This is a genomic window from Paenarthrobacter sp. NPDC090520 (assembly GCF_044769205.1).
In the GTDB taxonomy this organism is placed as follows: Bacteria; Actinomycetota; Actinomycetes; order Actinomycetales; family Micrococcaceae; genus Arthrobacter.
In genome coordinates this window covers 339429-396011 of record NZ_JBIVXM010000001.1, presented here as the reverse complement: position 1 = coordinate 396011, position 56583 = coordinate 339429, and the positions used below count along the sequence as shown (strand labels likewise).

Here is a 56583-nt window from a genome sequence, read left to right as displayed (position 1 = left end):
CCGCATTTGTGGCCGCCTCGCCCGCGCGCTTGCCGGTCAGGTGAACGTCCTTGATGGCGTCGTCGCGGCCTTCCTCAAAAGCTGCTTCACACAGGAACAGGTCGGCACCCTTGGCAGCGTCTTCGAGTCCCTGGCACGAGTCCGTGTCACCGGAATAGGTCAGGACGCGGGTCACGGGTGTCCCGTCCTTGCCGGGCTCCGTGGCCGTGACGCGCAAGGCGTAGGCCTCTTCCACCGGGTGGTTGACGCCATACGGGGTCACTGTGAACGGCCCCACAGTGACGGGCTTCTGCTCCGCCCAGTTGGTGAAGTCGAATTCCTCGTGCATGCCCGGGTCCAGATCCAGGCCGTAGGCGGTGGCCATCCTGTCCGCCGTTGCCGCGGGACCCCACACCGGGAGCCGGTCGCGGCCCCACCCGCCGGGCTTCCAGCGGACAGCAACATGGAGGCCGCACAGGTCCATGCAATGGTCCGGGTGCAGGTGCGTGAGGAAGATCGCGTCGATGTCTTCAAGGTCCGTGTAGCGCTGGATGGCCCCGAGGGCGCCGCTGCCGAGGTCCATCACGATCTTCCACTCGCGCTCACCATCGTGCGCGGTCACCAGATAGCACGACGCCGGGGAGCCTGGACCGGGAAAAGAGCCAGTACAACCCACGATGGTCAGCTTCACAGCCCACGCTCCGCATCTGACCGCGTGCCGGCCTCCGGTTGGACGAAATAGGAACGGCGGGAAAGGCCTCCGCCGGCACGGGCGGCCGCCAGCATCTCCGGGGTGATCCGGGCGAGGCTGCCGGTGGGATACTGTGCCGAAACGTGGTCCACGTGCTTCACGGACAGGACTTCCGGCCCCAGGAAGCGGCGGGCAAGGGTTTCAAACTGTGCGGCGTCGCCGGTGGCGATGAACTCGTGGCTGGGGGCCGACGTATCCGTGCGCTGGATGCCCCCGTTGGCCAGGGCTCGGTAAACGTCCTTGGCAGTTTCCTCGGCACTGGATACCAGCGTGACGTCCTCGCCCATGACGAAGGAGATGACCCCGGTGAGCAGCGGGTAGTGCGTGCAGCCCAGCACCACGGTGTCCACACCCGCATGCTTGAGCGGTTCCAGGTATTCGTTGGCCGCGGCCAGGAGGTCCGGACCGGTGGTAATGCCGGCTTCGACGAAGTTCACGAAGGCGGGGCAGGCCACGGACGTGATGGCGAGGTCCGGAGCCGCGGCAAATGTGTCCTCGTAGGCACGCGATCCGACCGTTGCCGAGGTTCCAATGACGCCGATGCGGCCGGACCTTGTGGCGGACACAGCGCGGCGGACGGCGGGCTGGATCACTTCGATCACGGGAATGCCGTACCGGGCAGTGTAGCGTTCGCGGGCGTCCCGCAAAACGGCCGCTGAGGCCGAGTTGCACGCGATGGTGAGGAGCTTGACGCCCGAATCAACCAATTCGTCCATGACGCCCAGCGCGTTGGCCCGCACTTCGGCGATCGGGAGGGGTCCGTAGGGGCCGTTGGCGGTGTCACCCACGTAGAGGATGGACTCGTTGGGGAGTTGGTCGATGATGGACCGGGCAACAGTGAGGCCCCCCACTCCGGAATCGAAGACCCCAATCGGACGCGCGCCCATGAGCTCATTGGAGACGCCTGTTGAGTTGGCCGTGGCTGTTGTCATGATTATTCGAGAATAAGGCTTCCCTTGGGTTGCGGCCATTAGCTGCGTCTCCCCCATCGTGTCTGATTTGTCACACGGTGCGGGGCAACGGCGGGCGGCCGGATCAGGGTTTCGCCGCCTGCCTGGCCGCCATGATGGACTGCACCAGCGACTCCTGCAGCCACGTGGTGAAGTTGTACACCAGCGCGAGATAGCTCTCCACGTCCTCCGCCTGGCTCCAGTCCTGCATGCTGTGGATATGGTCGGCATCAGCTTCGTCGCGGATGTCCAGGCGTTCCGAAAGGACCAGCCGAACGTCGTTCAGGGCCATCGCCCAGCGGTTGGCGTCCTCGGACGTGAGGACCAGCTCTTCCTTGTCCAGCCCCATGGCCGTTGCGCGCAAGGCGCCGATTTTACTTTCCCGGACAGAGCGTTCGGTGAGCTGCCGGAACTCCAGCGAGCCGGCGTCGTCGTCCTTCATGACGTTCGGCAGCAACCGCAGAAGCGCGCGGTCCGTGGGCTGCTTCACGTCCATGTCCAGGCCGATCATCGCCGCCAGCGGGTCCTCGTCCTCCCGGGCAGCGGAATCAAGCATGGAGATGACGTCGGCCAGCAGCCCCCGCAGCAGGTCCCGCTCCGCCGGTTCCAGGTAGCCGCTGATTCCCTTGAGTCCGTACTTGAATGCCTTAGCCACTCTGGCGGCCGCCCTTTCCGGGAGTCTGGTTGCCGCTCGCGGCCTTTTCCACCGTTGCCCAGAGCCCAAAACCGTGCATGGCCACGGCGTGCTGCTCCACCTGCTCCTTGCTTCCGTGCGCCACGATGGACCGGCCCTTCCGGTGGACCTCCAACATCAGCTTGTGCGCTTTGGACTCGGAGTAGCCAAAATAGCTCTGGAACACATAGCTGACGTAGCTCATCAGGTTGACGGGATCGTTCCAGATCACAAGGTTCCAGGGGATGTCCGGGGCGGTCAGGACATCGGTGGAGGTCAGCTCTGCAGCTTCCGTCCGTTCATCGATGTCCGTGCCAAACGCAACGCTAGGGGTCATCTGTCCATTCTAGGGCGGCTCGCACTAGAGTGAATTCGTGAGTAGAGCCACGTCTTGGGATCACCCCGCAACTTCCTTGTATACAGACCACTATGAACTGACCATGCTGCAGGCCGCCCTGCATTCGGGCGCCGCGCACCGCCGCTCCGTGTTCGAGGCCTTCGCCCGGAGGTTGCCGGATGGGCGCCGCTACGGCGTGGTGGGCGGTACGGGCCGCTTGCTGGAGGGAATCGCCGACTTCACGTTCGGCGAAGCCGAGCTGGACTACCTGGCGCGGAACAAGGTGGTCAACCAGGAAACCCTTGACTACCTCGCCAACTACAAGTTCAACGGCGACATCTGGGGTTATGCCGAAGGCGATGCCTACTTCCCCAACTCCCCCATCCTCATTGTCGAGTCCACCTTCGCCGAGGCCTGCATCCTTGAGACGTACATCCTGTCCGTCCTGAACCACGACAGCGCCATTGCCTCCGCCGCCTCGAGGATGACGTCCGCGGCCGGGAACCGCCCGTGCATCGAGATGGGCTCCCGGCGCACCCAGGAGGAATCGGCGACGGCGGCCGCCCGCGCCGCCGTCATCGCCGGCTTTGCCAGCACCTCCAACCTTGAGGCCGGCCGCCGCTACGGCATCAAGACGGTGGGCACGGCTGCCCATTCCTTCACCCTCCTCCACGACACTGAACGGGAGGCCTTCGAGGCACAGATTGCCGCGTTCGGGCCCGGGACCTCGCTGCTGGTGGATACCTACGACGTCGAAACCGCGGTGCGCACCGCCGTCGAGCTCGCCGGCAACAAGCTCGGCGCGGTCCGCCTGGACTCCGGCGACCTCATCGCCCAGGCGCAGTGGGTACGCCAACTGCTCGATGACCTCGGCAACGTGGACACCCGGATCGTGGTGACCTCGGACCTCGACGAGTTCGCCATCGCCGCCCTGCAGTCGGCCCCGGTGGATTCCTATGGGGTGGGCACCTCACTGGTCACCGGTTCCGGCGCGCCTACTGCCAGCATGGTCTACAAGCTGGTGAGCCGGACCAACGATTCCGGTGAGTTCATTTCGGTGGCCAAGGCGGCCAAGAACAAGGCCAGCGTGGGTGGACGCAAATACGCCCTGCGCAAGCTCAACGAACGAGGCAGGGCCACCCACGAGGTAGTGGGAATCGGCCACCGGCCCGAGGACGACGGGAACGACCGCTCCCTCCTCCAGCAATTCATCAAGAACGGCGAACTCCTGCCCGGCTGGACCGGCCCGGAAGGCGTCATCCGCGCCAAGGAACGCCACGCCGCCAGCATGGCCGAGCTGCCCGCCGTCGTGAACCGCCTGCAACGCGGCGAAGCAGCGATCCCTACCATCTACGAGGAGAACTGATGGCCAAGGCCCTGATCATCGTCGACGTCCAGAACGACTTCTGCGAAGGCGGAACACTCGCCGTCGAAGGTGGGGCAGCCGTGGCCGGCGCCATCAGCGAGTACCTCGACGCCAACCAGCAGCATTTCGACCACGTGGTGGCGACGCAGGACTGGCACATCGAACCGGGCAGCCACTTCTCGGACGAGCCGGACATGGTGGACTCGTGGCCGCCGCACTGCAGGGCACGGACCAAGGGCGCCGAACTGCACCAGGACCTGGACCCCGAATACATCGAGGCATACTTCCGGAAGGGACAATACACGGCCGCCTATTCCGGGTTCGAAGGCGTGCTGGCACCGGAGGACGACGTTCCTTCCGGCGACCTGAAGGCAGGCGCCACGGTGACGGAAGTCCTCGACGAGGACGCGATCGGCCTCGACGACTGGCTGCAAAGCCACGACGTCGAAGAAGTAGTGGTGGTGGGCCTCGCCACCGACTACTGCGTCAAGGCAACCGCCCTTGACGCAGTGCAGGCAGGCTATGCCACCACGGTGATCGCCGAATTGACGGCGGGCATATCGGACGACCTCGATGAGGCCTTCGATGACATGGAATCGGCCGGCGTCGAAGTGGAACGCGGCTAGTACATCCGGGCTGCAGGACAACCCGACTGACGACGAAGGGCGCCGCTGATGCGGCGCCCTTCGTTTGCCACCGGTCACTTGCGGCCGATGAACCAATCCTGCAGCTTGCGCAAGCGCGCCTGGAGCTGCTCTTCGTTGGCCTGCGCCACGGCCGGGCCGCCACACACTTCACGGAGCTTGGTATGCACCACTCCGTGTGGTGTCCCCGTCCGCGCAGACCAGGCCGAGACATTCTTGGCCAGCTCGTTGCGCAGGTCCATCAGCATGCGGTGGTCCGGAATGGCCGGAGCCGACTCCGCTGCGGGAGCCTGGCGCTTCTTGCGGGACTGCTGTTCATGCTGCCGTTGCCGCAGCAGCGTTCCCACCTGTTCGGCGTCCAGCAACCCCGGAATACCCAGGAAGTCGAGCTCGTCATCGGAACCGATGTCGGCTCCCGTGCCGAACTCGCCGCCGTCGAACAGGACGCGGTCGAAGGAAGCCTGGGAATCCAAGGCCTCGAACTTGCCTTTGGTGAGCTCGTCCGAGGCTTTGTCCTCGCGGTTCGCCTCGGCCATGAGGTTCTCTTCGGGGCTGAACAGCCCGTCGTCGTCCTTCTCGGGGCGGTCCAGGGCGTGGTCGCGTTCGGCTTCCATGGTGTTTGCCAGGCCCATGAGCGGTGGAACCGACGGCAGGAAGACCGACGCCGTCTCTCCCCTTTTGCGGGCACGCACAAAGCGCCCCACGGCCTGGGCGAAGAACAACGGAGTGGACGTCGATGTTGCGTACACACCCACAGAGAGCCGGGGGACGTCCACGCCTTCGGATACCATGCGGACAGCCACCATCCAGCGTTTGTCCCCGGCCGAGAATTCCTCGATCTTGCTGGAAGCCTTCGAGTCGTCCGAGAGGATCACCGTGGGCGATTCCCCGGTGATCTTCTTCAGCTGGCCGGCGTAGGCCCGGGCGTCCTCGTGGTCGGTTGCGATAACCAGCGCGCCGGCATCCGGGACGGTGCGACGCACTTCGCTCAGGCGCTTGTCCGCGGCCGCCAGGACTGCCGGAATCCATTCGCCGGCCGGATTGAGCGCCGTCCGCCATGCCTGGGACGTGATGTCCTTCGTGACTGCGGCTTCCCCCAGGGAAGCCGCCATCTCATCGCCTGCGCTGGTCCGCCAGCGCATCTGGCCCGAATAGGCCATGAACAGCACCGGCCGCACCACGTGGTCGCGGAGCGCGTTGCCGTAGCCGTACGTGTAGTCGGCCTTGGAGCGTCGGATGCCGTCCCGGTCCTCGGCGTACTCGACGAACGGAATCGGCGAGGTGTCCGAGCGGAACGGGGTACCCGTGAGTGACAAGCGGCGCGCTGCCGGGTCGAAAGCCTCGCGAAGGCCATCACCCCAGGACAGTGCCTCGCCACCGTGGTGGATCTCGTCGAGGATCACCAACGTCCGGGCCGCTTCCGTCTTGGCGCGGTGCAGCATCGGCTTGCTCGCTACCTGGGCATACGTCACCGCGACGCCGACGAAGCCGCGGCCGTGCTGTCCGTCGGAGTTCTTGAAGTTGGGGTCGATCGCGATGCCCACGCGCGCCGCGGCGTCCGCCCACTGGCGCTTCAAGTGGTCCGTGGGCGCAACGATGGTGACCCTGTTGACCACGCCGCTGTCCAGGAGGGTGGTGGCGATCCGGAGGGCAAAAGTGGTCTTTCCAGCTCCCGGGGTGGCTACCGCCAGGAAGTCCTTCGGACCACGGCTCATGTAGAGGTCAAGTGCCTCCTGCTGCCAGGCACGCAGCTTGGGAGCAGTTCCCCAGGCCGCCCGTTCCGGGTACGCCGGAGGCAGGGAGGGGCCACCAAAAAGTGTTTCCGTCATGTGGGCCTGTGCAGTCTTCCCACTCACTACTTGGAGTTGCCCGGGCCGTCGCCGTTCCCGCCGTCGTTCCCCGGACGGAGGCCATCGTAGATCTCCTTGCATTCCGGGCAAACCGGGAACTTCTGCGGATCCCTTCCCGGGGTCCAGACTTTTCCGCACAAAGCAATGACGGGCTCGCCGGTCATTGCCGATTCCATGATCTTTTCCTTGCGGACATAGTGCGCAAACCGCTCGCGGTCGCCGGGCTCCACTTCCTGGCGCGTTTCCTCGCGCTCAATGGTGGCCGTGGACGTTCCGGCTCCGGAAAGCTCGCGCATGGGGTCGTTTTCGAATGGATCCGGAGGAAGCGTAGTCATGGCATCCATCCTACCGTCTAGAGGCCTTGCCACTCCGGCTTGTTGTCGTACGTGTGGCGGTAATAGTCGGCCAACTTCAGTGAGGAAGCGGCCGCTTCATCCACCAGGATGGTGGCATGCGGGTGCATCTGGAGCACCGATGCCGCACAGATGGCGGCCACGGGTCCCTCCACGAAATCCCGGACCGCCTGGGCCTTCTGCGCACCTGTGGCCACCAGGATCACGTGCTTGGCGTCCATGATGGTGCCCAGGCCCTGCGTCACCACGTGGTGGGGAACGTCGTCGACGCTGTCAAAGAACCTGGCGTTGTCCTTGCGCGTCTGCTCGATCAACGTCTTGATGCGCGTGCGCGAAGCCAGCGAGGATCCAGGCTCATTGAAGCCGATGTGCCCGTCGGTTCCCACGCCCAGGATCTGGAGGTCGACGCCGCCGACGCCCCTGATCGCGTCCTCGTAGGCCTGGCATGCGGCTTCCAGGTCCGCCGCAGCCCCGTCCGGACCATGGACATTTTCCGGCTTGATGTTGACCCTGTTGGTGAATTCCCGCCGGATCACCTCGCGGTACGACTCCGGATGGTCCGCTGCCAAGCCAACGTACTCGTCCAAGGCAAAGCCGTGCGCTTCGCTGAAGTCCAGTCCACCTGCCTCGTAGCGACGTGCCAGTTCGTCATAGATCGGCAAGGGCGAGGACCCCGTAGCCAATCCAAGAACGGCATTCGGTTTGCGCCGGACGAGTGCCTCGATGGCGTCGGCAGCCAGGGCGCCGATCTGCTTGGTGCCCGGGAGGATGACAACTTCCATTGTCACGGCCTTTCTACGATGATGGTGCTTGTTTGAGTCGAGGATATCCCATGTCCCACAACCAGATGTGGGTGTTACGTCGTTATTTATTCACGCTCAGCTGGGCGAACAACTCGGGGCCACGGGCGTCAAGCCACTTTCCGCCCAGGCGAACGCCCACCACGAGGAGGACGGCACCGAGCAATGGACCCACCGCGAGGTTGATCCAGCCTGCCTCCGGCCCGCCGCTGACCATTTGCACAACCACCAGGGCCAGTTCGGGCAGGAGCAGGAGCGCCAGGAGTCCCATGCCCACGGCCTGGACAGCGAGCGTCTGGGCAACGTTTCCTGGCGGTTTCTTGAACGGGCTGTCCCCAGGCAACGGAACGGCAATGTTGTAGCGGGCGGAAATGACGGAGGACAGACCCAGCCCCGTGAACAACGTTCCCAGCGAGAGGCCCAGCAGGTTCGGCAGCCACGCCCAGTCCCCCGTGATGAAGAGTGGGCCGGCAGTGAACACCAACACCACCGGCAAGGAAATCGCCAGGCAAGCCATCGCGCGGCCCAAGCGATCGTCCACGCCGCGGACACCGGAGGCGAGATGAAGGGCGAAAGCTGTGTTGTCATAGGAGACGTCAGCCGAGATCGACCAAGCCATCATGAACGCGGTCAGTGGGCCAAGGATCATCAGCAACCCCTGGCCGCCGTTTTGGTTGCCGGCGAAGAAGAGGATCACCGGCATGAGCGGAATGATCACCAAGGAACCCGCGTACCGGGGATCCTTCAGCCAGTAGATCAATGCCCTGGCGGCAACGGCTCCGGCCGGAGTTCCGGGCAGCACACCGAACAAACCCGGCTTGCCGCCCTTCCGGGTTGGACCGCCCGAGTACGCGGGCGTCACCAGGGCGCGCTGCAACAGGACGTGCCAGCACCACAGGAGGACGCCGATCGTGGCCACGGCGATGAGGGCCTTGAGGCCGGCAGCGCCCGGATTGCCCGCGTCCAGTTCGCCGCCGAGCGACCACGCAGCTCCAAGAGGGGTCCAGGAAACTGTCCGGGCCAGTACCGGAAGATAGTCGGCGCTGCCCCGGATGCCGTCAACGATGCCCACCATGATCGGCCCCAGGAGTACCAAGGGGACAAACACCACGATGCTGCTGACGTCCTTGAATCGACGCGAGGAAGCCAGGCCCGCCGTCGCGGTGGTCACAACCTTGGACAACACCACGCAGGTCATGGCACCAAGGACTGCCCCCACCAAGGCACCGGTCGCCGTGGGAACACTCCGCCACCACGTGCCAACCGTTCCCAAGGCGGCCAGCAAGGTTGCCAATCCCGGAATCCCGATGAAGCCGGCCAGTGCCAGGCCGGCCAAGAGTTGCCGGGGCGGGATCGCGAACGTCGTGAACCGCGCAGGATCGAGCGTCATGTCCCCCGCCGAGGCAACCAGGGGTATGACCCCCCATCCGATGATGGTTGCCGCCCCGCCCAGCACCACCACCGTGTGGGCGATTGCGGGGTCGGCCCAGCGGAGCGCCACCAACCCGCCCACCAGCATGGTGAGCATGCCGAGTGCATAAAGCAGCCCCAGGCCGATGCCCACCAACTGCCACGGACTGCGTTTGAAGCCATTGAGGAGCAGGCGCCACTTGAGCCTTAGAAGGTGCGCAACCATTCGAGCCCCTCTGTCCGGTGGCCGCCGCCCACCAACTGCACAAAGCGCTCTTCGAGCGTGGAGCCTGCCCGGACCTCATCCACGGAACCGGCAGCCAGGACGCGTCCGCCCGCCACAACGGCCACGTGGCTGCACATGCGTTGTACCAGGTCCATGACATGGCTGGAGACAATCACCGTTCCCCCGGAAGAAACGTAGCCCTCGAGGATTCCCCGGATATTTGCCGCGGAAACAGGATCCACAGACTCGAACGGCTCGTCCAGCACCAGGAGGCGCGGCGCGTGGATCAGCGCTGATGCCAGGGCAATCTTCTTGGTCATGCCGGCTGAGTAGTCGACTACCAACGAGCCCGCGTCAGCCTGGAGGTCGAAAGCCGCCAGCAACTCCGAGACCCGGGACAGGACCACGTCGCGGTCCATCCCACGGAGAAGTCCGGCATACGTGACCAGTTGCTCTCCGGTAAGCCTGTCGAACAAGCGCACGCCATCGGGCAGCACGCCCATCAGTTTCTTTGCTTCGAGGGGACGGGCCCACACGTCCACGCCGTGCACGGTGGCGGTTCCGAAGTCCGGCCTCAGCAAACCTGTTGCCATGGACAGCGTGGTGGTCTTGCCGGCGCCGTTCGGGCCAACCATTCCGTAGAACGAACCGGCCGGCACATCCAGGCTCACGCCGTCGACGGCGATTTTCTCACCAAAACGCTTGGCGAGTCCCCGGATGGCCAAAGCCGGGATGGCCTGGCCGTTCGCTGGTTCCGGTGGTTGTGCCGGCGGAACAGGCACCTGGGGCAGGTGGGATGACTGGGCGTTGGCCTGATGGTCTGGTTCCGTCATGGCAACAGCCTAGCGTTGCCAAGGCACGCCCGCGGCGGTCCCTAGAAGCCGTGGCGTGGCACGGCCCGCTCGTACTGCGGGACCCAGGGAATATCGTGGCCCAGTTCGTACGCCGCCCGGAGCCACCAGTGCGGATCGCGCAGGGCTGCCCGAGCCATGAACACGGCATCGGCACGACCATTGGCCACAATGTCCTCGGCCTGGGGCGGGCTGGTCAGGAGGCCGACAGCTCCGGTGGGGACACCGGCGTCGTGCTTGACCCGCTCGGCGAAACCGGCCTGGTAGCCAGGCGCCGCCTGGATCGCCTGGTGGGCCACGGCACCGCCGCTCGAGACGTCCACCAGGTCCACGCCCCGCTCCGCCGCAGCGCGCGCGAGCCTTACCGATGCCTCAACGTCCACTCCCCCGTCCGCCCAATCGGAAGCGGAAATGCGCAGCAGCAGCGGCATGGAATCCGGAATGGCGTTGCGCACTGCATCCACGACTTCCAGCATGAGGCGGTTGCGTCCGGCTTCATCACCGCCCCAATTGTCCGTCCGTGTGTTGATCAACGGGCTTTGGAACTGGTGCAACAGATAGCCGTGGGCGCCGTGGATCTCCACGACGTCAAAGCCTGCCGCAACAGCCCGTCCTGCAGCCGCCGCGAAGTCCTGGATCACCGCGATGATCTCCGTTTCGGACATGGCCACCGGGGAGGCATAACCGTCAAAGGGTGACGTGCTGGGCCCCACGGTCTGCCATCCGCCGTCGGACTCCGGAACTGAACCCGACTGCCCGGAGAACGGCCAGTAGGTGGATGCCTTGCGTCCGGCGTGGGCAAGCTGCGCGCCGATCCTGCAGTCCACCGCACCATGGCGGTGGATAAAATCCACCATGCGCTCCCAACCGGCTGCCTGCGCCTCCGAATACATGCCGGCGTCCCGCGGGCTGATCCGTCCGGCGGCATTTACAGCGGCTGCCTCGGTCATGATGAGGGCTGCACCACCGGCGGCGAAGGATCCCAGGTGCATCAGATGCCAGTCGTTGGGCACGCCCTCGCCGGTCTCCGGGAGGCAGCTGTATTGGCACATCGGCGACACCCAGCCCCTGTGCGGAATGGTCAGCGAACGCAGCTGAAGCGGGCTGAACAGCGCAGACGGCACTAGAAGAGGACCCTCGCGAGCCCCTGGCGGGCCTTGGCAACACGCTCGTCGGACGTGCCCACTACCTCGAACAATTCAAGGAGCCGCACCCGGGCCGCTTCCCGTTCCGGGCCAAAGTTCCGTCCAATGAAGGAAATGATGCGGTTGAAGCCGTCTTCGATGTGTCCTCCGGAGACATCCAAGTCAGCCACGCCGAGCTGGGCCTCCACATTGTCCGGTTCCTGCGCAGCCAACTGCCGCAAGCTGTCGGCCTCCGGTGCGGAAAGTTTTTCCAGCCGGGCCATCAGTTCCACCTGCGCCAATCCTGCCTTGGCATCGGCGTCAGCCGGCTGCTCGAGGAGGGCTTGCTTGTACGCGGCCGCGGCCGCGGCGTAGTCACCGGACTCGATGGCGTCAATCGCTGCCTGGTGAAGCGGGGGCAGCGGGGCCGGTTCGGCGTCGCCGTCCTGCGGAGCGTCGCCGATGCTTCCGGTCACTCCGTTGGCAGCGGCCACCTGGAGGAGTTCCTCCACGAGGCTGCGGATCTGCGCGTCGTCGGCAGGGCCTTGGAAGAGGGGCACTGGTTGGCCCTTGACCACGGCGACGGCCGTGGGCACGGCCTGGACCTGGAAGGCCTGGGCCAGTTGCGGGAACGAGTCGACGTCGGCGGCGGCCAGGACGAGGCGGCCACCGAAGCCCTCAACAACCCGCTGTGCAGCATCAAGGACGCCCGGAGACTCGGCTGCATAGCGGGACCAGAGAAGGAAAAGGACCGGAATCTGCGCCGACAATTGGACGAGGTCTTGGAAGTTGCTTTCCGTAGCATCCACACGCAGCGAAGGGCTGCCCGCCTCCGGGCTACCGGAGGCTGCCGGATCACCAGCCGGCGCGGCCGGCGGCGACTGCGGCGGAGCCGGAGGGCGGCGCAACGACGAGAGGTCGACGGCGCCGCGAAGGTTGAGCTGGCTGGCAGCGGCTGGAGTGGGTCGGTATCCGGGCGAACTCATACCGTCCACTCTAGCCGCTGCCCTGCCAGGGCCACGCCCTACTTGAAGCTGGCGCCGACCAGTCCGCGGGTAGCGGCCACGAGCTTCATGGGATCAGAGGAACCTGCCGGCGGGATGTAGATCGCCACGGATTCGGCGAAGTTGAGCGACATGCCCGTGGTGGTTTCCTTGCCTCCGGCAAACACGGCCGAATCGTCTTCAAGGATCAGCTTGTCACCGGAGGCCTTGGGCGTTCCCTCGAAGGCGAAATCGAGGCGGCCAACCACCAGCGCACCACCGTCGGCGGTGTGCAGCACCACGGTCTGGTTGGTCACCGGGGTGTGCGCAAACTTGAAGTTGGCGCTGGTGCCGTTCTTGACGGTGTCCGCCTGGTAGGCCAGGGCGCCGGCGATGTAAGGCGAGGACTGGCCATCGGCGAGCTTGCTGCGGTTCGGGGAATCCGGTGTGGTGAGCATTTCGCCGAGGATGCTCAACGCTTCGTTGCCGCTGTAGGCCAAGCCGTTCTTGTCGTCCGCGGCCACGGGGGCCGTGCCGTCACGGGGAACCGGGAAGGACGGGAAGTTGGTGCCCGGCTGCAGCGGAGCGGTGCCCCACAGCTTGTAGTTCTCACGCGGCGAGAGCTGGACCAGCGTCAAGACCTGCGGGACCACGTTGCCGTCACCCTGGGTCAGGGCGAACACCGTGCGCGGCCAGTCACGCTTGGTGCTGATCACGCTGCTTTGCAGCTTGGTGGCTCGCACCGGCATCCGGGCATCGTAAGCAGAGACGGCAGTCCGGATCTTGTAGTTGGCGGTACGGACCTGCAGTTCCATCTTGTCCACGCGCGGCGCGAGCTTCGCGGCGTCCTTGGCGGCGTCTGCGGCATCCACGGTGCTGGCTACCTGCTCCAGGACACGCTGCAGCTGGGACTCGAGGAGTACCGGCGTTCCGGCCTTCTCCGCGGACGCGGACGGGCTCGGGTTGCCGCTGTTGGACTCCGGCGCCGGGCTGGCCTGGGCCGCGACCGCGGTGCCACCAACCAACGCGGCAACCAAGGCTGCGGCGATGGCGGAGATACGCAAGGTTGAACCCTCGGCGCCGGGGGCGCGTCGACCGGCGTCGCCGGCGGACGGCTGCACAGGCAGGGCAGAGGTTTCTCCGCCACCCTTCGGACCCTCATCGCCGCCGTCCTTGCGGCGGTTGCCGAGAGCCTTGGCGACGAACGGCAGGGCTGCGCCAACCAGGATGATGATGATGCCCAGCACGATGAGCGGAATGGCCCACGGCGTGGTTGCGCTGTTGGGGAACGTCATGGAGATCGACGACGGCGCCGGCTTGGTTCCGTCGCTGGCTACCAGCAGGGACCACTCGCCACTGGCGGGCGGGTTCCACGTGTAGTCCAGCTCGCCGCTGCCGTCTTCGGTGTTGACCCAGAGGTCGGAACCGGCCGGACTCGGCGCGGTTGCCTCACCGTCAGTGGTGGAAACCTCCAGCGCCTTCTGGTCCTGGGAAACGCCGGTGAGGGTATTGTGGGCAGTCTTGCCTACCCAGGCGTCGACGTCGTCCGGGCGTCCCGTGGCGACGACGAAGTTGCCTTCGCCCTGGATCTTGATCTTCACCGGCCCCTCGTGGAGGGCGATCAACTTCTGGTCGATCACCGTCAACGGGGCAGCTTTAGTGTCGCTGGGCACCGAGGCCGTCACGGTCTCGGCGGGGGCCCAGAAAGTCAGCTGGCCAATGCCGGCCAGCATCGTCAGCAGGCCCAGCAGCACCAGCAAGGCTGCAGTCTTCAAACGCACAGGATCACCTATCATCAGCGGTCGTTGAACTTCAAGGGTAACCGTTTTGTTATCAAAGAGTCAGATCGGCCGACCGGCCATGACACGCCGGAAACCCCGCCGTGGTGCCGCCAAAGGGCCATGACGGGGTGCTGATAGTGTGGCGATGATCATGCTATTGGGGGCGAAAACCACCTGTATCCAGAGTGTCACATCCCGGTAGAGACAGTGCGAGAACAACCAGAAGGCAGCAAAACCGCGTGAAAGACCACTTGGAACCCAGCACCAACGACGAGTCCGGCTCGCCCGCGGTGGATGCCCCGTCCGACGGGACCTCCGTGACGGTTCCGGTACGCACCGGGCGGCTCGCAGCTGTGGCCAGGCGCCTTCGGCAACCCATTCCCGGCGCCAGGACGCGCGTCCGCTTCGAAATGCCGCCTGAGGACGAGTCGGACGTGGCCGTCAAGAGCGCCTCCGGTGACGAGGACCACGACTTCGGATCACCGGGCCCCAGAATGTCTTCGCAGCACCCTCTGTACGTTGGTTTCATGGGCACCGCCGGAGTGGGGGTCGCCCTGCTGGTGTTCTACATCGCCAGCAATACCAGCCAGCTCCTGCTGTGGATCCTGACCGCACTGTTCATCGCCCTCGGCCTGGACCCCGTGGTTCGTTGGCTTGAGTCCCGGAAAATCCCCCGACCGGCGGGCATCCTGATTTCGGTATCCGTCCTGGTCCTGGCCGTGGCGGGCTTCTTCGCCACGCTGATCCCCACCATCGTCAACCAGGTCACGGACATCGTGCGGCAAGCTCCTGACTGGATCCGGGACTTCCTCAATTCCGATTTCTTCCGGAACGTGGACAGCCAGTTCGGCCTCCGGGACCGGATTACCCAGGAGCTGGACAAGTTCGGGCAGAACTCCGAGGCCGTCGGAGGCATCTTCGGCGGAGTGGTTGGCTTCGGCTCCTCGGTGGCCAACGGACTGTTCGGCACACTGATCGTGCTGGTACTCAGCCTTTACTTCCTGGCGGCCCTGCCCTCCATGAAGAAATGGGCTTACCGCTTGGCGCCGCGTTCGCGCCGGCCCCGCGTCGAGGCACTCTCCGAGGCCATTACGGATTCGGTAGGCAATTACGTGATCGGCCAGGCCTGCGTTGCACTCCTGAACGCGGTCTTCGCCTTCATCGTCATGACCATCCTGGGCGTGCCGTTCAGCGTCTTGCTCGCCTTCGTGGTGGCCTTGCTCGCCTTCATCCCCCTGGTGGGTGGCATGATCGCAGCCATCGTCGTGATCCTGGTGGCCCTCACCGCAGGCTGGCAGACAGCCCTCATCTACGCGATCGCCTACTTCGCCTACCTGCAGTTCGAGGCGTACTTCATTTCGCCTCGCATCATGCAGCGGGCAGTGGCCGTACCGGGCGCGGTGGCGGTAATTTCCGTGATCGCGGGCGGCAGCCTCCTGGGTGTCCTCGGAGCACTCATCGCCATTCCCACGGCAGCGGCCATCATGCTGCTGATCAAGGAAGTGTTTATCGTCCGCCAGGACCGGCACTAGCCGATCACAGCCGGACCAGCCGTTGACGACCGGCCTAGCCGCTGGCGACCGGCACTAGCCGCTGGCGACCGGACTAGCCGTTGGCGACCGGCCTAGCCGTTGGCGACCGGCCCCGCCCAGACGCGCGGCAGGCCGTCCACGCCGGCTCCCGCTTCCGTGACGTCGTCGACGATTTCATCCAGGACCCGCGCGGCGTATTTTTCGCCCACCCACAGGTGCTTGGCGCCATCCACCCCCACCAGCCGGGCCTGTGGGACCAGGCTGAAGCGGGCGGCGGCCTCGGCCGGCTGAAGGTAGTCGTCATGCTCGGGGACGAGCACGGTCAACGGTTTGCCAGTGGCGGCCCACTCCTTCAGGTGCACGTCCGTGGCACGGTGCAGCGGCGGCGAGAGGAGGACCGCTCCCTCCACCTGCGAGGCAACGGGTTCAACGGCCCCGTACATGAGCGCCAGTTCGGTGCCGAAGGACCAGCCCACCAGCCACCGGTTGGGCAGGCTGCGGTCCACGGCGAACCGGACCGCTGCCTCGACGTCGTAACGCTCGCCGATGCCTTCCTCGAACCTGCCCTCGCTGGTCCCGCGCGGCGACGCAGTCCCGCGGGTATTGAATCGCAGCACTGCCACCCCGGCCAGCGCCGGCAGCCGGTAGGAAGCCTTGCGGTAGACGTGTGAATCCATGAATCCGCCGTGGGTGGGCAGTGGGTGGAGCATGATGAGCGTCGCCGCCACATCACCGGACTCCGGAAGGGCCAACTCGCCCACCAATACCTTGCCGTCTTCCGTGGTGAACTCCACGTTTTCGCGACGGGCAGGCAACACGGTGGAGGCCCGGATCTCCGACGGAGCATCCTGGGGCACGAAAACGAGCGTGGCGGGATCGAAAGTCATGCCTTCAAGCCTAAGCGACTCAGCGGTAGCGATACGTCCGCGATGTCCAGCAGTTGGTGTGCCAGTGGCGGCGCTCGGCCAGCCCCGCGGCCTCGCCGAAAAGGTGGCTGTCGGACCACACCACCAAGTGGGCGATGCCAGGCATGATGGCCGTGGAACACCCCGGGCAAATGTACTGCTTCTCCGCTTTCCGGGCGGTCATGGTGCGGACCATCCAGTCCCCGTCCGGGGCGCTCTCCCGGCGGGCGATTCCGGCACGGGACCGTTCCAGGTCCAGCTCCGGGACAGCCTCGGCCCACTTGTTGGAACGCGCTGCGGACGCGTTTCTGCGGGGACGGTTGGAGCGGGGCATGAGTCCATTCTGCCCCAGCCCCAGGTCTCCACGCGGTAATGTTGGGCGGGTGCGACTCGTCATAGCCCGTTGTTCTGTTGATTATGTTGGCCGCCTCAAGGCCCACCTCCCGCTCGCCACACGGCTCCTCCTGGTCAAAGCGGACGGCTCGGTGCTGGTGCATTCGGACGGTGGCTCCTACAAGCCCCTGAACTGGATGAGTCCGCCGGCCACGCTGCGTGTCACCTCTCCCGAGGAGACAGACGTGGAAGAGGGCGTCGTGGAGCAATGGACGGTCCAGTCCGCCAAGACGGACGACCGGCTCATCATCAACATCTACGAGCAACTCCATGACACGTCCCACGAGCTCGGCATCGATCCGGGACTGATCAAGGACGGTGTGGAGGCCGATCTGCAGCGGCTGCTCGCCGAACAGATCGAGACCCTGGGAACCGGCTACTCCCTCATCCGCCGCGAATACTTCACGGCGATCGGGCCCGTGGACATCCTGGCCCGGGATGCCAACGGGGCAACCGTTGCCGTTGAGCTCAAGCGGCGGGGCGACATCGATGGCGTGGAGCAACTGACGCGGTATCTGGAACTCCTCAACCGCGATCCCCTCCTGGCACCGGTCCGGGGGATTTTCGCAGCGCAGCAGATTAAGCCGCAGGCCAAGGTACTGGCCAATGACCGCGGCATCGACTGCGTGACCCTGGATTATGACGCCATGCGGGGCGTGGATGACAGCGAGTCACGACTCTTCTGACCCCGTACCCGGAGCGTGTGCGGCAGGCCACTAGAATCAGAACCATGACTGCCGCAGACTCTTCTGTCCGTTCTTCCGCGCCCAGCCACCAGATCCTCGTGGGAACGCTCGTCACCGACGGAACGGTGGTGGAAGACGGTCTGCTGGCCATTGAGGGTGACCGGATCGCCTACGCCGGGCAGGCCTCGGCCTTCGTCCCCGAAGACTTTCCCGGTTTCCAGAGCGCCATCCGGCATGGCGTCCCGGCCGGCCACTACATCCTCCCCGGCCTGGTGGACGTGCACTGCCACGGCGGCAAGGGCGGCGATTTCCCCGGCGGGGAGGAATCCTCGGCCCGCAAGGCCGTGGACTTCCTGCACCGATCCGGTACCACCACTTTGCTGGCCAGCATGGTCACGGCACCACGGGAGGATTTGCTCCGCGGCATCGAACTGTACGTGAAGCTCGCCGACGAAGGCCTGGTCGCAGGAATCCACCTGGAAGGCCCGTTCCTCTCCCACGCACGGTGTGGCGCACAAAACCCTGACTACTTGCTGGAACCTGACCTGGACCTCATGGACGAGCTCGTTGCGGCTGCGGAAGGCAAGCTTGCCACCATGACGTACGCACCCGAACTTCCGGGTGCTGCCGTCCTGGTGGATTTGATGACGTCCCACGGGGTAACTCCCTCCTTGGGGCACACGGATTGCGACGACGCCACGGCGGCAGCGTCGTTGGCCGCCGCACGTGAGGGGCTTGAGTCGGCAGGGTTCGACGGCGTCAGCTCGCTCCCGACCGTGACGCACCTTTTCAATGGGATGCCTCCCCTGCACCACCGTGCGCCCGGGCCGGTGGCCGCCTGTTTGCGGACCGCCCAGGCCGGCAAGGCTGTGGTGGAGCTGATCGCCGACGACACCCACCTCGATCCGAGCACCGTGGCCACGGTCTTCCAGCTTGTGGGGGCAAACAACATCGTCTTGGTCACCGATTCCATGGCGGCCGCCGGACTCTCCGACGGCCACTACATGCTGGGCCCCTCCCCGGTAACCGTCAGCAAGGGCGTAGCCACCCTTGATGCCACCGGTTCCATCGCTGGCGGCACCGCCACCCTGCTGGACGTGGTCCGCAAGACCGTCTCGGCCGGCGTTGACCTTCCAGACGCCATTTGTTCGGCCACGGCGGTTCCGGCCGGCGTCCTGGGCCTCTCGGATGAAGTTGGCGGGTTGCGCCGGGGTCTTCGGGCGGACGTCGTGACCGCGGACCAGGAACTGGGACTCACCGGCGTCATGCGAAATGGTGAATGGTTGTCATAGGCCTAAGGTCCAAGTGGAATTCCCTTGGGCGTCGTAACCGGCTTTTAACCGAAAATTTTCCCGAATTACCAAAAAGACCGTTGACCTCCGGCACCGCGCATGAAAGTGTTGTAGCAGTCTTTGTGTAGGTGGTTTTCATGCTCGCAAGACGAGTTGCGAGCGTGAGGCTCCTGCGAAACCAACCGGGCCAGCCCGGGCGGAATCCGGATCTTCTCGCGGAGTAACAAAGCCGGTACGCGGTGTATCGGACTGATGTTCCATATTGAGGAGAAATACATGGCACTCGGAACCGTCAAGTGGTTCAACGCTGAAAAGGGCTTCGGCTTCATCACCCCGGACGACTCGGATGGCGACGTCTTCGTTCACTACTCGGAGATCCAGACCGGCGGCTTCAAGACCCTCGATGAGAACCAGCGCGTTCAGTTCGAGATCGGCCAGGGCGCCAAGGGTCCCCAGGCTACCGGCGTCACCGTCGTCTAGTTAGATCCGTTGAACCTGCCCCCGGCAGATTCACCAACAGCTTGGCCCCGGCATTTAGCCGGGGCCAAGCTGTTTAAGCGCCATTCATTGCGGACGGAAATGTCTGATATTTCTGACAACCCTGTTACTAACGGTGAAGAATTGCGAAAAGACTCCCCGAATGGAGCGTTGACAATTCAACCAACTAAGGTACGCAACAACCGGGCGGAATGCCTGACCGATAAACCAGGGAGGTAAGCACGGCTCAAGGCCCGGCCCATTGCCGGAAGGTGCAAGGGATCCTGGTAATACATGTACAGCGTTCTGTAGTCGGGCTGGAAGCGCGATTTAAAGGAAGCCAGGGAACGGAAGCCATAAACCGGTTCCAAGGCCTGCCCCACGAGGTCCAGGATTCCTGCCAGGCCCTCCGGCCTTTGGTCCGGCTCATCCTTGTCCCTGGCCAGCGGTGAACCGGACAACGAGATCATTTCCACCGACTCGCGCAGATGCAGCACGGCCGAGGCGATCAGGAACTCCATCACTCCTGGGAATGCGTCACCACTGCGCCTCATGAAGTCCAAGGTCCAACTGACAACCGTGCCGTTGTCGTAGACCGGCAACCAACTGGTGACACCGTAGACCGTGCCGGCTTCGTCGACTGCAACGCAGCACAGGACATCCGGGTCCTCAAGCTCATCCATGCCGCCCAAGGTGAACCCCATTTCGGGGACGCGTTTCTGCGCTGCCCATTCCTCGGAAACCTCACCCACCTTTGCCCGCAAGGAGTGCGGCAGGTCTCCGAAGGCACCCCACACGGCGGTAATGCCCATCTTGTTGGCCCTGTTGAGGGCAGTCCGGACGTTCTGCCACTCCTTGCCACGGAATTCCAGGCCACGGATCCTGAGCCGGGTTTCCTGCGCAACGGCAACCCTCCGGAAACCCCTTGCCTGCAGCTCCGGCCACAGTTCGTCCGTACACGAATACAGGCAGGGGATCAGGGCGTTGCGCGAACAGTGCTGCAGGAAACCCAGGGCAGTGGCCCGGTGCCCCTCCGCCACACCAATGGGTCCGGCCAACGTCAGCGCAACGTGGCCATGCTGTTGGTAGGCCACTCCCCCGGTCCCCTGCGGAGTGAACCAGTACTTGTTGGGTTCCCACAACGCCATCCAGGACAAGGAGTCGCCGCCGGCTTTTACCAGCGAACGGGCATGTTCCCGGGACTGGTGGTCAAGGCCCCCGGCGTGGTGTCCGCGGACCAGCAGCACCCAGACGCCGATGAGGGCCACCAGCCAAAAGGCGGTGCCGGAGTAGGAGAAAAGGAACACTTCGAGGGCATCGCGCTCGGCGAATACCTTGCGGTAAACGCCGGGCAAAGGAACCGGCAGGTATTGGCGGGCGAGTTCGGTACCCAAACCCAGCAGGCCGCCGTCGCGCGCCATGCCACCGGAGGCCAGCCACACAACGGTGTACGCCAGGGCGAGGGCGACACCGCTGAGGCCGACAAACCAGAAAACCCTGCGACGCATCCGCGTCGAAGACTCAACCCGGAAATGCCCCCGGTACGCGAAGAGGAGGATCGCCAGTATCAGAGGAACCATGACCAGTGGGATCAGGTGCGCCACAGCCGAGTTCATCATGCCCACCCGCGGACGGCCCGGCAGTTGCGGCATGCCGGCGAACAGGCCGAGATAGAGCGTGGACAAGGCCACCACCACAACCTGGACGCCGATAGCGATGCCCAGGGCCAGCCGGCGTCCACGGCGCATCCCGTCAACGCAGATGAGCAACAGCACCACGGGAACGACGGCCAGTGCCAGGCCGAAGGGCCCCGTGTACCCCTGCCGGCCCAGTTCCAGGCACGCCACATCGATCGTCCCTCCGCAGTTCCCCTCCAACTGGCTGAGCGTAGGCAGGGGGTTGAGGATCACATCGCGAAGCAAGGCAAGCGGCCCCGATGGGCTCTTGGCTACGGCAGTAAGGATGGGGCCTACGGCAAAGATGGCCATGGTCAGCGACAGGAGGTTCCGCACCTCGCGGCCCGTAGACCTGTGCAAGTGGAGATGTCCCTGGTTGCTTTGCATCCACCACGCCGCCGCCAACCCGATCAGGGCGCCCAACAAGCCCATGAGCGTCTCAGGGTGTCCAACAAAAAGCACCAGCAGCAAGGTGATGGACAACGCCACCGTGCGGAACCTCCGCTGCCAAAGCGTTGGCAGCTTGGCGCTGGCAGCCAGGGCCGTGGCCAGCAAGGCGCCGTAGGGACCGATGAGCCGGGTGTCCACCATGCGGGAGATCCAGCCATCGTCCGCATACCGCGCTATTTGGGTCACCAGGAAGAAGGCCGTGACGCACGCGAACTGGCAGGCGATAAGTACCAGGGACGTTTTCAGGAACCCGAAATGCCGCTCCGCCAGGCCCAGGAGGAAAAGGATCATCAGCACAACGACGACAAAGGCAGGCACGTTGGTGGTGAAAAAGAGGGACGTCCAGATGGACCACCATTCGCCGGCACGCAGTCCGCGCAGCGTCACACCAGCAACGGGCAGCCAGGACTCGGGCGGACCGGCGACGATGCTTCCGGAAACGATTGAGACAAGGACGAACACTCCGACGACGGCCAGCGTCAAGGGCGTAGCCCGCAAATGCCGCCCCGCCTGCCGCATGGCCGGCTGGATGAAACCCTTCAGGGCGAGACTCACTGCGGCAACCCCCATCTGGCCGACAAGAAGTCCAGGGCGCCGGGCATACCGCGAACCACCGAGTCCCACGAGTGTCCGGAGTGGTCTATGACGTGGTCCTCAACCGTGAAACCCGCAGACCGGGCAGCGTCTGCCAAAGTGTGCATGTAAGCGATGAACTCATTGTCCGTAGCCCCGGCCGTCAAGTACATGCCACTGCCCGGATACTGCCTCTGGTGCATCAGGACCAAAGGGGTCCTTGACTCGAAAGCCGCTACGTCGCCGTCGAACGAGTCAGCGATCGTCTTGTTCCTGTCCTTGGCGAGGGCAGGCTCCTGCTCGGCCGAGAACCCAATCACGGAAGGAAACAGCTCCGGGTGGGCGGTTCCCATCTGGACCGCGCACGTTCCCCCAAAGGAAAACCCTCCGACGGCCCATTGCCGGTGGTCTGTGGAGACAGCCAGGGTCTTGCTGATCCACGTGGGGACATCCTGGGAGAGATAGGCGTCCGCGGGAGCGATCCTGCTGTCCATGCACATGGTGTTTGCATTGGCTGAGCCGTTGGGATCTACCACCACGGTGACGGGTGCAATACCGCCATGTGCTTCGGCGAATTTGTCCAGCTGCGAGCGGAGCTGCCCGCCCGTGAGCCAATCGGCAGGACCGCCTGGTTGACCAGAGAACAGGATGAGGACGGGAAGGCTGGGGCGGTTTTCGGTGAGGTACGCCGGCGGGAGGTAAACGTACGCTTCCCGCGCGGTAAAGCCGGAAACAGTACCGGGAATGTCCGCCCGGCGCAGCGTACCGCCGCGGGGCATGGTTTCGGGCGCCTTCCAAGCGGACGGCGACGGGCCGGGCTTACTGTCCGGAGCACGTTGCAGTCCTGCTTCCAACGGCTGGATACGCGCTACGGCGGTGCCCAGGAGGTCGGCCACGGTGTTGTTGAGGCCAAAGTAGGAGTTGACCTGGACCACGGACAGCAGGACAACACCCAGCATTGCGGCGATGCTCGCGGAGCGGCCCTTCCAGGCAGCGCGGGGAAACCGGGCAACGCAAAGAAGAAGTGCAGCCACCGCAGCGGTGGACCACACCAACGTCTCGAAAGGCAGGTTCTCAGAGAACGTGGCCATCACGTCGATGAGCAGCCAGTGCGTCAATGCCACCACGCCGGCAGCCAACGCAAGGGAAGCAACCACCACCAACGGCCACCAGCGCCTGCGTCGCCAAAGCAACCAGGATGCGCCAACCACTCCACAGACAAGGGAGAACCAGAAGAACGGCCCGTCAACGAGGCTGACGTCGGACAGGAAATCCATGACGCCTAACGCCAGGTTCCAACACCGATGACCGGCCCGGCTTCAAGCCAGGATGAAAGCCCGGCGTAGGCTTCGAACTTCATGGCCAGCATGAGTGTTTTGCCTTCGTATTGAAGCTCAACAACCACCACGCCGGGTTGGACCCGGACGAGCTCGTCCTCGGTGGGTTTACGCCGTCCAAGGAGTTCCAGGGAACTGCGTTTGAAACGGTATTTGGGTATCACGCTGAGGGACATCAAGCGGAACCACTCAAGTTCATTGTCCTGATAACGACAAACCCCCATCTGCCAGCTGTTTCCAGCCATGCAAATGGAGGCGTCTACCGTGCCCAGGGCGCGCCGCAGATTGAAGCGGCGCACCCCAAAAAGGCACAGTGTAAAAATCAGCAACGCAAACGCCGTTGCCAGGGCGATGAACGGAATAAGGGAATCGTCCATCAAGGTCGTGCTATCGGATCCCCGCTGTAGCCGCTTCGCCCAGTTGGGCGTTGTCAGCAACAATGACCACGCGGTCGTTGTCGACGGAGAAGAATCCGCCGTCCACCACTACCGCAATGCGGTCACCGGAAACCGGCTGGATTGCCAGCTCGCCCTCGGCCAGGATGGCCAGGAGGGGCGAGTGGCCCGGCAGGATTCCGATTTCACCATCGCTGGTGCGGGCCTTCACCATCTTGGCCGCTCCGGACCACACGAAGTGGTCAGCTGCGACAATCTCAACCTCAAGCTCAGCCATACTACTTGGTCTGTTCCTGGATCTTGGCCCAGTTGCGCTCGACGTCATCCAGGCCACCGACGTTGAAGAACGCCTGCTCTGCGATGTGGTCCAGCTCGCCATCGCAGATGGCGGTGAAGCCTTCAACCGTGTCCTTGATGGAGACGGTGGAGCCCTCGACGCCGGTGAACTGCTTGGCGGTGTAGGTGTTCTGGGACAGGAACTGCTGGATACGACGTGCACGCGACACGACGATCTTGTCTTCTTCGGACAATTCGTCAACACCGAGGATGGCGATGATGTCCTGGAGTTCCTTGTTCTTCTGCAGGATCTGCTTCACACGGACAGCCGTGTTGTAGTGGTCCTTACCGATGTACTGGGGGTCCAGGATACGGGAGGTGGACGTCAGCGGATCAACAGCCGGGTACAGACCACGCGAGGCGATTTCACGGGAAAGTTCCGTGGTCGCGTCGAGGTGGGCGAACGTGGTTGCCGGAGCCGGGTCGGTGTAGTCGTCAGCAGGCACGTAAATTGCCTGCATCGAGGTGATCGAGTGGCCCTTGGTGGAGGTGATGCGCTCCTGGAGGAGGCCCATCTCGTCAGCAAGGTTCGGCTGGTAGCCCACGGCGGACGGCATGCGGCCGAGCAGCGTGGAAACTTCGGAACCTGCCTGCGTGAAGCGGAAGATGTTGTCGATGAAGAGCAGCACGTCCTGGTTCTGGACATCGCGGAAGTACTCCGCCATGGTCAGTGCGGACAGTGCCACGCGCAGACGCGTTCCCGGCGGCTCATCCATCTGGCCAAATACAAGGGCGGTGTCCTTGAGGACGCCTGCCTCTTCCATTTCAACCCAGAGGTCGTTGCCTTCACGCGTACGCTCGCCAACACCGGCGAATACCGAAGTACCACCGAAGTTACGGGCAACACGGGTGATCATTTCCTGGATCAGAACGGTCTTGCCAACACCGGCACCACCGAACAGACCAATCTTTCCACCCTTGATGTAGGGGGTCAGGAGGTCGATGACCTTGATACCGGTCTCGAGCATCTCCGTGGAGCCCTCGAGGGACGCAAAGCTCGGGGCCTTGCGGTGGATCGGCCAGTAGGCGTCAGCCTTGATCTCCGACTCGTCAACGTCAAGCGGCTTGCCGAGGACGTTGAAGATGTGGCCCTTGACGCCGTCGCCGACGGGCACGGAGATCGGAGCGCCGGAGTCCTGCACGGTGGTACCGCGGACCAGGCCGTCGGTTGCCTGCAGGGAGATGGCGCGAACGAGGTTGTCCCCCAGGTGCTGGGAGGTCTCGAACGTGATGGTCTTGGTCTGGCCGTTGAGGGTGACCTCAGTGGTCAGAGCGTTGTAGATCTCGGGGATTGCGTCAGCCGGGAATTCGACGTCGACAACCGGACCAATAACACGGGCAATGCGGCCGGTGGCACCGGCCGTTGCTACGTGTTCGGTAGCAGTGGCAGTCATCTCTCTCACTTCACTCAGTAGATGGCGTGGGGTTAAGTTTATCTGTTTGGTGCAGGTGCGGCTTCGAGCCGGATCCGTACCGGCTAGGACGCGAGGGCGTCGGCGCCGGCCACGATCTCGGAAAGCTCCTGCGTAATCTCGGCCTGGCGGGCCGTGTTGCGAAGGCGCGTGTACTTCTTGATGAGTTCCGTTGCGTTGTCACCGGCCGACTTCATGGCCCGCTGGCGGGCGGCGAGCTCGGAAGCTGCTGCCTGCAGCATGGCTGCGAAGATGCGGGACTCGATGTAACGCGGGAGCAGGGCGTCGAGGACCTGCTCCGTTTCCGGCTCAAATTCGTACAGCGGCAACAGCTCGGACTCCGAGGCTGCTTCCTCTTCGACGACCTCCAGCGGAAGCAAACGGATTACCGTCGGCTCCTGCGTCACCATCGACTTGAAGCGCGTGTAGACGACGTGGATCTCGTCCACGCCACCCTCGGCGTAGTCAGTGGCGAAGTCTTCGAGAAGTGCAGCACCGATCTCCTGGGCCGTTCCGAATTCCGGAGCGTCCGTACCACCCGTCCAAACACGGGAGTAGTCACGGTTACGGAATTCGAAGTACGCCTGGGCCTTACGGCCAACCAGGTACGACTTGACTTCCTTGCCTTCTGCGCGAAGAAGCTCGGTGAGGCCTTCGGCCTGCTTGAGCACGCTTGCGGAGTACGATCCTGCAAGGCCACGGTCCGAGGTGATGATCAGGACGGCGGCGCGGCGGATCTGCTCCGGCTCGGTGGTCAGCGGGTGGTCGATTTCGCTCTGGGTCGCGACAGCAGAAACGGCACGGGTAATGGCGTTCGCGTAAGGCAGTGAAGCTGCTACGCGGGCGCGGGCCTTACCGATGCGCGAGGTAGCGATCAGTTCCATCGCCTTGAAGATCTTGCGCATCGACGTCGTCGAGCTGATCTTCTGACGGTAGACCCGAATCTGGGCTCCCATACTTATCCTTTCCTAAGTTCCCGACGTACCGCCCTGCCGGGGCCCTTGCGGACCCCGGCAGAGCAGGTCATCGAAACTAGCGCTTCTGCTTGACGATCTTTTCCTGGTCGACGTCGCCGCCCGAGATCGCTTCGTGCTCTTCGTGTCCGGCACCAACCAGTCGGTTGTCGCCCTCTCCGAAGAAGCCCTTCTTGAAGGAAACGACTGCTTCCTTCAGCGCTGCGGCGGTGTCGTCATCCAGGACGTTGGTCTGGGCCAGCGTGGTCAGGATGGAGGACTGGTGCTTCAGGTGCTCCAGGAACTCGGACTCGAAGCGGCTGATGTCCTCAACCGGAACGTCGTCCAGGTAGCCGTTGGTACCGGCCCAGATGGAAACAACCTGGTTCTCAACCGGGAACGGCGAGTACTGGCCCTGCTTCAAGAGCTCCATAAGGCGAGCACCACGGGTCAGCTGCTGGCGGGAAGCAGCGTCCAGGTCCGAGGCGAACATGGCGAAAGCCTGCATGTCGCGGTACTGGGCCAGGTCCAGCTTCAAGGTACCGGAGACCTTCTTCATGGACTTGACCTGTGCGGCGCCACCAACGCGGGAGACGGACACACCAACGTCAACAGCAGGACGCTGGTTGGCGTTGAAGAGATCCGACTGGAGGAAGATCTGGCCATCGGTGATGGAGATCACGTTGGTGGGGATGTAGGCGGAAACGTCGTTTGCCTTGGTCTCGACAATCGGCAGACCGGTCATGGAACCTGCACCGAGCTCGTCGGAGAGCTTTGCACAACGCTCCAGGAGACGGGAGTGCAAGTAGAAGACGTCACCCGGGTATGCTTCACGTCCCGGCGGGCGGCGGAGCAGCAGGGACACGGCGCGGTAGGCTTCAGCCTGCTTGGACAGGTCATCGAAGATCACCAGGACATGCTTGCCGCCGTACATCCAGTGCTGGCCGATGGCCGAGCCTGCGTACGGTGCGAGGTACTTGAAGCCGGCGGGGTCCGAAGCCGGGGAAGCCACGATGGTGGTGTACTCCAGTGCACCGTGGTCCTCGAGGGTCTGACGGACGGCTGCGATGGTGGAAGCCTTCTGGCCAACACCAACGTAAACGCAACGAACCTGCTTACTGACATCGCCCGAAGCCCAGTTGGCCTTCTGGTTGATGATGGTGTCAACCGCGATGGCGGTCTTGCCGGTCTGGCGATCGCCAATGATCAGCTGACGCTGGCCACGGCCGATCGGAATCATGGCGTCGATGGCCTTGAGGCCGGTCTGCATGGGTTCGTGAACGGACTTGCGCTCGGTCACGCCCGGAGCCTGGAGTTCCAGTGCACGGGTGGCCTCGGCCTTGATCTCGCCGAGGTCGTCGATCGGCTGGCCCAGGGGGTCAACCACGCGGCCCAGGAAGGCGTCGCCAACGGGCACGGACAGGATCTCACCGGTGCGGTGAACTTCCTGGCCTTCTTCGATTCCGGTGAAGTCACCGAGGATAATGACACCGATTTCGCGGACGTCAAGGTTCTGGGCGAGGCCCAGCGTGCCATCTTCGAAGCGAAGCAGCTCGTTCGCCATGACCGAGGGAAGACCCTCAACACGGGCGATGCCGTCACTTGCGGTGGTCACGCGACCAACCTCTACGCGCTCTGCGTTACCGGGTTCGTAGGACGCCGCGAACTCGTTCAACGCATTACGGACGTCGTCGGCGTTGATGGTCAATTCGGCCATCTGCAGTCCCTGCTCTCCTGTTTTCGTGATCATCGTTGCTCACGATGACCGGGTTTATATCAGTTAGTTGTGCTTTGTCTTCACTAGCCAGCGAGCTGACGGCGGAGTTCGGTCAAGCGGGCGATGACCGAAGCGTCAAGCACTTCGTCGCCTACCTGGACACGGACTCCACCGATCAGTGCAGGATCAACAGTGATGTTGACCTTCAGTTCGCGGCCGTAGAGGGCGTTGAGCCCGGCCTGCAGTCGGCTGGCCTGCGTTTCCGTCAACGGACGGGTAACGCTGACAGTTGCAATCCAGCGCTGCTGGCGCTTGGCTGCAAGCTTGGCGAAGGATTCGACGAGCTTGCTCGGCTTGACACCGCGCGGCTCCGAAACTGCCTGGCCAATAAGAACCTTGGCTTCCTCGCTGATGCCAGGAACAAGCTTCTCGGCAAGGGCAGTCTTGGCGGCACCCGATGCCTGCGGCTCAGACAAAGCCCGCTGTACTTCGTGGCTGGAAGCGACAACCTGGTTGAAGGCAAACAGATCGTTTTCCAGCTCTTCCAGCCCCGTAATACCGGAGGCAGAAACGGCCGACTTGTTTTCAGCTACCGCAATGACGACCGTGGCGGCAAGCGTCTCGAGTGCATCGCCGATATCGCGTGCGGATGCCCAGCGCGAGCTGGCCAGTCCGCCTGCAATCTCAGCAGCATCAGCGGAGACTTTTCCGCCAACCAGCTGCTTGACCAGCGCCGACTTCTCGTCCCCGCTGCGGGAAGGGTCAGTCAGGGCGCGGCGCAAGCCAGCCGAGCTGTCCACCGTTCCCAGGATTCCGAAGAGGTCCTTTGCCAACTGCAGCGAGGCCAAAGGAAGCTTGGCTTCCAGGTCTGCCAGTGCTGTGGTCAGCGATTCGCTCGATATTCCTGCCATTACTTAGCTGCACCTGCGTTCTGGGTCTCCAGATCAGCCAGGAAGCGATCCACGACGCGTGCCGAACGCTCGTCGTCGTTGAGTGCTTCGCCGACGATGCGGCCTGCCAGCGTGGTAGCAAGCGTGCCAACCTCGGAGCGGAGCGAGACAACAGCTGCCTGGCGCTCGGACTCGATGGCGGCGTGTGCCTGCTCGGTGATGCGTGCAGACTCAGCAGCTGCCTTGGCCTTCAGGTCCGCGAGGATCTGGGCGCCTTCGGCACGTGCTTCTTCGCGGATGCGGTTGGCCTCGGCACGGGCATCGGTGAGCTGCTGCTTGTACTCTTCAAGAGCTGCAGAAGCTTCTGCCTGGGCCTGTTCGGCCTTCGCAATGCCACCTTCAATTGCTTCGGCGCGCTCTGCGAACGTCTTCTCGAACATCGGGACAACAAACTTGACCACGATGAACAGGAGGACTGCGAAGCCGACGAGGACAACGCCCATTTCCCAGATGTTGGGCAGCAGGGGCATGGGCTTTTCACCCTCAGTGGCGGCTGAGATGATCAGCTGATTCATATTTCACCCGTCCTATCTACTCGTTGGAAGTCGCTAAGTTCTTGCTTATTAGGAAAGAACGAAAGCGAAGACGAGGCCGAGGATGGCGAGAGCTTCGGTCAGTGCAAGACCAAGGAATGCGATCGGCTGCAGCACACGCTGAGCTTCCGGCTGACGTGCCACACCGTTGATGTAAGCGGCGAACACGAGACCCACACCCACACCACCGCCGATGGCCGAAAGACCATAGCCGATGAGGTTGAGGGAGCCGTTGATGGTGCCTTCCATTTTTTCTTCCTTTCAAGATGCCGCGGGCGCGGCAGGTTGTTTGGGTTGCTTCATCCCCGCTGGGGGAAGTTGGTGAGCCTAGTGGCTGTCGGCGTGCAGTGCGCCTTCGATGTAGATCGCGGTCAACAGAGTGAACACATAAGCCTGCAGGGCCATGATCAAGGCTTCGAGCATGTACATGGCGACGGCGCCGACCAGCACCAGGACCGAGGCGCCCTTGAGCAGGACGTTCTCCTGCATGACCAGGAACTCGATGCCGGACCCGGCGAGCATGACGATCAAGTGGCCGGCCAGCATGGTCGCAAACAGACGGAGGCTGTGCGTAACCGGGCGGACCAGGAAGTTGGAAATGATTTCGATCGGAACGACGATCGGGAGGATGTACCACGGAACACCGGAGGGAACAGTTGCGAGCTTGAAGTAGCGCAGTCCGTTCTTCTTGATGCCGATGATGATCCAGGTGAAGTACACGATGCCTGCCAGCACGTAGGCGCCGCCCACGTGGGAGAAGCTCGGGAGCTGGATCACCGGAATGGCGCCGTAGATGTTGTTCACCAGAATGAAGAAGAACAGGCTGAACAGCAGCGGAACATACTTGATGAAGTCCTTGCCGCCGATGATGTCCTTGGCAATGCTGTTACGGACAAAGCCGTAGGCCATCTCGCCGGCGAACTGCAGCTTGCCGGGAACCAATTGCTGCTTCCGGGCTGCGGCCACAAAGAAGGCGGCAATAATGACGACCGACAGGATCACCAGCAGCATTTGCTTGGAGAAGCCGTCCTCGGCACCCCAAGGCAGGATTGCCGGCAGGTGCATTTCTTCGATTCCGGGTGGGGTGAAGGACCCCGAATCCTGGGCTGGGAGCGCAAGCGCGATCAACGCGTTTCCTCTCTGCTGTGTCCATCATTGGGCATTGGGCGGAACGCGGACACGTTCATCGCATCCCCATTCCATGTGAAATTATTTGGCATTACTGTCCCCGTCGTTGGACGGACCGCTGTCTGCGTTGTTCTCTCCGGCAGAAGTGCTTTGCTTGGTGAGGCCGTGCATATGGGAAAGATAGAACCCTCCTGCGGCTCCCAGCAGAGCGCCAAGGAGCACAATCCAGCGGGTCCCCCACAGATTATCCAGTCCCCAGCCTATCAAACTCCAGACAATGATCCCGCCAATGATGTAGCTGAAGACGGCGATGCCGGCGTTGTATCCACCATCATTGGGCGCATCAGGAGATTTGGTCGGCGGCTGCGATCCATGTGCATCTGAGGAATGGCCGGTTTTGCGCTTACGGAGAGGCATCCGGGCCGCCCTTCTGGCTGGCTGGGTCATTGAAGATCTGCAGGCGCGCCTTGCTGAATCCGTAGATTTCGGCGGCCTGCCAGAACACGACACCGACGACGGCGCCGATCAGGAACCAGCGGCCGTGCAGCCACGCAGGGGCGCCGACGACGAACAGCACGACGGCAAATCCGATGACTTTGACGAAATACGTCGCAACAAAGAGACCGACTGCGCCAGAAGGATTGTTCCGGCCGACGAAATGGCCGATCAGCAGGCTTATCGCAAAAAAGAGCATTACCAGCGACGCACCGAAAGCAACGGAAACCGCGCCTTGGACGCCGTTCATGAGTGCGGCTATGAGGCAGCACACGACTGTGGCGGCGAGCGACGCTACAGTGCTAAGCAGCAGCAGCCTCAACCACAAAGATGAGATGCGCCCGAATACCCCAACACCACGTTTGCCGGACGGACGTCCGGTTTCGGCGTTGGATGTCATGGGGATACCAATCCTCGTGGCAGGGGAGCCATATTCTCAAAGTGGGGTTACGGGCGAGTGACTGTCCGCACCAAGAATTCTACACGAGATAGAACTGTGATCAGTAATCCGTCTCCACCAGGAAGGCACCCGGTGGCATCACCGGGTGCCTTGCCTCTTGCTTTAGTAACTCCTCTGCTTCAGGAACGACGCTCCTTAACAGTTACGCGCGTCTGTGGCACCCGGACCCCATCCGCCGGATACACGGACTCGTACCGTGGTGTAGGGGGCGACAGTCACGCAGGCACTGTCAGCAAGGAACCCCGTTGCCATGATGTTCGAGTAACTGCCGCAGATGTTCCTGATGTCCGCGTAGGTGCCTCCCCATTCACGCGCAGCCAATCCATTTACCAGCTGAGCGCACCCAGAAGCGTTAGCGGGAGCCGCACCGGCGACCAATCCCCCGGCCAGCAATCCAGCAACACCCATGGCACTCGCGAAGCGTTTGAATTTCACTTTTCCCCCAATTGATATTCCCCAATAGAAGCCAGCACTCAGCTGCTGACCCGTTGATGCCACAGGACGCGGCACAACTTGGACAAGCTAACAACGTGGCCAGGAGGGGTCAAGTCAAACAACGTAGACAGCGCCGGCAACCGGGAGCTCCCAATTACTCCCCCGGTTGCGCCGTGTTTCGGGTGAAGTAAGGCCAGGCTGTGACAGCTGCCATCACCAGGGCCGCAGCAACATCCACGATCAGGACGATCTGCCAGGGAAAGACAGCGAACGCGACGCCGCCAAAGGCAAGGATGCAGGTCCACACGTACAGCATCACGACGGCGGTACGGTGCGAGTACCCGAGGTCCACGAGCTTGTGGTGGAGGTGCCCGCGGTCCGCTGACCACGGCGACTGTCCACGTGCGGTCCTGCGGACCACGGCCATGCCGAAGTCGAGCAGCGGCAGCGACAAAACAGCAAAGGGCAGGAGGATCGGAATGATGGTGGGAATACCGTTGGCGCGGTCGTAGAGGCCGGAACCAATCTGTCCGGTGGCCACGACGCCGGCCGCGGCCATGAGGAGGCCAATCAGCATGGCCCCGGAATCACCCATGAAAATCTTGGCGGGAAACCAGTTGTGCGGCAGGAACCCGATGCAGCCACCCACCAGGATGGCCATCAGGAGCGTAGCCAGGTCCGAGTTGTCCGTTGAGGGATTGTTCCGGTGCACCCAGTACGCCGTCAGGAAGAACGCTCCCCCGCCGATGGTCGCCACGCCGGCAGCCAAGCCGTCCAGGCCGTCGATGAAGTTCACCGCGTTCATGGTGGTGACGATCAACCCTGCCGTGAGGACGATCTGGACCAGCTCGGATTGGATGAAGATCGGCTCGGGGATGAAGGGAACCACGGACATCCGGACGCCCCAGATCGCCACAATGAAGGCGGCTCCGGCCTGGCCAAGGAGCTTGATCCACCACCGGATGTCCAGGATGTCGTCCGCCACGCCCACCGCAACGATCACCACGGCGCCGGCAAGAATCCCCCACGGGGCATCGTTATGCCTGAAGATGTCCTTGACGAAGAAGGAATTGCTGGCCACCACAAGGGCGACAAAAAAGCCCGCGAAGATGCCAAGGCCACCCAGCTTGGAGATCAGGGACGAGTGCATGTCCCTGCTGCGGATGGGGCGGTAGAGCCGGAGCTTGTTGCCCAGGACCCGGGCACCCCATGTTCCCGCATAGGACACCACGGCAGCCGTGAGCGCCATCAGGAGATACATGATCATGATGCGGCTCCGGAACGCAGCGCGGTGGCCGCTGAAAAGTCGAATGGTTCGGGGCAGCTTGGTGTGTGGAACGCTGTCTGTGGATAAATGGAACTACTCCGTCGCCATGCCTGCACCGGCCGTGCCGAATGTTGCTGGTTTTCTGTGGACTCTAGTCACGATACTAATGCCAACCGCCGTGACCAGCGGCGCGACGCAGCCGCCGGCGGGCCTGCTTTTGGCCGTCCTGTTGCTGCGTTCCCGCTACTTTTGCGGACCCGTGACGTCCCGCAAGGCGTAGATCCCCTCCAGGACTTTTTCATTGGACCGCGGCGGCCGGTAGCTGTCGCGCAGCCCCTTCAGGAACCCTGCCACCAGGACTTTCCGGTTGGATGAGGACGCAATGGTCCGCGTCCAATTCCGCAGCGATGCACCAGTGAAAAGAATCTTCTCCCACGGGGCCAGGGCGTTGGACCGCGTGTAGACCCACAGTTTGTTGCGGACCTCGTAATAGAAGCGGGGACCGGGATCCGCGCCTGCGTCGCCGAATACCTTCGTGTGGTGGTTGGCGACGGACGCGTCGGTTGTCAGCGCCACACCGCGCCGGGATACCCGGGCCGTGAACTCGAGGTCGTCATTCCAGATGAAATAGTCGGCAATCGGCAAACCGTGGCGCCTGATCTCCTCCGCATGGACCAGCACGGAGACAAACGAGGCACTGCGGATCTGGGTCGCACCCACCCGCGTGGCCGCAACCCGCGCCGATTCAGCGGCACCGATCCTGGGCCGCATGCGGTTCATCGGATGGTCGCGGCCATCGGTCCACACCACCCGGCTGGCAATGAACGCCGGAGTCTCCCCCGTTTGCCGGGCGTAGCCCTCGGACACCTCCAGGGCTTCACGGAGGGCACCGGGTTGCGGCTCGGTGTCATCGTCCATGATCCACACATGGTGGGCGCCATGGTCCAAAACGGCGCGTTCCATCCCCACCACAAACCCACCGGCGCCGCCCACGTTGGTGTTCAAGGTGACTACATCGGTGGGCACCGGACCCGCGTAACTGCGCAGGAAGGCGGCAGTTCCGTCGGTGGAGGCGTTGTCCACAACGACGACGGCGTCCGGCACCTGCGTGCCGGCGGCGATGCCCGCCAAGGTTGTCTCAAGGAGTTCGCGCCGGTTATAGGTCACCACGACGGCGACCACCACGGGTTTTGACATTACTTCCCTTTGGTCTGGGATGGCTGGAAACGCCTGCGGATCAAAAGGCCCGCCAGCTTCCACGGTTCAACGAATACTCTGTAGGCCACCCGGCCCGGGTGCAGCACCAGGCGCCAGGCCCATTCGAGGCCCAGCCGTCCCAGCCAGCGGGGCGCAAGCTTCTGGACACCGGCAACTTGTTCGATCGCTCCACCCACAGCGCAATAGACGGCAGGTGGCAACTGCTGGATCCTCCGTTGCAGGACCATTTCCTGCAACGGCATGCCGAGGCCCAGCAAAACCAGTTGGGGGCGATAGGACGCGAGCCAGTCAACCACGGCGTCCTCAAGTGTTCCGTCCCAGCCTTCGCCGGGCATGCCGTCCACCGTAGCACCCGGGATGATCGTGCGGAGCTTGGCGACTGCCTTGGTATTGGCGTCACGTCCGGCGCCGATCACTGCCACGCGTTCAAGTCCTGCCACGCCGCCCAATTCCGGAATCCAGTCCATGGATCCCATCCGGAAAGCCATGGTTCCCTGGCCCAGGGGTTTCAACTGCTCCCTGTGGGCAAGGCCCCACAGCATGGCTACCGGAGCACCATCCAGAAGCACAATCTCGCTGTTGTCATAGAGCCCACGGAAGTCCGGACGGGAATGGAACAATGTGACGCTGTGCAGGTTGTGCCCCAGGACGGTGCTGGTTTTGCCATCGGCGATGAGGCGTCCGAGCGCTGCAACCACCCCGTCGGCGCGCAGCGGAGTGGCGTCGACGTCAAGGACGGGGACGCGCTGGCGTTCGGGAATCATTCGGGGGTGGCTTCGCGCGCGGCCCCGGACGATGGTCCTGTTTCCCCGTCAGCCGCAGCCGTTGTGGGCGTGGTTTCCGAGGGAGCCCCAAGGTCGCTTTCGGACGGTGTTTCCGCAACGCTTTCGGACGGTGTTTCCGCAACGCTGGCGGATGGTGTTTCGGCGACACTTTCGGACGCCGCATCGGTGACGCCCCCGGCGTCGGCCTCGCTCTGGGCCCCGGATGCTTCCGGAGCCGCCACTTCGCCCACTCCCAACACGGAGGGCACTATGTCCCGCAAGCGGTCCAGGGAAATGGCTCCTTGGCGCACCACCTTGAAGGGGGTGGATGTCGCGTCCACGATCGTCGAAGGGACGGCGGCCGTGCCTTGGACCGGCCGGAAGCCACCCTCAAGGTACACCTCCACCGATTCCGCCAATTGCAGGCGTGCTTCGGAAGCGGTTTGCGCGGCTTCCTGGCCAGTGCGGTTCGCCGAGGAGACGGCGAGCGGACCGGTGAGGCCAAGCAGTTCCAGGGCGAGCTCGTCATCGGGCATACGCAGGGCCACGGTGCCCTTCGTATCTCCGAGGTCCCAGTCCAGCGAAGGCTGCGCATGGAGGATGAGCGTCAGGCCACCCGGCCAAAAAGCCTGTGCCAGGGCCCGGGCATCAGCCGGAACATCGGTGGCCAGTCCATCCAAGGCGTTGATCCGAGGGATCAGGACAGGAGGAGGCATTTGGCGGCTGCGGCCCTTCGATGCCAGCAGCATGGTCACCGCGAGCGGAGAGAAGGCGTCTGCCGCGATGCCATAGACGGTGTCCGTAGGCATCACGATGCACTTCTTTTCGCTGATGGCACGCTGCGCGTGCTGCAGCCCTTCAGCCCGCTGGTCATCGGAAGTGCAATTGTAGGTTGTGGTCACAGCGCTATTCTTTCACTCGTTGGGAGCGGTCTTTGCCAGCACTGCGCTCGTGGCACGTTCCTTGCCATTGAGGTCAAAGTGCGTCGTAATTTCCTGCCAGTGGCCGGCGCGCCGCAGCACGCCGGCGATCCATGCCGCCTGGACTTCCGCGTGTTCCATCACAAAGTAGCCCCCGGGCTTCAGGAGGCGGGCTGCAGAGGCGGCTGCCGCCGTCGGAAGTTCCATCCCGTCGGCTCCCCCGCCGTACAACGCTTCGGGGGGATCGTGCAGGGCGACTTCGGGTTCGTTGGGAATGGCTTCGGCCGGAATGTACGGCGGGTTGGAAACGACGGCGTCAAAGGTTCCGTCGTGCTCGGGCAACGCATCCCGGAGATCGCCCGCCACCAAGGTCACACCCAAAGGTTCCAGGTTGCCGGCAGCCCAGGCGTGGGCCAAGGCACTGAATTCAACGGCGTAGACGTCGGCCCCCGGGATCTCATGCGCGATCGAACCGGCGATTGCGCCCGATCCCGTTCCGAGGTCCACCACTTTGGGGGCGGACACCCCTGCCAGCCGGTCGATCACCAACTGCACCACGGATTCGGTTTCGGGCCGGGGAATAAAGACGCCCGGTCCCACGCGCAACTCCAGGTGGCGGAAGTAGGCGACGCCGGTAATGTGCTGCAGCGGCACGCGTCCGGCACGCTCGGCCACCAAGGCGGCGTAACCCTCCGGTGCCGGCGAATCGCCAAGGAGCAACGCACGCAAGCGTCCAAGGCCCACGTTCAGGAGGTGGTCGGCAAGGAGCTCGGCGTCGACCCGCGGGGTGGGAACGCCGGCGTCGGACAAAACAGCCGTGGCCTCACGGACGGCGTCCGCGAGGCTCTGGCCAGGGTAGAACGGCATGGCTTGTGCTACCGGCTTTACTCGCCGATGGCGTCAAGCCGCGATTGCTCGTCCATTTCGATCGCCGACTGGATGACCGGTTCCAGGTCACCGTTCATCACGGCGTCCAGGTTGTACGCCTTGTAGCCGGTGCGGTGGTCCGCGATGCGATTTTCCGGGAAGTTGTACGTGCGGATGCGCTCGGAGCGGTCCATGGTACGGATCTGCGACTTGCGCTGCTCGGAGTTCGCTGCGTCGATCTGCTCCTGCTGGTGCGCAAGGAGCCTTGCCCGCAGGACGCGCATGCCGGCTTCACGGTTCTGCAGCTGCGACTTCTCATTCTGCATGGCCACGACGATGCCTGTGGGCAAGTGGGTGATGCGGACCGCGGAGTCGGTGGTGTTCACGGACTGACCGCCAGGACCCGAGGAACGGTACACGTCGATCTTGAGGTCGTTCTGGTTGATCTCAAGTTCTTCGGGTTCATCGACTTCCGGCAGCACCAGGACGCCGGCGGCAGAGGTGTGGATGCGTCCCTGCGATTCGGTCACGGGAACACGCTGCACGCGGTGCACGCCACCTTCGAACTTCAAGCGGGCAAAGACGCCTTCGGCGGGATCGTTCGAGTTGCCCTTGATGGCGACGGAAACGTCCTTGTACCCGCCCAAGTCGGACTCGGTGGCGGAGATCATTTCCGTCTTCCAGCCGCGGGATTCCGCGTAGCGCATGTACATGCGCAGCAGGTCGCCGGCGAACAGGGCAGCCTCGTCGCCGCCTTCACCGCCCTTGACTTCAAGGATCACGTTGCGGGCGTCATCCGGGTCACGCGGAATGAGGAGCCGCCGCAGCCGCTCCTGCGCCGCGGGAATCTGCTCCTCGAGCTGCTCCACTTCGGCAGCGAAGTCCGGATCCTCGGCAGCCATCTCCTTGGCGGCTTCCATGTCATCGTTGAGCCCGCGCCACTTGTTGTAAGCCTCCACGATGCCCTGGAGCTGGGCAGAACGCCGCCCCAACTTACGGGCTACGGACTGGTCGGCGTAAACAGCAGGATCGCTCAACTGTGCCTGGATGGCAGCGTGCTCATCAAGCAATCCCTGGACGGACTCAAACATTTTCAAACCTCTTTCGACTCGTACAAGTCTAGTAACTGCGGCGTCGGGCCAATGACACAGGGCTGGAGCCCGCATTGATCCTTCAGGAGACCCGTGCCGCCGTCGAGCATTTTGCCAACCCGCGAAGGCGGGCCGAAAGCGGAACGAGCCGCTGACTCTGCTGCCCCGGGAGTGCGTTCGATGACTCCCAACCTTCGCAAGCTCAGGTCGGGGCCCTCGTCATCTCTCTTAGGGCCTGCCGGAGCGTGGTGGCAAAGTCCGAAGGGACTTTGCCACCACGCGTAGGGGCGGGGGCAGCAGAATCAGCGGCTCACCAGAGCAGCTACTTGTCGTTGTCCGACTTGGCTCCAAGCGTCGTCTTCTGGACCTGCATGAGGAACTCGACGTTGCTTTGCGTTTCCCGGATCTTGTTGGTCAGCAGTTCGAGGCTCTGCTGCTGCTCCAGGCCGGAGAGGACGCGGCGCAGCTTCCACATGATCTTGACTTCTTCAGCCGAGAGCAGGTTCTCTTCGCGGCGCGTGCCCGAAGCATTGACGTCCACGGCCGGGAAGATGCGCTTGTCCGCCAATTGGCGGGACAGGCGAAGTTCCATGTTGCCCGTGCCCTTGAACTCTTCGAAGATGACCTCGTCCATCTTGGAACCGGTCTCGACGAGCGCGGTGGCCAGGATGGTGAGCGAGCCGCCGTTTTCGATGTTGCGGGCAGCACCGAAGAAACGCTTGGGCGGGTACAGGGCTGCGGAGTCCACACCACCGGACAGGATACGGCCGGAAGCCGGTGCTGCCAGGTTGTAGGCACGGCCCAGGCGGGTCATGGAGTCCAGGAGGACCACCACGTCCATGCCCATTTCGACCAGGCGCTTGGCGCGTTCGATCGACAGTTCGGCAACCGTGGTGTGGTCATCGGCGGGACGGTCGAAGGTAGAGGCAATGACCTCGCCCTTGACGGTCCGCTGCATGTCCGTAACTTCTTCGGGACGCTCGTCAACCAGCACCATCATGAGGTGGACCTCAGGGTTGTTGGTGGTGATCGCGTTCGCGATGGACTGCAGGATGAGCGTCTTACCGGCCTTCGGCGGGGAGACGATCAAGCCACGCTGGCCCTTGCCGATCGGGGCCACGAGGTCGATGACGCGGGGGCCGATCTTCTTGGGGTCCGTTTCCAGGCGCAGGCGCTCGGACGGGTAGAGCGGGACGAGCTTTGCGAACTCGACGCGGTCCTTCAGTTCTTCAGGCGTCTTGCCGTTGACCGAGGTGACGCGGACAAGGGCGTTGAACTTCTGGCGGGAGGACTGCTGGTTGCGGTCTTCACCGTCACGCGGCGCACGGATGGCACCTACAACGGCGTCGCCCTTGCGGAGGTTGTACTTCTTGACCTGCGCCAGGGAGACGTAGACATCGTTGGCACCCGGGAGGTAGCCCGACGTCCGGATGAATGCGTAGTTCTCCAACACGTCCAGGATGCCGGCTACGGGCAGAAGGACGTCGTCATCGGTAACCTCGACGTCGTCAACATCGGGTCCCTGCGCACGTCCGCGGCGACGCTCGTTGCGGTCGCGGAAGCGGTCACTGCGGCTGTTGCCGTCCCGGTTGTCCTGGCCTCCCCGACGATCACCGCGATCGTTCCGGTCGTTCTGGTCATTGCGGTCGCGACGGTTGCGGCGACTCCGGCGGTTGCCGCCGTCTTCGGCGTCGTTACTGTCCTCGCGGCGGCTGCGGGAATTGTCACGGCGTTCACGCTGCTGGTCACCGCTGTCGGCCTGTTCGCGCTGCTCGGAACGCTCACCGCGGGTTTCGCGCTGGGGCTGTTCGGTGCGGGCTTCGCGCTGTTCTGTACGGGCTTCGCGCTGTTCGGTTCCCCGCTGCTCGGTGCTGCGCTGCTCGGTGCCGCGGGCTTCCGGTGCCGGCTGCTCGGCAGCGGGTGCCTCTGCCGTCTCGGCTGCGGGAGCGTCATTACGACGGCGGTTTCGCGTCCGCGGCTGGCGGCGTTCTGATCCGGCTTCGGCTGCTTCGGGCGCGGCCGGAGCCTCAGCGGCGGGAGCAGAAGCGGCCTCGGCTGTAGCCGCAGCAGCTTCTGCTGCGGCCACGACGCCGTCGCTGGTGGCACGACGGCTGCGGCCACGGCCACGGCGGGGTGCCTCCTGGGCCGCTGCTTCCGGAGCGGCCTCGGTTGCGGGAGCGTTGCTGTCAGCCGGCTTTGCTTCGGCGGCAGGGGTTTCCTTGGGTGCGGCCGACTTTGCGGCAGCAGCCTTGGTGGGCGCCTTTGCCGTGGATGTACCGGCACGGTGGGCGGAAATGGCGTTAACCAGGTCCCCCTTGCGCATACGGGATCCCCCGGAGATGCCCAGCTGGCTGGCAAGAGCCTGGAGCTGGGCGAGCTTAAGGCCGGCAAGGCCGCTGCTCTTGGTGGTTGCTGCCGTTGACGACTCGGCAGCAGAAGATGTGGTGTCCACAGCTGAAGCCAGCTCAGTGGTTTCTGTCACGAAGGATCCTTCCCCCTCGACGGCGCCCGGAACAAGAGCCGGACGCGATGATTTGTTCTAGGCTGCAGTTCAGATCTGCAACCGTTGATTTTGGCCGTGCCTGATGGATTGTGGCCAACAGGGCCGGATACTGATCGTCTTCACTGGATCCAGTTGCCCGGACAGCCGACTGAATTTTCAGGAAACAGAGAGAGTTCTGCGGCACCTGAGACAGGCCGGAAGGAGACGGCACCGCCAGACGTTGGCACAGTTGACGAAAGGTACGGCGAAACCACCGAGATCCAAAATCAGGGAACTGCCCGCGGCTTTACCGCCGGTGCACTTCCACTCTAGCACCTTCAACGTCCACAGCCAGCGTCATCACACGCCAGGCAACCTCGGGTGTGTTGGCCAACGTGAATACGTTGATGTGTTCGGTGATGGCATCGGCCTCCGCCGGGCCATTGGCGAGCACCATGACGGTGGGTCCTGCGCCCGAAACCACCGCGGCAAAACCTGCCGCACGCAAGGACGCGATCAGGTTGGCGCTGGGGCGCATGGCCTCGGCGCGGTAGCTCTGGTGCAGGTAGTCCTCGGTGCCCGGCAGCAACAACGCCGGTTGTGTGGTCAGGGCGTGGACCAGCAGTGCGGCCCGGCCCGAGTTCATGGCAGCGGCGTGGTGGCCGACCGAGGCCGGCAGGAGGCCACGGGCCGTCTCGGTGGAGAGCTCATAGTCCGGAACGGCCACCACGGGAACCACCGATGGCGCGACGTCCGCGCGGGTGCTGCTGTACTGCTCGCTGTCCTGCCATGACAGCGCCAGTCCGCCGAATATCGCGGGTGCGACGTTGTCCGGGTGCCCTTCGATTTCACTGGTCAGCTGCAGGATCCAGTCGCGGTCCTTGCGGGCCTCTTCGGGAACCAGCCCGTTTGCGGCGGTTACTGCGGCAACAACTGCCGAAGCAGACGATCCCAGGCCCCGGCCGTGCGGATTCACGTTGTCAGCGATGATCCTCAGGCCGCCGCGGACGTACCCGAGGCGTGCCAGGGCCAGGTCGATGGCGCGTACCACCAGGTGCGACGCGTCGCGAGGCAAAGTATCGGCCCCCTCACCGGAGAGCTCGAATTCGAGCTCTCCGGTGGACAGGGTTTCCACCGTCAAGGTGTCGTAAATGGACAGGGCCAAGCCGAGGCTGTCATAGCCGGGACCCAGGTTGGCACTCGTTCCGGGGACCTTGACGGTCAGCCGCTGGCCTGCCGCGACGAGCGCACGATCAGTCGCGGTGGGCTGCGTTGTTTCCACTCTTACTTTTCTTCCAGTCCCAGTTCTGCTGCAACGGTGACGACGTCGTTCGGCACCTTGACCGGCTGGACATCGCTGCCGTCCTCGGTGCGGAGGGCCCACTGCGGGTCCTTGAGGCCGTGGCCGGTAACCGTGATGACAATGGTCTTCCCGGTGGGCACATCGCCCGCGGCGTGCTTCTTGATCAAGCCTGCGACGCCGGCCGCCGAACCAGGTTCGACGAAGACGCCTTCCTTGGAAGAAAGCCAGCGGTGCGCGGCAAGGATTTCCTCGTCCGTCACGGCTTCAATCAGTCCGCCGGATTCGTCCCGGGCTGCCACGGCAGTCTCCCACGAAGCCGGGTTGCCGATGCGGATGGCCGTGGCAATGGTGTCCGGTTCCGTAATGGGGTGGCCGGCAACAAACGGCGCAGCCCCGGCAGCCTGGAATCCCCACATGACCGGAGCCTTGGTGGAAACCGCAGGCAGCGTGCCATTGGCTGTCTCGAAGGGGGCAGAGTACTCCTTATAGCCCTTCCAGTAGGCGCTGATGTTTCCGGCGTTGCCGACCGGCAGCACGTGGATGTCCGGGGCATCGCCCAGGGAGTCCACTACCTCGAACGCACCCGTCTTCTGGCCCTGGATACGGGCCGGGTTCACGGAGTTCACCAGGAACACGGGGTAGGACTCGCCGAGCTTGCGGGCAATGTCCAGGCAGTTGTCAAAGTTGCCGTCCACCTGCAGCAGCGTGGCGCCGTGGGCAATGGCCTGGCTCAGCTTGCCCATGGAGATCTTGCCTTCGGGCACCAGCACGGCGCACTTGAGGCCGGCGGCCGTGGCGTAGGCCGCAGCAGAGGCGGAGGTGTTGCCCGTGGATGCGCAAACAACCGCTTTGGCTCCGGCCTCCACGGCGGCCGTCATTGCCATGGTCATGCCGCGGTCCTTGAAGGAACCGGTCGGGTTCATGCCTTCGACCTTGAGGTACACCTGGGAGCCCGTCAGCTCAGAAAGCTTCTGTGCGTGGACAAGAGGAGTGCCGCCCTCGCCGAGGGTGATGACCTTCGTGGCTTCCGTTACCGGCAAACGATCAGCGTATTCGCGGATTACTCCGCGCCATTGGTGAGCCACTTAGACCCCTTCTACCCGCAGTACGGATGTCACAGAATTGATGACGTCAAGGCCCTTCATGGCCTCGACGGTTGCTGCGAGTGCAGCTTCGGATGCCCGGTGCGTCACGATTTTCAGCTCAGCCGACTCAACCTTGGATGCGGAATCCCGGTGGATCGTCTGTCGCATGATTTCAATGGAGACACCGTTCTCCGCGAAAATGTGGGCGATGCGTGCCAGGACACCGGCTTGGTCGGCGACGTCCAGGCCGATGTAGTAGCTGGTGTTCGAGGCATCAACCGGGAGAGCCGGAACATGGCCCGTGGTGGTTTCGGTGCGGCCCGGCCCCCCAAGGACCAACCGTCGCGCGGCGGAGACGAGGTCGCCCAGGACGGCAGAAGCCGTGGGAGTTCCACCTGCGCCCTGGCCGTAGAACATCAGCTCACCGGCGTTCTCGGCCTCGATGAAGACGGCATTGAACGCGCCACGGACTGCTGCGAGCGGGTGCTCGCGCGGCAACAGGGTGGGGTGGACACGAACCGAGATGCCGCTGCCGTTGTCCGAGGCCTCGATCTTCTCCGCGATGGCCAGGAGCTTGATGACGAAACCGGCTTCCTTGGCAGACGCGATGTCCTCGGCGCTGACCTTGGTGATGCCTTCGCAGTAGACGTCATCCAGCGAGAAGCGGGTGTGGAAGGACAGGGAAGCCAGGATTGCGGCCTTGGCAGCAGCATCGTGGCCCTCGACATCGGCGGTGGGATCAGCCTCGGCGTAGCCAAGGCGCTGGGCCTCGGCCAAGGCGTCGGCGAACTGGGCACCCGTGCTGTCCATCTGGTCCAGGATGAAGTTGGTGGTGCCATTGACGATGCCCAGCACGCGCGTGATGCGGTCGCCGGAAAGGCTGTCGCGGATGGGCCGCAGGATGGGGATGGCCCCGGCTACAGCGGCTTCGTAGGACAACTGCACGCCGGCCTTGTCCGCCTCTTCGTAGAGCGTGGGACCGTCCTGCGCCAGGAGGGCCTTGTTGCCGGTGACAACGCAGGCGCCGTTCTGGATGGCCGTGAGGATCAGCGAACGGGCAGGCTCAATGCCACCCATGAGCTCGATCACCAGGTCGGCGTCCTTGACCAAGGTCTCGGCGTCGGTGGTGAAGAGTTCGCGTGGAAGTTCCACATCACGGGGCGCGTCGATGGTGCGCACGGCAATACCGGACAGTTCCAGGCGGGCACCACTGCGGGCGGCGAGGGCGTCGGCGTCGTCAATCAGAATCCGCGCGACCTGGGCCCCAACGTTGCCACAGCCCAGCAGGGCCACCTTCAGGTTTCGCACTTCAGACATTCGCCACTCCCATGTCGCGGTTCAAGAGATCTTCTTCGGTTTCCCCGCGGACAATGAGCCTGGCGGCTCCGTCGCTTACAGCGACAACGCCGGGCCGGGCCAGGTAGTTGTAGTTGCTGGAGAGGGCCCAGCAGTAGGCGCCGGTACCCGGTACTGCGAGCAAATCACCGGCTGCCACATCCGCGGGCAGATATACATCTCTAACAACTATGTCGCCGCTCTCGCAATGTTTGCCCACTACGCGGGACAGCTGCGCAGCCGCCTCGGAGCCGCGGGAAGCCAAAACGGCCGAATAATCCGCGTCGTAAAGCACCGGACGGGCGTTGTCGCTCATGCCACCGTCCACCGACACATAGCGGCGGGGATACGTAACGTTCTCCTGGCCTTCATGCCCTGTTTCGGCATCCACGCGGACCGTCTTAAGGGTTCCCACTTCGTACAGAGTGAACGTGGTGCTGCCCACGATCGCCCGGCCGGGTTCGATGGAAATGCGCGGGGCCTCGATACCAAGTTCCGAGCAGGTGGAACGTACGACGGCGGCCATCGCCTCCGCGATTTCCGCTGCGGGGCGGGGGGTGTCCACCGGCGTGTAGGCGATTCCGTAGCCGCCGCCGAGATCGAGCTCAGGCATGACGATGGCGTACTTGGACTGCATGGCCGCCTGGAAAGCAAGGAGCTTCCTGGCTGCGAGGGCGAAGCCATCGGGCTCGAAAATCTGGGATCCAATGTGGCAGTGCAGGCCCAGAAGTTCAATGCTTGCGTACGAGGTTGCTGCTGCCACGGCCTCCTCGGCTGCGGACAGGCCCGCTTCCTCAGTTGAATCACCGGCCATGGACAGCCCGAATTTCTGGTCCTCATGGGCGGTGGCAATGAACTCGTGGGTGTGGGCGTGCACGCCGGGCGTCAGTCGGAGCATGACCTTGGCGGTTTCGCCCCGGCTGGACGCGATCTTGGCCACGCGTTCCAGCTCGTCGAGGCTGTCCACCACAATGCGGCCAAGCTTCATGTCCAGGGCCCTGTTGATTTCGGCATCGGACTTGTTGTTGCCGTGCAGGCTCAGGTTGCCGCCCGGCACCCCGGCACGCGCTGCGACGGCCAACTCGCCGCCTGAGCAGGTGTCCAGGCGCAGGCCCTCGTCGGTAACCCAGCTGGCCACGGAGGTGCAAAGGAAGGACTTTCCGGCGTAGTAGACGTCCACTCCCCCGCAAATGCCGGCGAAGGCGGCGTCGAAAGCGTCTTTGAACGCCCGGGCGCGTGACCGGAAGTCCGATTCACTCATGACGAACAGCGGGGTGCCGAACTGCGCCTTGAGTTCGCTGACGGACAGGCCATCGATGGTGACCTCGCCAGCGTGGTTCCGTTCAACCCCTGCTGCCCACAGGGGTTCCTGCAGGGCATTGAGGTTTTCCGGTACTGCGAGCCACCCGGGGGCGAGCGGTGAGGAGTGTTCAGTCATGGTTCCTACATCCGTTCCGGCGCCGAAACGCCCAGCAGTTCAAGTCCGTTGGCCAAAACCTGGCTGGTGGCGTCATTGAGCCACAAGCGCGTGCGGTTGACGTCCTGGACCGGTTCATCGCCTTGCGGCGACACACGGCAGGCGTCGTACCAGCGGTGGTAAGCGCCGGCAATGACCTCCAGGTGGCGTGCCACACGGTGCGGTTCGCGCAGTTCGGCCGCCTTCGCCACGATCGACGGGTAGCTGCCCAGATAGGAGAGCAGATCATTCTCGGTGGCGTGATCCAGCAATGCCGCGTCAAAGACGGAGCGGTCCACGCCGGCCTCGGCCGCGTTACGGGCCGTGCCGCGTGAGCGCGCGTGGGCGTACTGGACGTAGAACACCGGGTTCTCGTTGCTGTTCTTCTTGAGCAGCTCCGGGTCCAACGTCAGCGGCGAATCGGCGGGGAAGCGTGCCAGGGAGTAGCGCACGGCATCCTTGCCCAGCCAGGAAATGAGGTCCTTGAGCTCGATGATGTTGCCGGCCCGCTTGGACAGTTTGGCACCGTTAACGGAAACCAACTGACCAATGAGGACCTCGATGTTCACCTCGGGATCGTCACCCGCACAGGCAGCGATGGCCTTGAGGCGGTTGATGTAGCCGTGGTGGTCGGCGCCGAGGAGGTAGATCTTCTCGATGAAGCCGCGGTCCTTCTTTGAAAGGTAGTAGGCCGCATCTGCGGCGAAGTACGTAGGTTCTCCGTTGGCACGGATCATGACCCGGTCCTTGTCATCACCGAAATCTGTGGTGCGGAGCCACACCGCACCGCCGTCGTCGAACACGTGGCCCTGCTCCCGAAGGCGGGCCACGGCAGCCTCGATCGCGCCGGCGTCGTGCAGTTCCTTTTCCGAGAAGAAGACGTCGAAGTCCACGCCGAAATCGCCCAGCGTGTTCTTGATGTCCACCATTTGGGCTTCGTAGGCAGCGGCGCGGATCACCGGAAGCGCGGCCTCGTCGGTCAATTCACGGATGTCCGGGTGGGCCTTCAGGACTTCGTCACCCAGTTCCATGATGTATTCCCCGGGGTAACCACCCTCGGGTACCCCGCGGCCGTGGAGCCGCGACAGCACGGAATTGGCGAAGACGTTCATCTGCGAACCGGCGTCGTTGATGTAGTACTCGGCTGTCACGTCTGCGCCGGAAGCACGCAGCACCCGTGCGATCGCGTCACCCAGGGCAGCCCAGCGCGTATGCCCGATGTGCAGCGGGCCGGTGGGGTTGGCGGACACGAATTCCATGTTGATGATGTGGCCTGCGAGCGCCTGGTTGGTTCCGTAGGACGGACCGGCCTCCACGATCACCTTGGCGAGCGCCCCGGCAGCAGCGGCATCCACCGTGATGTTAAGGAAGCCGGGACCGGCGATTTCCACGCCGGTCACTCCAGGTATTTCCTGCAGGCGGTTGCTGAGGATTCCGGCGAATTCCCGCGGATTGGTGCCTGCCTGCTTGGCCAGTTGCAGGGCGATGTTGGTGGCCCAGTCTCCGTGATCCCTGTTCTTGGGTCGTTCCACTCGGACGTCGTTGGGAAGGGCAGATTCCGCCAGGGCAATTTCACCGGCGGCTACGGCGTCCTTAAGGCAAGTGGATATGGCAGTGGAGAGTTCTTCGGGAGTCACGCATCTAGCCTACCGGGGGCCCGCAAAGACGCGGAATTTGGACGGCCGTATGTGGGTAACGTGCCCACAGCGGGGACACAGGAAAGGACGCCTGCCGGCACAGGGTGAACCATTACGCTGAATCCGACGTTGTTGAAGACGTAAGAGGTGGCCATGAAGTCATCAACGATCAAACCGAACCCAGCCCCATCCCAGCAGTTGAATCTTGCCCAGACGAATCTTGTCCAGTTGAAACGAGCAGAACCATGACTACGCCACTCCGCAAGACCCTCTACGCCGGCTTCGCAGGCCTCTCCATTATTGGTACGGCTGCGGCGTGCGCGCCCACCACGCAGGCCCCATCACAGACCCCTGCCAGCCAGAACGGCGGCCAGGAATCCACCACCAGCCCCAGCGCGTCGTCGGCTGCGTCCAGCGGCACCACCACCGGCTCCACCTACAAGGACGGTACGTACAGCGCCGACGGAACCTATACGTCTCCGAACGGCCAGGAAACAGTCGGTGTCGAATTGACCCTCGCCGGGGACAAGGTTTCGGCCGTCAACATCACCACGCACCCGTCCAACCCGAACACCAGGAAGTTCCAGGGCGAGTTCGCCAGCGGCATCGCCGCCCAGATCGTGGGCAAGGACATCGATGAACTCAATGTGTCCAAGGTGGCCGGCTCCTCGCTGACCTCGGGCGGCTTCAACGACGCCGTCCAGCAGATCAAGTCCCAGGCCAAGTAGCAGCCATGCCGCACCCGGGCTGGAGCACTTTCGGCTTTGAGGGCATCGGTACCCACTGGGACGTTTCGACGCCGGAACAGCTCGCTCCGGAGGTACGGGAGGAACTGCTCGGCACGGTCGCTGATTACGACCATACGTATTCGCGGTTCAGGCCGGACTCCGTCGTCGCCGCACTGGCCAAGGCACCAGGAACCATCACGCTGCCCCGGCATGCCGGGGCGTTGCACCGGGTTTACGCCGATCTGTACCGGCTCAGCCGGGGTGCCATGACGCCCCTCGTGGGCAGCAGCCTGAACCGTTTGGGCTACGACGCGGCGTACACGCTGGTTCCCTCGGGAACGCCCGAGCCCGCGCCGCGTTGGGAGGACGTCCTTGACTGGGACGGCACCACCATCACGGCCAGTGATGCAGTGGTGCTGGACATAGGCGCAGCCGGGAAGGGACAACTCGTGGATTTGCTGGGCGGCGTGCTGCGCGAGGCCGGCCACACGGATTTCCTGGTGGATGGCAGCGGGGACATGCTGCATTCCGGCAGCCAAGCAGTGACCGTGGCTCTGGAACATCCTTACAACGCCAAGCAGGCCATCGGAACGGTCGAACTGGACAATGCCGCATTGTGCGCCTCCGCCGCCAACAGGCGCGCGTGGGGCGATGGCCTGCACCACGTCCTGGATGCGACCACCGGGCAACCCATCCAAACCACGGTTGCCACCTGGACCATGGCGGAGAATGCCCTGGCGGCCGATGCTTTGGCGACGGCACTTTTCATGGTTGAACCGGAAACGCTGGAAACCGTGTTCGACTTTTCCTGGCTCCGGGTTTTTTCGAATGGTGCCGCCACGTTCTCTGGCGGCTTTGAGGGGAGACTGTTCTCATGATTGCCGTTAAGTCGCGACTGGACACGTGGCTGGGCCGCTTCACCATGTACCGCCTGATCCTCTGGGTCCTGGGGATCCTGGTGGTGTACAGCCTGGTGCTGAATGTCCTGGGCTGGTTGACGTTCGGCATTCCCGAAATGCTGGTGCACCTGGCCTTGTGCCTGGGACTGACGTACGCCTCCAACCGCTTGTTGGCGCCGCTGTTCCGCACGCGGCCGCATTCAGAATCCTCGCTCATCACCGGGTTGTTGCTCTACTTCCTGTTCTGGCCGGCGTTCGGCGCCATGGACATGCTCGGGGTTGCCTTGGCCTGTGTGCTGGCCAGTGCATCGAAGTATGCCTTGGCCTTCCGGGGCCGGCACATCTTCAACCCTGCTGCTGCCGGGGCCTTCATCACCGGTTTGACCGGGCTCAACATCGCAACGTGGTGGGCGGCCACTCCGGCCATGTTGTGGCTGCTGGTTCCGGGAGTGTTCGTCGTGCTTTACCGGACGCGCAAACTCCTGATGGCCTCGGTGTTCCTGGTGGTGGCCACGGGCATCATCTTCACTGAGCTGGTCAGCCGCGGCATGACGGCAGGCCAGGCCCTGTGGCAGCCGCTGGCGCAACGCCCCCTGCTGTTCTTCGTGGGCTTCATGCTTTCGGAACCGCTGACCCTGCCTCCGCGCCGGTGGCAGCAACTGGCGCTTGCCGCCGTCGTGGGCCTTATCTTTGCTGTTCCGTACAACCTGGGCTTCGTTGCCAACTCCCCCGAACTGGCCCTGCTGGTGGGCAACGCTATGGCGTTCTTCCTGGGCCAGCGCGGTGGCGTGGAACTGACGTTCAAGGCCTCGCGGAAGCTCACTCCTGGAACCACGGAGTTCCGTTTCGAACCACGTCGGCCGGTACGGTTTGCGGCCGGGCAGTTCATGGAACTCAACCTCCCCCATTCGGGTTCGGACGGCAAAGGACGGCGCAGGGTATTCAGCATCACCAGCGCCCCTGGCTCGCCGGAGGTGACCTTTGGAGTGGGAACTGCCGAGCCACTGTCTTCGGCGAAGAAATCGCTGCTTGCGTTGAAGCCGGGAGACCGGGTGGCCGGCACGGCCGTGGGCGGCGACTTCCTGCTGCCCCACGACGCCGGCAGGCCGGTCCTGTTGATAGCCGCCGGCATCGGGATCACGCCTTTCCTGTCCCATCTTGCGTCCGAGGCGTCCAGGGACGCTGTGGTGTTGTACCTCGCAAAGAGCCGTGACGAACTGGCTGCCTGCGAACAACTGGAGGCCTCGGGTGCCCACGTGATTGCCCGGTTGGCGGACGGTTCCACTCCTCCGGGGTTCATGCACGACGCCGGCAGCTCAAGGATCGATGCGGCGCGCCTTGCCGAGCTGGTTCCGGATGTCAGGGACCGGGAAGTGTACGTCTCCGGGTCTCCGGCGAGCGTGGATTCACTGCGGGCAGCCGCGCGGGGGGCCGGCGCCCGGAAGGTGCATGTGGACTCGTTCGCCGGGTACTGAGACGTTCAGGTCCGCTGCGTGTTTGCCGAGGTGGCGCCCGGTTTTCCTTTGCACCGCGTGGGCTGCTAAGCTCTAGGACGTCCCACCGGCAACGGAGGGAACCCCGGTTGCCCTCGTAGCTCAGGGGATAGAGCGTCTGCCTCCGGAGCAGAAGGCCGTAGGTTCGAATCCTATCGAGGGCACAGTGAATACCCCGCCAGCCAAGCTGGCGGGGTATTTTCATGCCCGCACGGGCGTTCTGCCGGAGCCCGCTGCACAGCCCGGCAACGCAAGGCAGGGCTATCAGTTCGAGGCTTGCCGGAGGCCCGCGGCCATAATGTCGGCCCCCGATCCTAGGCTGGATACAAGTTGCCCGCCAGACGTTTCCAGCCAAAGGGGTTGCCGTGTTTTGTTCAATCGTTCCGCCATACATGCTGCGCAAGCTTGCCGCCCGGAGTGAGCCGCGGCTCTGGGCCGTCGCAAGGGCTGCCAAAGAGTCCTTGCTGCATATCAAGGAACTGCAGGCCGTACGCTCGGCTCCTGCACCGTCCACACCGCCGAGCGCCCGGCAGGCCCAGCCCGGGCCACCCAAGCGGACCATCTACGACGCCGACACGTCGGAGAACCTGCCCGGCAGGCTGGTACGCAAGGAAGGCGCTGCTGCCACGGGCGATGTCGCCGCGGACGAAGCATATGACGGCCTGGGCAGCACCCACCGCCTCTACGCGGACATCTTCGGCCGCGATTCGATCGACGGCGCCGGCTTGCCGTTGGACGCCACCGTCCACTACGGCAATCTCTATGACAACGCGTTCTGGGACGGCCGGCAGATGGTCTTCGGGGACGGCGACGGTGAAGTGTTCCAGCGGTTCACCAAGTCGGTCAGCGTCATTGGCCACGAGCTCGCACACGGGGTCACGCAGTTCACTGCCGGACTCGCCTACCGCAACCAGGCCGGCGCGCTGAACGAGTCCATGTCCGACGTCTTCGGCGTGCTGGTGGAGCAGTACCTGAAGCAGGAGACCACCGCGCAAGCGTCATGGCTGATCGGCGAAGGACTGTTCACCGAGAAAGTCCAGGGGGCTGCACTGCGGTCCATGAAAGCTCCCGGCACCGCTTATGACGACGACGTGTTGGGCAAGGACCCGCAGCCCGACTCCATGGACACCTACGTCCGCACCAGCGCCGACAACGGCGGGGTGCACATCAACTCCGGAATCCCCAACCGTGCCTTCTACTTGGTGGCAGCCGAGCTCGGCGGCAACGCCTGGGGCGCCCCGGGCCAGATTTGGTACGGAACGCTGACCAGCGGCTCCCTGCCCCCTGCTTGCACGTTCGGCAAGTTCGCCAGGACCACACTGTCCACGGCGGAGGAACTGTTCGGCGCCGGTTCGGTAGAGCATGACGCCGTCCGAAAGGCGTGGGACACTGTGAAGGTGAAGGTTTAGGCCAGCCGGCGGGATTGCGCGCTCCTTGCGGTCCCGCCCCGGACTGGCTGCCTCAGGCCAGTAAACGGGAAAGCAGCCGGACATGAAGATCACCGTCCAACGCAGCGGGGGCGTCGCCGCCATGACCCGTGTCTGGAGCGTGGAGGCCGTGTCCGCCGACCAAAAAGAGCGCTGGCTGCCCATGGTGGAGGCCTGCCCTTGGGAGGAAGCCAAGAGCCAGGGCCGTGCGTTGAACGAACCCGACCGTTTCATGTACTCCATCCGGGCAGGGCAACGCCGGGCTACCCTGCCCGAAAGGGCCGTGACCGGACCGTGGCAGGACCTCGTGGAATGCGCCAAGGCCGAGGGCGCCGAAACGCGTGGGCGCGTGGGCGGCCGCCGCTAGTCCCCGCCGCCTCGGACAGCCGCTAGATTGCCTCGGCCAACTGCCCCCGAAAGGCCCTGCGGTAGCTCTGGGGGCTCGTATCCAGCACTTTGGTGAAATGGTGGCGTAACAGCACCGAATGCCCAAAGCCGGCCTCACGCGCAATCTCGTCGATGTTCAGTTCCGTGGTTTCCAGCAGTTCCTGTGCGCGGAGAACCCGTTGGGAGTTCAACCACGCGGCCGGCGTTGCGCCCGTTTCCGCGCGGAAGCGTCGGGCGAAGGTGCGCGGGGACATGTGGAGCCGGGCAGCAAGATCGTTCACGCTGTGCTCTTGGTCCAAATGCTCCACCATCCAGCGCAGGAGTGCCTCCATCGGCGCCGAACCGCAGGTAGGCATGGGCCTGTCGATGAATTGGGCCTGTCCGCCGTCGCGGTGCGGGGGCACCACCATGTCGCGTGCAATGGCTGCGGCCACGTTGGCCCCCAACTCCACCCGGACCAGGTGCAGGCACGCGTCGATGCCGGCGGCGGTTCCGGCGCTGGTGATGATGGTGCCGTCCTGGACGTACAGGACATTTTCGTCCACGATCACTCCGGGGTACCGGCTGGCGAGGTCCTGGGAGTAATGCCAGTGGGTGGTGCAGCGGCGCCCTTCCAGAAGGCCGGCGCGCGCCAAGGCATAGGCTCCCGAGCAGATGGACATCACCCAGGCCCCGCGCTCGTGGGCAGCGCGGAGAGCCGCATAGACAGACTCCGGCACTTCCTGGTCCCTGCCAAAGGGCGCCATGATCACCAAGTCAGCGTCCGCCGTTGCCTCCAGGCCACGATTGACGTGGAGGGAGAGCCCCGACTTCATGCGGACATCGCCGGGTTCGGGCGCACACACACGGAAGTCGAAGGCGGGAACACCGGCTCCCCTGTCCGATCTGTCAATGCCGAAAACCTCAAAGGCAGTGCCGAACTCGAAGATGGAGAAGTCGGGAACCACTATCACGGCTACTGATGTCAACATCTCTCTATTGTGGCAGAAAATTGTTCATTTGGGTCATTTCTGCCACTGTTTTCCCAGTGTCTGCAAGAGAAGGATGGAGGCATGGAAATCTTCGGAATCATCCTCTTCATCGTCCTCATCACCGCCGTTTCAGCCACCATCGCTGCCCTCCTGAAGGACGGCCGCGGACACAACCCGCCCATCTCCTCCAAGGAACCGTGGAGCGCCTTCGAGGCCCCCAGCAGCCCCTACTGGAACCCGCGGATCTACTGAGCGGCCGGCCCCGGAACGCTGCCAACCATCCCCTCCATGTCCCATCCATCCGACGCCCGTACGTTCACGGAGTTACTGCAGGACCCCATGAACTGACGGGCGTCCTTCTACGCCTCCCCTGCCCTGTGCGGCACGCCGCCGCGTGGGCTAGATTCTCCTCCATGATCCAAACCTCCGCCCGGCTACTCCAGTTACTGTCCCTGCTCCAGGTCCGCCGGGAATGGACCGGCGCCGCACTGGCTGACCGCATGGGCGTCACTGAACGGACCGTGCGGCGGGACATCGACAAACTCCGCAACCTTGGCTACCCCATCCACGCTTCCCCCGGCATCACAGGTGGCTACCAGCTGGGTGCCGGCGCCCAGCTTCCACCCCTGCTCCTGGACGACAACGAGGCCCTGGCCGTAGCACTGGGGCTGAACTCTGTTGCCGCGGGACCGGTGGCAGGCATCGGCGAAGCCTCCGTCCGCGCGCTGGCGAAGCTTGAACAGGTGCTGCCCGCCCGGTTGCGCCCCAAGTTCGCCATGTTGAAGGCCGCCGTAACCACGCTGCCCAGCAACGCCGCATCCGTGGACCCCCAGCAACTTACGGCACTCTCCGCAGCCATTTCCGATCGCCGTTACATTACGTTCGACTACGTGAAATCCGACGGCGATGCGGCGCGGCGCCTGGTTGAGCCCTATCGCCTGGTGGACACAGGCAGGCGCTGGTACTTGGTGGCCTGGGACGTGGATCGGACCGACTGGCGGATTTTCCGCGCTGACCGGATGGCGTCGTTGCCCACGGAACGAAAGAAGTACGAACCACGGCCCCTTCCCGCCGAGGACTTGGCAGCCTACGTCCAGCAGTCGATCACGCGGTCTCCGTACCGCTTCGACGTCGTCGTGCGGCTGCGTGCCCCACTCACCGACGTTGCCGCCGTCGCGGGCCCGCACGCGTCCCTCACCGCGGAAGGGCCGCAGTCGACCATTCTCCGGGCCGGTTGGGACAACCTCGCCGCACCGGCCGCGCACCTGGCCGCCCTGGACATGGATTTTGAAATCATCGGGCCGGCGGAGTTCAAGTCCTTTGCCCTGGACCTGTCCCGCCGGCTTGTTGCGGCAGCGGGGATGTGACGGCGCCGCCGTTCCCGCCTGGTGCCCGGCAGTAGACTGGCATCAACCATGACACTTCATATTTCCTACCCCGCCGAGCTCCCCGTCTCCGAGCGCCGCGAGGATTTGATGGCGGCCATCGCCGCGAACCAGGTGACCATCATCGCCGGCGAGACCGGCTCGGGGAAGACAACCCAAATTCCCAAGATGTGCCTGGAACTCGGACTGGGCGACAAGGGACTGATCGGCCACACCCAGCCGCGGCGGCTCGCTGCCCGGACGGTAGCGGAACGGATCGCCTCCGAACTCGGCGTGGACATCGGCGCGGAAGTCGGGTTCCAGGTCCGCTTCACCGGCGAGGTCAGCGCGGCTACCAAGGTCAAGCTCATGACCGACGGCATCCTGCTGGCCGAAATCCAGCGGGACAAACTGCTGCGCAAATACAGCACCATCATCATTGACGAAGCCCACGAGCGCAGCCTTAATATCGACTTCATCCTCGGATACCTGAAGCGGATTCTCCCCCAGCGCCCGGACCTGAAGGTCATCATCACTTCGGCCACCATCGACCCCGAACGCTTCGCCAAGCATTTCGGCACCGAGGACTCGCCGGCTCCGATCATCGAGGTCTCGGGCCGGACCTATCCCGTGGAAATCCGCTACCGCCCGCTCTCCCAGCCAAGCGGTAACGACGATGACACCGACGACGAACTCGAAGAGGACCGGGATCCCCTGGACGCCGTCTGCGACGCCGTGGATGAGCTTGCCAAGGAGGCGCCCGGCGACATCCTTGTCTTCTTCTCCGGCGAACGCGAGATCCGCGATGCCGCCGAGGCGCTCAACAGCCGGATCCAAGGCAATCGCCGCCTGGCAGGCACGGAGGTCCTCCCGCTGTATGCACGCTTGAGCCTGCAGGAACAGCACCGGGTGTTCAACCCGGGCGGCAAGCGTCGCATCATCCTGGCCACCAACGTTGCGGAAACCTCCCTGACCGTTCCGGGCATCAAGTACGTGGTGGACACCGGAACGGCCCGCATTTCGCGGTATTCTCACCGGACCAAGGTCCAGCGGCTGCCTATCGAGCGGGTCTCGCAGGCCTCGGCCAACCAGCGCTCCGGACGCTGCGGACGCGTCTCCGAGGGCATTGCCATCCGCCTCTACTCGGAGGAGGACTTCGAGTCACGACCGCAATTCACGGACCCGGAAATCCTGCGGACCAACCTCGCGGCCGTCATCCTGCAAATGACCGCCATGGGCGTCGCCCGGAGTCCCAAGGACGTGGAAAACTTCCCGTTCGTGGAGCCGCCGGACTCGCGTGCCATTAACGACGGCGTCACCCTCCTCCGCGAACTCGGCGCCTTGAGCGCGCCCCGGCAACAAGACGCCCAGGATCAGCCGGCCACGGGCCGGGGCGGTCACCGCCGCGGCAGCCAAGGCGGCAGCGGCAGTGGGCTGACCGCCGTCGGGCAGAAACTCGCGCAACTGCCTGTGGATCCCAGGCTCGGCCGCATGATCGTGGAGGCCGGGAAGCGCGGTTGTGTCCGCGAGGTCATGATCCTTGCCGCGGCACTGACCATCCAGGATCCCCGCGAACGACCCACGGACAAGCAGCAGCTTGCCTCGGAGAAGCACGCCCGCTTCCGCGATGAAAATTCCGACTTCACTGGGTACCTCAATTTGTGGAACTACGTGCA

54 protein-coding genes and 1 tRNA gene (2 of these 55 running past the window's edge) are annotated in these 56583 nt (G+C 64.0%); 15 read left to right on the top strand and 40 right to left on the bottom strand.

Features of this window, described 5'->3' with window-relative positions; genetic code table 11:
- The 4 genes from ACIQTZ_RS01915 to clpS form a co-directional block, all read right to left on the bottom strand.
- On the bottom strand, window positions 1–670 hold the 5' portion of the coding sequence (locus ACIQTZ_RS01915) for an MBL fold metallo-hydrolase (RefSeq protein ID WP_402977022.1). Its footprint begins 128 nt before the window's first position; the window shows 670 of its 798 coding nt (coding positions 1–670); it begins with the start codon at window positions 668–670; the stop codon falls past the left edge of the window.
- A complete protein-coding gene (gene murI, locus ACIQTZ_RS01910; RefSeq protein WP_402977019.1) occupies window positions 667–1662 on the bottom strand; it encodes a glutamate racemase in 996 nt (331 codons plus the stop codon). The genes ACIQTZ_RS01915 and murI overlap by 4 nt, the downstream gene beginning before the upstream one ends.
- Window positions 1663–1765: 103 nt before the next feature.
- Complete coding sequence (locus ACIQTZ_RS01905) at window positions 1766–2335, bottom strand: DUF2017 domain-containing protein (protein ID WP_402977016.1); 570 nt, start codon at window positions 2333–2335, stop codon at window positions 1766–1768.
- Window positions 2328–2690, bottom strand: a complete 363-nt coding sequence (gene clpS, locus ACIQTZ_RS01900; protein ID WP_400330257.1) for an ATP-dependent Clp protease adapter ClpS — start codon at window positions 2688–2690, stop codon at window positions 2328–2330. Before clpS ends, ACIQTZ_RS01905 begins: the two co-directional genes overlap by 8 nt.
- 37 nt (window positions 2691–2727) lie before the next feature.
- Here clpS and ACIQTZ_RS01895 point away from each other — a divergent pair, with 37 nt between their 5' ends.
- Window positions 2728–4056, top strand: coding sequence for a nicotinate phosphoribosyltransferase (locus ACIQTZ_RS01895; RefSeq protein ID WP_402977013.1), 1329 nt, complete (start codon window positions 2728–2730; stop codon window positions 4054–4056).
- Window positions 4056–4682, top strand: coding sequence for an isochorismatase family protein (locus ACIQTZ_RS01890; RefSeq protein WP_402943387.1), 627 nt, complete (start codon window positions 4056–4058; stop codon window positions 4680–4682). Before ACIQTZ_RS01895 ends, ACIQTZ_RS01890 begins: the two co-directional genes overlap by 1 nt.
- Before the next feature lie 74 nt (window positions 4683–4756).
- Here ACIQTZ_RS01890 and ACIQTZ_RS01885 read toward each other — a convergent pair whose 3' ends face one another.
- The 8 genes from ACIQTZ_RS01885 to ACIQTZ_RS01850 form a co-directional block, all read right to left on the bottom strand.
- On the bottom strand, window positions 4757–6529 hold the full coding sequence (locus ACIQTZ_RS01885; protein WP_397322431.1) for a DEAD/DEAH box helicase: 1773 nt from the start codon (window positions 6527–6529) through the stop codon (window positions 4757–4759).
- A gap of 26 nt (window positions 6530–6555) precedes the next feature.
- Complete coding sequence (locus ACIQTZ_RS01880; protein ID WP_387435896.1) at window positions 6556–6894, bottom strand: DUF3039 domain-containing protein; 339 nt, start codon at window positions 6892–6894, stop codon at window positions 6556–6558.
- Between the two features lie 8 nt (window positions 6895–6902).
- The gene (gene nagB, locus ACIQTZ_RS01875; RefSeq protein ID WP_402977010.1) at window positions 6903–7685 is read right to left on the bottom strand and encodes a glucosamine-6-phosphate deaminase; all 783 of its coding nucleotides are present in this window, start codon (window positions 7683–7685) and stop codon (window positions 6903–6905) included.
- Between the two features lie 82 nt (window positions 7686–7767).
- Complete coding sequence (locus ACIQTZ_RS01870; protein WP_402977007.1) at window positions 7768–9339, bottom strand: transporter; 1572 nt, start codon at window positions 9337–9339, stop codon at window positions 7768–7770.
- Entirely contained in the window at window positions 9321–10172 is an 852-nt protein-coding gene (locus ACIQTZ_RS01865) for an ABC transporter ATP-binding protein (RefSeq protein ID WP_402977004.1), read from the bottom strand. Before ACIQTZ_RS01865 ends, ACIQTZ_RS01870 begins: the two co-directional genes overlap by 19 nt.
- Before the next feature lie 41 nt (window positions 10173–10213).
- Window positions 10214–11314, bottom strand: a complete 1101-nt coding sequence (locus ACIQTZ_RS01860) for an NADH:flavin oxidoreductase/NADH oxidase (protein ID WP_402977001.1) — start codon at window positions 11312–11314, stop codon at window positions 10214–10216.
- A complete protein-coding gene (locus ACIQTZ_RS01855; RefSeq protein WP_400330241.1) occupies window positions 11314–12300 on the bottom strand; it encodes a co-chaperone YbbN in 987 nt (328 codons plus the stop codon). The genes ACIQTZ_RS01860 and ACIQTZ_RS01855 overlap by 1 nt, the downstream gene beginning before the upstream one ends.
- A 38-nt stretch (window positions 12301–12338) precedes the next feature.
- A complete protein-coding gene (locus tag ACIQTZ_RS01850; RefSeq protein ID WP_402976998.1) occupies window positions 12339–14093 on the bottom strand; it encodes a hypothetical protein in 1755 nt (584 codons plus the stop codon).
- 224 nt (window positions 14094–14317) lie between these two features.
- Between ACIQTZ_RS01850 and ACIQTZ_RS01845 the strand changes: the two genes are divergently transcribed.
- The gene (locus tag ACIQTZ_RS01845; RefSeq protein ID WP_402943402.1) at window positions 14318–15610 is read left to right on the top strand and encodes an AI-2E family transporter; all 1293 of its coding nucleotides are present in this window, start codon (window positions 14318–14320) and stop codon (window positions 15608–15610) included.
- A 92-nt stretch (window positions 15611–15702) separates the two neighbouring features.
- Here the strand turns inward: ACIQTZ_RS01845 and ACIQTZ_RS01840 are convergent, their stop codons facing one another.
- Window positions 15703–16497: an alpha/beta hydrolase gene (locus ACIQTZ_RS01840; protein ID WP_402976995.1), complete on the bottom strand. Its 795-nt coding sequence runs from the start codon at window positions 16495–16497 to the stop codon at window positions 15703–15705.
- A 19-nt stretch (window positions 16498–16516) separates the two neighbouring features.
- Window positions 16517–16849, bottom strand: a complete 333-nt coding sequence (locus tag ACIQTZ_RS01835) for an ATP/GTP-binding protein (RefSeq protein WP_397322418.1) — start codon at window positions 16847–16849, stop codon at window positions 16517–16519.
- A 49-nt stretch (window positions 16850–16898) separates the two neighbouring features.
- On the opposite strand from ACIQTZ_RS01835, the gene nucS reads away from it, so the two are divergent.
- From nucS to ACIQTZ_RS01820, 3 genes are all read left to right on the top strand, one after another.
- Entirely contained in the window at window positions 16899–17594 is a 696-nt protein-coding gene (gene nucS / locus ACIQTZ_RS01830; protein ID WP_400330231.1) for an endonuclease NucS, read from the top strand.
- Between the two features lie 44 nt (window positions 17595–17638).
- Entirely contained in the window at window positions 17639–18886 is a 1248-nt protein-coding gene (locus tag ACIQTZ_RS01825; RefSeq protein WP_402976992.1) for an N-acetylglucosamine-6-phosphate deacetylase, read from the top strand.
- A 276-nt stretch (window positions 18887–19162) separates the two neighbouring features.
- Window positions 19163–19366, top strand: a complete 204-nt coding sequence (locus ACIQTZ_RS01820) for a cold-shock protein (RefSeq protein WP_018776337.1) — start codon at window positions 19163–19165, stop codon at window positions 19364–19366.
- A gap of 176 nt (window positions 19367–19542) precedes the next feature.
- Here ACIQTZ_RS01820 and ACIQTZ_RS01815 read toward each other — a convergent pair whose 3' ends face one another.
- The 25 genes from ACIQTZ_RS01815 to argS all read right to left on the bottom strand — a co-directional run bounded on the left by ACIQTZ_RS01815 (window position 19543) and on the right by argS (window position 47638).
- Entirely contained in the window at window positions 19543–22059 is a 2517-nt protein-coding gene (locus ACIQTZ_RS01815) for a bifunctional lysylphosphatidylglycerol flippase/synthetase MprF (protein WP_402976989.1), read from the bottom strand.
- Entirely contained in the window at window positions 22041–23339 is a 1299-nt protein-coding gene (locus tag ACIQTZ_RS01810; protein WP_402976987.1) for an alpha/beta hydrolase, read from the bottom strand. The genes ACIQTZ_RS01815 and ACIQTZ_RS01810 overlap by 19 nt, the downstream gene beginning before the upstream one ends.
- 5 nt (window positions 23340–23344) lie before the next feature.
- Complete coding sequence (locus tag ACIQTZ_RS01805) at window positions 23345–23776, bottom strand: DUF2550 domain-containing protein (RefSeq protein ID WP_402943419.1); 432 nt, start codon at window positions 23774–23776, stop codon at window positions 23345–23347.
- A gap of 10 nt (window positions 23777–23786) precedes the next feature.
- Entirely contained in the window at window positions 23787–24071 is a 285-nt protein-coding gene (locus tag ACIQTZ_RS01800) for a F0F1 ATP synthase subunit epsilon (protein ID WP_216923952.1), read from the bottom strand.
- A 1-nt stretch (window position 24072) separates the two neighbouring features.
- Window positions 24073–25524, bottom strand: a complete 1452-nt coding sequence (atpD, locus tag ACIQTZ_RS01795; protein WP_264962128.1) for a F0F1 ATP synthase subunit beta — start codon at window positions 25522–25524, stop codon at window positions 24073–24075.
- An 83-nt stretch (window positions 25525–25607) separates the two neighbouring features.
- The gene (locus tag ACIQTZ_RS01790; RefSeq protein ID WP_397322409.1) at window positions 25608–26498 is read right to left on the bottom strand and encodes a F0F1 ATP synthase subunit gamma; all 891 of its coding nucleotides are present in this window, start codon (window positions 26496–26498) and stop codon (window positions 25608–25610) included.
- A gap of 76 nt (window positions 26499–26574) precedes the next feature.
- The gene (gene atpA / locus ACIQTZ_RS01785; protein ID WP_397322526.1) at window positions 26575–28212 is read right to left on the bottom strand and encodes a F0F1 ATP synthase subunit alpha; all 1638 of its coding nucleotides are present in this window, start codon (window positions 28210–28212) and stop codon (window positions 26575–26577) included.
- 83 nt (window positions 28213–28295) lie between these two features.
- On the bottom strand, window positions 28296–29123 hold the full coding sequence (locus ACIQTZ_RS01780) for a F0F1 ATP synthase subunit delta (RefSeq protein WP_397322408.1): 828 nt from the start codon (window positions 29121–29123) through the stop codon (window positions 28296–28298).
- Entirely contained in the window at window positions 29123–29677 is a 555-nt protein-coding gene (locus tag ACIQTZ_RS01775; protein ID WP_402976984.1) for a F0F1 ATP synthase subunit B, read from the bottom strand. Before ACIQTZ_RS01775 ends, ACIQTZ_RS01780 begins: the two co-directional genes overlap by 1 nt.
- A gap of 48 nt (window positions 29678–29725) precedes the next feature.
- Complete coding sequence (gene atpE, locus ACIQTZ_RS01770; RefSeq protein ID WP_402976981.1) at window positions 29726–29944, bottom strand: ATP synthase F0 subunit C; 219 nt, start codon at window positions 29942–29944, stop codon at window positions 29726–29728.
- 78 nt (window positions 29945–30022) lie between these two features.
- Window positions 30023–30823 carry a F0F1 ATP synthase subunit A gene (atpB, locus tag ACIQTZ_RS01765; RefSeq protein WP_402976978.1) on the bottom strand — a complete coding sequence of 267 codons (801 nt, stop codon included), beginning with the start codon at window positions 30821–30823 and terminating at the stop codon, window positions 30023–30025.
- A gap of 81 nt (window positions 30824–30904) precedes the next feature.
- Window positions 30905–31240 carry a hypothetical protein gene (locus tag ACIQTZ_RS01760; RefSeq protein WP_402976975.1) on the bottom strand — a complete coding sequence of 112 codons (336 nt, stop codon included), beginning with the start codon at window positions 31238–31240 and terminating at the stop codon, window positions 30905–30907.
- On the bottom strand, window positions 31227–31718 hold the full coding sequence (locus ACIQTZ_RS01755) for a hypothetical protein (protein WP_402976972.1): 492 nt from the start codon (window positions 31716–31718) through the stop codon (window positions 31227–31229). The genes ACIQTZ_RS01760 and ACIQTZ_RS01755 overlap by 14 nt, the downstream gene beginning before the upstream one ends.
- A 649-nt stretch (window positions 31719–32367) precedes the next feature.
- Entirely contained in the window at window positions 32368–33480 is a 1113-nt protein-coding gene (locus ACIQTZ_RS01750; RefSeq protein WP_400330212.1) for an MraY family glycosyltransferase, read from the bottom strand.
- A 243-nt stretch (window positions 33481–33723) separates the two neighbouring features.
- Window positions 33724–34677, bottom strand: a complete 954-nt coding sequence (locus tag ACIQTZ_RS01745) for a glycosyltransferase (RefSeq protein ID WP_402976969.1) — start codon at window positions 34675–34677, stop codon at window positions 33724–33726.
- The gene (locus tag ACIQTZ_RS01740) at window positions 34677–35462 is read right to left on the bottom strand and encodes a WecB/TagA/CpsF family glycosyltransferase (RefSeq protein ID WP_402943438.1); all 786 of its coding nucleotides are present in this window, start codon (window positions 35460–35462) and stop codon (window positions 34677–34679) included. Before ACIQTZ_RS01740 ends, ACIQTZ_RS01745 begins: the two co-directional genes overlap by 1 nt.
- The gene (locus tag ACIQTZ_RS01735) at window positions 35459–36364 is read right to left on the bottom strand and encodes an L-threonylcarbamoyladenylate synthase (protein ID WP_402976966.1); all 906 of its coding nucleotides are present in this window, start codon (window positions 36362–36364) and stop codon (window positions 35459–35461) included. The genes ACIQTZ_RS01740 and ACIQTZ_RS01735 overlap by 4 nt, the downstream gene beginning before the upstream one ends.
- Window positions 36365–36376: 12 nt before the next feature.
- Window positions 36377–37249, bottom strand: a complete 873-nt coding sequence (gene prmC, locus ACIQTZ_RS01730) for a peptide chain release factor N(5)-glutamine methyltransferase (RefSeq protein ID WP_402976963.1) — start codon at window positions 37247–37249, stop codon at window positions 36377–36379.
- A gap of 17 nt (window positions 37250–37266) precedes the next feature.
- Window positions 37267–38340, bottom strand: a complete 1074-nt coding sequence (gene prfA, locus ACIQTZ_RS01725; RefSeq protein ID WP_397322393.1) for a peptide chain release factor 1 — start codon at window positions 38338–38340, stop codon at window positions 37267–37269.
- 322 nt (window positions 38341–38662) lie between these two features.
- Window positions 38663–40822 carry a transcription termination factor Rho gene (gene rho, locus ACIQTZ_RS01720; protein ID WP_402976960.1) on the bottom strand — a complete coding sequence of 720 codons (2160 nt, stop codon included), beginning with the start codon at window positions 40820–40822 and terminating at the stop codon, window positions 38663–38665.
- 307 nt (window positions 40823–41129) lie between these two features.
- The gene (thrB, locus tag ACIQTZ_RS01715) at window positions 41130–42104 is read right to left on the bottom strand and encodes a homoserine kinase (protein WP_402976957.1); all 975 of its coding nucleotides are present in this window, start codon (window positions 42102–42104) and stop codon (window positions 41130–41132) included.
- A 2-nt stretch (window positions 42105–42106) separates the two neighbouring features.
- Complete coding sequence (gene thrC / locus ACIQTZ_RS01710; RefSeq protein WP_402976954.1) at window positions 42107–43210, bottom strand: threonine synthase; 1104 nt, start codon at window positions 43208–43210, stop codon at window positions 42107–42109.
- On the bottom strand, window positions 43211–44527 hold the full coding sequence (locus tag ACIQTZ_RS01705; protein WP_400330190.1) for a homoserine dehydrogenase: 1317 nt from the start codon (window positions 44525–44527) through the stop codon (window positions 43211–43213).
- Window positions 44520–45983, bottom strand: coding sequence for a diaminopimelate decarboxylase (gene lysA, locus ACIQTZ_RS01700; protein WP_402976951.1), 1464 nt, complete (start codon window positions 45981–45983; stop codon window positions 44520–44522). Before lysA ends, ACIQTZ_RS01705 begins: the two co-directional genes overlap by 8 nt.
- Window positions 45984–45988: 5 nt before the next feature.
- A complete protein-coding gene (gene argS / locus ACIQTZ_RS01695; protein WP_402976948.1) occupies window positions 45989–47638 on the bottom strand; it encodes an arginine--tRNA ligase in 1650 nt (549 codons plus the stop codon).
- Between the two features lie 245 nt (window positions 47639–47883).
- Here argS and ACIQTZ_RS01690 point away from each other — a divergent pair, with 245 nt between their 5' ends.
- The 6 genes from ACIQTZ_RS01690 to ACIQTZ_RS01665 all read left to right on the top strand — a co-directional run bounded on the left by ACIQTZ_RS01690 (window position 47884) and on the right by ACIQTZ_RS01665 (window position 52552).
- Complete coding sequence (locus tag ACIQTZ_RS01690) at window positions 47884–48366, top strand: hypothetical protein (protein WP_400330182.1); 483 nt, start codon at window positions 47884–47886, stop codon at window positions 48364–48366.
- 5 nt (window positions 48367–48371) lie between these two features.
- Entirely contained in the window at window positions 48372–49244 is an 873-nt protein-coding gene (locus tag ACIQTZ_RS01685; RefSeq protein ID WP_402976945.1) for an FAD:protein FMN transferase, read from the top strand.
- Window positions 49241–50740 (top strand): FAD-dependent oxidoreductase, encoded by a 1500-nt coding sequence (locus ACIQTZ_RS01680; RefSeq protein WP_402976942.1) that lies wholly within the window; start codon window positions 49241–49243, stop codon window positions 50738–50740. The genes ACIQTZ_RS01685 and ACIQTZ_RS01680 overlap by 4 nt, the downstream gene beginning before the upstream one ends.
- Before the next feature lie 109 nt (window positions 50741–50849).
- Window positions 50850–50922 (top strand) — tRNA-Arg (locus ACIQTZ_RS01675).
- Window positions 50923–51150: 228 nt separating this feature from the next.
- On the top strand, window positions 51151–52167 hold the full coding sequence (locus ACIQTZ_RS01670) for a M4 family metallopeptidase (RefSeq protein WP_400330620.1): 1017 nt from the start codon (window positions 51151–51153) through the stop codon (window positions 52165–52167).
- 82 nt (window positions 52168–52249) lie between these two features.
- Window positions 52250–52552: a protealysin inhibitor emfourin gene (locus ACIQTZ_RS01665; RefSeq protein ID WP_402976939.1), complete on the top strand. Its 303-nt coding sequence runs from the start codon at window positions 52250–52252 to the stop codon at window positions 52550–52552.
- Window positions 52553–52574: 22 nt separating this feature from the next.
- Here ACIQTZ_RS01665 and ACIQTZ_RS01660 read toward each other — a convergent pair whose 3' ends face one another.
- The gene (locus ACIQTZ_RS01660) at window positions 52575–53543 is read right to left on the bottom strand and encodes a GlxA family transcriptional regulator (RefSeq protein WP_400330170.1); all 969 of its coding nucleotides are present in this window, start codon (window positions 53541–53543) and stop codon (window positions 52575–52577) included.
- Between the two features lie 81 nt (window positions 53544–53624).
- Here ACIQTZ_RS01660 and ACIQTZ_RS01655 point away from each other — a divergent pair, with 81 nt between their 5' ends.
- From ACIQTZ_RS01655 to hrpA, 3 genes are all read left to right on the top strand, one after another.
- Window positions 53625–53795 (top strand): hypothetical protein, encoded by a 171-nt coding sequence (locus tag ACIQTZ_RS01655; protein WP_397322377.1) that lies wholly within the window; start codon window positions 53625–53627, stop codon window positions 53793–53795.
- A gap of 161 nt (window positions 53796–53956) precedes the next feature.
- Window positions 53957–54910: a helix-turn-helix transcriptional regulator gene (locus tag ACIQTZ_RS01650; protein ID WP_402976936.1), complete on the top strand. Its 954-nt coding sequence runs from the start codon at window positions 53957–53959 to the stop codon at window positions 54908–54910.
- Window positions 54911–54958: 48 nt separating this feature from the next.
- A protein-coding gene (gene hrpA, locus ACIQTZ_RS01645) for an ATP-dependent RNA helicase HrpA (RefSeq protein WP_402976933.1) crosses the window boundary here: on the top strand, window positions 54959–56583 show its 5' portion. It continues 2353 nt past the right edge of the window; the window shows 1625 of its 3978 coding nt (coding positions 1–1625); its start codon is at window positions 54959–54961; the stop codon falls past the right edge of the window.

Bases quoted from the DNA above. Each gene is read 5' to 3' on its own strand.
- ACIQTZ_RS01775 (WP_402976984.1), bottom strand. From the start codon at position 29,677: ATGAATCAGCTGATCATCTCAGCCGCCACTGAGGGTGAAAAGCCCATG.
- ACIQTZ_RS01870 (WP_402977007.1), bottom strand. From the start codon at position 9,339: ATGGTTGCGCACCTTCTAAGGCTCAAGTGGCGCCTGCTCCTCAATGGC.
- ACIQTZ_RS01885 (WP_397322431.1), bottom strand. From the start codon at position 6,529: ATGACGGAAACACTTTTTGGTGGCCCCTCCCTGCCTCCGGCGTACCCG.
- ACIQTZ_RS01835 (WP_397322418.1), bottom strand. From the start codon at position 16,849: ATGCCCCGCTCCAACCGTCCCCGCAGAAACGCGTCCGCAGCGCGTTCC.
- ACIQTZ_RS01655 (WP_397322377.1), top strand. From the start codon at position 53,625: ATGGAAATCTTCGGAATCATCCTCTTCATCGTCCTCATCACCGCCGTT.
- ACIQTZ_RS01865 (WP_402977004.1), bottom strand. From the start codon at position 10,172: ATGACGGAACCAGACCATCAGGCCAACGCCCAGTCATCCCACCTGCCC.
- ACIQTZ_RS01805 (WP_402943419.1), bottom strand. From the start codon at position 23,776: ATGGACGATTCCCTTATTCCGTTCATCGCCCTGGCAACGGCGTTTGCG.
- ACIQTZ_RS01820 (WP_018776337.1), top strand. From the start codon at position 19,163: ATGGCACTCGGAACCGTCAAGTGGTTCAACGCTGAAAAGGGCTTCGGC.
- ACIQTZ_RS01685 (WP_402976945.1), top strand. From the start codon at position 48,372: ATGCCGCACCCGGGCTGGAGCACTTTCGGCTTTGAGGGCATCGGTACC.
- ACIQTZ_RS01810 (WP_402976987.1), bottom strand. From the start codon at position 23,339: ATGGATTTCCTGTCCGACGTCAGCCTCGTTGACGGGCCGTTCTTCTGG.
- ACIQTZ_RS01850 (WP_402976998.1), bottom strand. From the start codon at position 14,093: ATGATAGGTGATCCTGTGCGTTTGAAGACTGCAGCCTTGCTGGTGCTG.
- prmC (WP_402976963.1), bottom strand. From the start codon at position 37,249: ATGCCGTTCTACCCTGGCCAGAGCCTCGCGGACGCCGTCCGTGAGGCC.
- ACIQTZ_RS01825 (WP_402976992.1), top strand. From the start codon at position 17,639: ATGACTGCCGCAGACTCTTCTGTCCGTTCTTCCGCGCCCAGCCACCAG.
- ACIQTZ_RS01760 (WP_402976975.1), bottom strand. From the start codon at position 31,240: ATGCCTCTCCGTAAGCGCAAAACCGGCCATTCCTCAGATGCACATGGA.
- ACIQTZ_RS01755 (WP_402976972.1), bottom strand. From the start codon at position 31,718: ATGACATCCAACGCCGAAACCGGACGTCCGTCCGGCAAACGTGGTGTT.
- murI (WP_402977019.1), bottom strand. From the start codon at position 1,662: ATGACAACAGCCACGGCCAACTCAACAGGCGTCTCCAATGAGCTCATG.
- ACIQTZ_RS01660 (WP_400330170.1), bottom strand. From the start codon at position 53,543: ATGTTGACATCAGTAGCCGTGATAGTGGTTCCCGACTTCTCCATCTTC.
- ACIQTZ_RS01680 (WP_402976942.1), top strand. From the start codon at position 49,241: ATGATTGCCGTTAAGTCGCGACTGGACACGTGGCTGGGCCGCTTCACC.
- lysA (WP_402976951.1), bottom strand. From the start codon at position 45,983: ATGACTGAACACTCCTCACCGCTCGCCCCCGGGTGGCTCGCAGTACCG.
- ACIQTZ_RS01890 (WP_402943387.1), top strand. From the start codon at position 4,056: ATGGCCAAGGCCCTGATCATCGTCGACGTCCAGAACGACTTCTGCGAA.
- ACIQTZ_RS01840 (WP_402976995.1), bottom strand. From the start codon at position 16,497: ATGACTTTCGATCCCGCCACGCTCGTTTTCGTGCCCCAGGATGCTCCG.
- ACIQTZ_RS01880 (WP_387435896.1), bottom strand. From the start codon at position 6,894: ATGGATGCCATGACTACGCTTCCTCCGGATCCATTCGAAAACGACCCC.
- atpA (WP_397322526.1), bottom strand. From the start codon at position 28,212: ATGGCCGAATTGACCATCAACGCCGACGACGTCCGTAATGCGTTGAAC.
- ACIQTZ_RS01855 (WP_400330241.1), bottom strand. From the start codon at position 12,300: ATGAGTTCGCCCGGATACCGACCCACTCCAGCCGCTGCCAGCCAGCTC.
- ACIQTZ_RS01670 (WP_400330620.1), top strand. From the start codon at position 51,151: ATGCTGCGCAAGCTTGCCGCCCGGAGTGAGCCGCGGCTCTGGGCCGTC.
- ACIQTZ_RS01705 (WP_400330190.1), bottom strand. From the start codon at position 44,527: ATGTCTGAAGTGCGAAACCTGAAGGTGGCCCTGCTGGGCTGTGGCAAC.
- atpE (WP_402976981.1), bottom strand. From the start codon at position 29,944: ATGGAAGGCACCATCAACGGCTCCCTCAACCTCATCGGCTATGGTCTT.
- clpS (WP_400330257.1), bottom strand. From the start codon at position 2,690: ATGACCCCTAGCGTTGCGTTTGGCACGGACATCGATGAACGGACGGAA.
- atpD (WP_264962128.1), bottom strand. From the start codon at position 25,524: ATGACTGCCACTGCTACCGAACACGTAGCAACGGCCGGTGCCACCGGC.
- ACIQTZ_RS01745 (WP_402976969.1), bottom strand. From the start codon at position 34,677: ATGTCAAAACCCGTGGTGGTCGCCGTCGTGGTGACCTATAACCGGCGC.
- ACIQTZ_RS01790 (WP_397322409.1), bottom strand. From the start codon at position 26,498: ATGGGAGCCCAGATTCGGGTCTACCGTCAGAAGATCAGCTCGACGACG.
- prfA (WP_397322393.1), bottom strand. From the start codon at position 38,340: ATGTTTGAGTCCGTCCAGGGATTGCTTGATGAGCACGCTGCCATCCAG.
- ACIQTZ_RS01780 (WP_397322408.1), bottom strand. From the start codon at position 29,123: ATGGCAGGAATATCGAGCGAATCGCTGACCACAGCACTGGCAGACCTG.
- ACIQTZ_RS01750 (WP_400330212.1), bottom strand. From the start codon at position 33,480: ATGATCATGTATCTCCTGATGGCGCTCACGGCTGCCGTGGTGTCCTAT.
- ACIQTZ_RS01800 (WP_216923952.1), bottom strand. From the start codon at position 24,071: ATGGCTGAGCTTGAGGTTGAGATTGTCGCAGCTGACCACTTCGTGTGG.
- ACIQTZ_RS01665 (WP_402976939.1), top strand. From the start codon at position 52,250: ATGAAGATCACCGTCCAACGCAGCGGGGGCGTCGCCGCCATGACCCGT.
- ACIQTZ_RS01690 (WP_400330182.1), top strand. From the start codon at position 47,884: ATGACTACGCCACTCCGCAAGACCCTCTACGCCGGCTTCGCAGGCCTC.
- nagB (WP_402977010.1), bottom strand. From the start codon at position 7,685: ATGGAAGTTGTCATCCTCCCGGGCACCAAGCAGATCGGCGCCCTGGCT.
- ACIQTZ_RS01815 (WP_402976989.1), bottom strand. From the start codon at position 22,059: ATGGGGGTTGCCGCAGTGAGTCTCGCCCTGAAGGGTTTCATCCAGCCG.
- ACIQTZ_RS01650 (WP_402976936.1), top strand. From the start codon at position 53,957: ATGATCCAAACCTCCGCCCGGCTACTCCAGTTACTGTCCCTGCTCCAG.
- ACIQTZ_RS01740 (WP_402943438.1), bottom strand. From the start codon at position 35,462: ATGATTCCCGAACGCCAGCGCGTCCCCGTCCTTGACGTCGACGCCACT.